Here is a 54,279-nt window from a genome sequence, read left to right as displayed (position 1 = left end):
GTAAACAATTTCAAGCTATAAACTGTAAATTATCAATACCATTACAGACATCCTTAAAACTTTAAGGTTTAGCGATCGCCTAATTTATGAAAAATACAGCTCATACAGTTACTTTTATATTACATTGCAAATATCTATGTAACATGTAAAGATGCCAGCGCTCATTGCTATAGGGTTTGCTGAAAAAGTCTTTTGGTGGGGGTAGGAGTCAGGAGACAGAAGACAGGAGACAGGAGAAAAGGGAATGAGCGAGGAGGCAGGAGCTAAGTTTTGTCCCTTAATTTTTTTGCCCAACTATGCGCCTAAAATACTAGCTTTTTGAGCTTTTTAGACTGAAACAGGCGCACTTTTTAAAGGCAAAAAAAGGCTGAAACCAATATCTGTCAGTGCTTTGATATTTAATCAGCAAGCCCTACTTATCCACAGGCATTCACGGTTGTTTAACGCCGAAGGCGAAGGGAGCGTAGCTCTCACCGACCGCATCTCTTAAATTTCTACTCTACTATAATTTACATAGCAATCCTAAATTGGTTCTGACAATTTTTATCATCATTAATTTGAACTGAAAACCTTAAAAATTCTGACTCCCTACTCCCTCAAAACGGCAGAAAGCTTAAACTCTCTGCCGTCTTACCATTAAAAATTAACTTCCGTTCCCAGAAGAAACTAAATCCTACTCAGCTCCTTGAGGCAACAACTCTCGTTTTTCACCTTGAGTAACCTTAATCTGACCATCCTCTCCAACATCAACCACAGCAGTATCGCCCTCGCGAACCGCACCAGAAAGAATTTCCTCAGCCAAAACATCCTCAAGCAAACGCATAATTGCCCGACGTAGAGGACGCGCTCCATAACTGGGATTATAACCTTCCTCAACTAACCGCTCTTGGAAGCGTTCAGTAATTTCTAGCTTGATGCCTTTTTCTGTCAAACGACTAAAGACTTCTTTCAACATAATCACAGCAATTTCCTTCACCTCATCCTTATTCAACTGACGGAAGACGATAATCTCATCTAAACGGTTGAGGAATTCTGGGCGGAAATATTGTTTTAGTTCTTCATTAACCAAATTGCGAATTCGGTTGTATTGAGCATCTGCTTCATTGTCGGAGAACTCGAAACCAAGACCACCGCCTCCTTTCTCGATTACCTTAGAACCGATATTGGAGGTCATAATAATCAAGGTATTCTTGAAATCTACTGTGCGACCCTTAGCGTCAGTCAACCGTCCGTCTTCCAAAATTTGCAACAACATATTAAAGACATCAGGGTGAGCTTTTTCAATTTCATCAAATAGCACCACAGTATAAGGGCGACGACGAACTGCTTCAGTTAACTGACCACCTTCGTTATAACCCACATAACCAGGAGGAGAACCAATCAACTTAGAAACAGTGTGACGTTCCATGTATTCAGACATATCCAACCGAATCATTGCTTCTTCTGACCCAAAGAAATATGTAGCCAGAGCCTTAGTTAATTCTGTCTTACCAACCCCAGTCGGTCCAGAGAAAATAAAGCTAGCAATTGGTCGGTTGGGGTTTTTCAATCCTACTCTTGCCCGACGAATAGCACGAGATACTGCTCTGACAGCTTCTTCCTGACCAATCAAACGTTGGTGCAGAGTATCTTCCATGTGTAGCAATTTCTCAGACTCAGATTCTGTGAGTTTACTAACTGGAACACCCGTCCAACTTGCAACAATATGAGCAATATCTTCTTCATTAACCACTGGAGAATCATTTTCACTCGTGGAATCTGTCTTTTTACTTTGAGCAAGGGAACGAATTTCAGATTTAATCTCCATTTCCCGATCGCGCAACTCTCCTGCCTTATCAAAATCTTGAGAGCGTACTGCCTCATCCTTTTCTTTAAGAATTTGACGCAACTCTTTATCTAACTCCTTAGCTGCCGGAGGAAGTTGAGAATTAATCAAACGAACCCGGGAACCTGCCTCATCAATCAAATCAATAGCTTTATCCGGTAAATAGCGATCGCTAATATAGCGGTCTGACAATTTAGCAGCAGCTTCTAGAGCTGTATCCAAAATTTTTAACTTATGATGTTGTTCGTAACGTTCCCTTAAACCGTATAAAATTTCAATTGTCTCTTCAACGGAAGGTTCACCCACCATTACTGGTTGGAAACGACGTTCGAGTGCCGCATCTCGTTCAATATGTTTGCGATACTCATCAAGGGTAGTTGCCCCTATGCACTGTAACTCCCCACGAGCCAAAGCAGGCTTCAAAATATTAGCCGCATCAATTGCCCCTTCTGCTGCACCAGCTCCAATTAGAGTATGAACCTCATCTATAACCAGGATGACATTACCCGCAGAACGAATTTCATCCATAATTTTCTTCAGACGTTCCTCAAACTCACCCCGGTATTTTGTGCCAGCCACCAAGAGACCAATGTCCAGAGTAACTACCCGCTTTTCCTCCAGAATATCCGGTATATCATTATTAGCAATACGTTGTGCCAGACCTTCAGCGATCGCTGTTTTTCCGACCCCTGGTTCTCCAATCAAAACTGGATTATTTTTCGTTCTACGACCTAGAATTTGAATAACCCGTTCAATTTCGTTTTGCCTTCCCACTACTGGGTCCAACTTACCTTCAGATGCCATTTGAGTCAGATTAGAACCAAACTCATCCAGAGTAGGAGTTTTAGTCCGTCCACCGCCACCACCAGCAGTGACTTCTGCAGTTTCACCCAACATCCGAATTACCTGAGTCCGTACCTTCGAGAGGTCTACGCCCAAGTTTTCTAGAACTCTTGCTGCAACTCCTTCCCCTTCTCGAATTAAACCCAGAAGTAGATGCTCAGTACCAATATAGTTATGTCCTAATTGCCGTGCTTCCTCCAAGGATAATTCTAAAACCCTTTTAGCTCTGGGAGTAAAAGGAATTTCTACAGCCACAAATCCCGATCCACGGCCAATTATTTTTTCTACCTCAATCCTAGCGTCCTTGAGATTAACACCCATAGATTTGAGAACTTTGGCCGCAACACCTGTGCCTTCTCCAATTAGACCCAGGAGGATTTGTTCCGTCCCCACAAAGTTATGTCCCAAGCGCCGAGCCTCTTCTTGGGCCAACATTATCACTTTGATTGCTTTTTCGGTGAAGCGTTCAAACATAATTAATTAATTCCTATTATTTATAAAGTTCCCCTTACGGTTATTCTAGCGTGACATTTATATTAAAACTGTTACCGCTCAACTAAACTTACTCAAACTAAACTTACTCAAACTGAATGAGAAAGCCTGAAATATTAGTCATTCGTAGTGGATCAACCACCACAGGGTTAAACGGCAAACCCTTTATTCCTTGGTCAAAGACATCAGGAATTACTTTTTTAATAATGTTAAACGACCCATTTACATCAGCATTTAATAATTTATTTTCCCTAGTTTTATACAACCCTCTTGTTACTCTTTTTCCACTAAATTCCGGTTTTTGTTCTCCATCTTTGGGTAAATCATCCCCATCTAAACAGCTCGATTGAGATGTATAGGATTCTTCGGTAATTATTACTTTTATTCCTCTTAGTTGGGCTTTATACCTTAACATCTCTATTAACCTATAGTGAGGGATATTCACAAATTGTTGATTGTTCTTTTTCCCTAATTTTATCTCTTGTTTCCAAGTCTGATTCTGCCCAATAATTAAGGTTCCTATTTCATTGTTGATACACCAATCTATTACTCTTTTACTTGCTGTATGGAGATAGTTTTCTACTCGACAATTTCGTTTGTGAGTTAATTTTTTTAACCGATGAGAATTACTTTTATTGTGGTTATTTTTTAATTGAGATTGTAAACAAGAGCGCTGTTTATTATAAAAAGTGTTGATTGCTTTTAATGGTCTGCCTTTAATCAAAAGAGGTGATATTCCTGTTTGATTTGTCGTTACAGCTATTAAGTTATTTACTCCTAAATCTACTCCTGCTATTTGTTGATTATTTGTTATTTCCTCCTGTTTTTCATAGACTATTTCTATAAGATAACAGCTACTTTTGGGGATGATTCTTGCCTCTATTATTTCTGTCTGTGAAGTAGGAATTTTTATTTCACTCATCGACAGATGACAAATCCCTTTTTTTAAGGCTTTTTTGTAAATTGACTCATCTGGATAAGGCAGAATATTTCGGCCTTTTGACTTATGTTTATATTTGGGGATTTTTGGTTTTCCTAAAAATTTATTTGACTGTTTTTTCCACTCTCTTAAAGCTGAAAAATAACTTTTCCAACTTTTATCTAATCTCTTAATAATTTGCTTACTTACCTTGGTAGGTAAAGCTTGATAATCATCAGTTTTAGATACCTTGTGATACAGTTCATTAAAATTTAATTTCTTTTGATCGCAAAAGAAGTATTGACGATAATAATAGTTAGCTAAATTGAACAGATTTTTCGACAAAAAAGCCTTGTGGTCAATTTCTGACCACAAATAATGTGATTTGCTGATAACATGACGTTCAACTAGCTTCATACCTTAATTATAGCTGATAGCGACTCAATGGATAGACAACTGAAAAAAAACTTACTTATTTTAGTTTGATAGCTATAATTATGAGTAAGTTTGATGAACTTTAGAGAAGTTTACGCTTTCTGTATTTACCCCGCAAAATGTTTATTCAGACTTGAGATAGTTCATAAAAATATAGTCACATAAGACATATCCTTCGGAACCCAGGTGTCACCCTGACTGGGTGTTAGCGTTTGCGTAGCATTCAGCAGGAAAGCTCCCCCGAAGGAGATACTACAACACCCTCGCTTCCCATAGTTAAAGACAAAAGTGAGCTGCTTTTCTCATTATATTCAGAGAACCGTTCACGCAACTCATTGATTAATCCTTTGGTGGCGGTGCAATTGCATTCCTCTTTCTACTCTTTTTCCTGAAAAAGTAACTTGATTTTTCTCACCTTTGTTGTACACTGGAATCAAATCATTATCTATAAAGCTTGCTTTTGAGATGTAAGATTCTAAAGAATTTAACGTTATGTACTTCCTCCTCCATTAATGGTATTTACACTTACATATTTATAGCCAAAATATAATTTGAGTTTCTAAAGTATAGCTCAGGTTTTTATATAGAGATGATTAAATCTGCTTGTTTATTTTAAGAAATTCTAAAGTTTTATCGGTAACAATTATCTATTTCAGTCAACTAAATCTTTGCTATTAATGTAGTTTTTATATTTAGATTCTATGAGAAAATATCTTAACAAAATGCAATATTGGGTGAGATTTTTAGACTTTTTATGTGTTTTTAGATTTTTTACAGATTATATCTATAAACTCCATACAATAAATTTAAAGTGTAGGCAAAAGGGTCTATAAACAAAATTAACTCAAAATAATAAAGCTATTTGAGTTGAGCGATCGCTAATTACCAATAACCGATTCTAACTTTTCCCACCTTACTTCATAGCCACTCAGACGAGCGATCGCTTGTCTATGCCATTGGGACAAAGTTTGCTCAAATTCTGGGTCATGGAGATGACCACGCCATAGAATTAGAGCATCTTCGCCAGTTTGCTGATAATATCCTCGACGACGGCCCACATCTTGAAACCCAAACTTGTGATAAAGGGACAATGCAGATGTATTTGAGGCTGCAACTTCTAGAGTGGCTCGCTCTAACCCTCTGTCCCAAGCAGACCTCATTAAGGAGTATAATAATAACTGACCTAAACCCAGACGTTGGTAGTGGGGATGAATTCCGAGAATAGTGATGTGTGCTTCCTCTAAAATAGCCCATAAACAACCTATGCCAATTATGGACTGATGATTGATAAGCTCTGATTTAGAGTTAGAAGATTTAAAGGTTACCTCCCTTTTCATCTCTTCATTCATTTGGCTAATTACTAAAATTAGCAAATCACTGTTAGGACTTTCTAGTTCTTGCTGATAACCTTGAAAATTCCAGAGTCCACCAAAGCAGAGTCGATCCAATTCAACCACGCTAGAAATATGCTTTGGACTCATTGGTTGAATCGTAATAATTGCCATAATTGCAAAAGTCTAAATTCTAGATAAAAAATTAATCAAAAATTGACCAAAAAAAGCAGGTCTCAATTCGCGCCCTAGAAGGACGGTTAACCTCAATCAAGTTGCCCAAATTGAATTGAACGTCAGATCACAGATCATATACGCCAGACAAGCTAGCGTTAAGATTATGATAGTGTAAGAATTGAAAGCCAAGGGAAAACTGAATCAATACCAAGGGATTCATGAGGCAATTCGGACGGGTCAATTCCTGAGAAACTTATATCTGCGTTATTGGATGGACAATCGGAGCTTAGGGAGAAAAGAACTGTATCGGTACAATACCGAACTACGCGCAATGTATCCCTTTGTCAAAGATTTAAACTCTCATGCTTGTCAGGCATCTGTAGAACGGTGTTGGTCAGCAATTGCCAAGTTTTTCTTAAACTGTAACAAGAAAGTACCAGGCAAAAAGGGTTTCCCAAAATTCAAAAAACATAGCCGTTCAGTTGAATATAAAATCAGCGGCTGGAAATTGCATGACCCTAAAAATATTGAATTTACTGACAAAAAAGGTATAGGAAAACTCAAATTGATGGGGACGTGGGACTTGGCCTTCTATCCAATTGAACAGATTATAAAGAGTGAGATTGCTTAGACGAGCTGATGGTTATTATTGTCAGTTCTGTATCAGCGTAGATATCAAGGTTGATGTAGAACAGACATTGCATAACGTTGGCTTAGATGTGGGACTCAAAGAGTTCTACACAGATTCAGATGGCAATACAGAGTCTAATCCACAGTTCTACAGGAAGAGTCAGAAACGACTTAAATTTTATCAAAGTCGGGTTTCTCGCAAGAAAAAAGGCAGTGCTAACCCCAAGTGCGCCATTAATAAACTCGGATCAGTACACCTCAAAATAAGTAGGCAACGTGAAGAACATGCTAAGAGACTAGGACATTGCGTAGTCCAGTCTAAGGATTTGGTCGCCTATGTAGACGCAGAGCGACGTGCCGGAGGCAGATTTGAGGATTAAGAATCTAGTTAAGAATCACTGTCTGGCTAAGTCTATTAATGATGCAGGTTGGTATAAATTCAGAAAAGCGATGCAGCGCGGTCTTGAGGGTTTCCCCCATGAGCGATTGCATCAAGAATGGTTAGAGTATTTTGGCCATAGATTCGGTAAAGCCACTGTTGCAGTCAACCAAGCTTATACTAGCCAAAATTGTTTAAACTGTGGAACCACGGTCAAGAAATCACTATCAACTAGAACTCATCTTTGTCAATGTGGATGTGTTCTGGACCGAGACCACAATACAGCTATCAACATTATTCTGAATATCGCCCTTGGTACTGTGGGGCACACAGAAACCAGGCTCATCCAGTCAAACACTTTGGGAGACTTCTCCTCTACTGGGGTAGGAGAAATCTTGTCTCAGCAAGTCTGGTCATAGAACGAAGAATCTCCGTCAATTCATCGCGGGGAGTGTCAAAAAGTGAAATAACTTCTATATTATTAAATTAGACTACTAGAGTATAACTCTGTACAACACTTATGGTATCAACTCAATCTGTAATATCCGCAAATTCTGGACTTCAGTATTTGCCAAAAATGGAAAGTTCACCAAATCAGGAGCTTTTACCACTCACTGCCAAAGTTAACAATCTAGATCACTTAGAAATCGGTGGCTGGGATGTCCCAGCACTGGTCGAGAAATTTGGCTCACCTCTATATATATTGGACGAATATACTCTCAGAACTGCTTGTCGTCAATATCGAGATGCACTGAAACAGTACTATCCTGGAGAATCTTTGGTTCTTTATGCTTCTAAAGCTTGGAGCTGTCTGGCAGTATGCGCTATTTGTGGTTCTGAAGGTTTAGGTATAGACGTTGTATCTGGAGGTGAATTATACACAGCTATCCAAGCAGGTATTAATCCAGAGAAAATATACTTACATGGCAATAATAAATCTCTTGCAGAATTAAGTTTAGCGGTCGAAACAGATTGTGTAATTGTTATCGACAATTGGCTAGAATTAAAAACATTAGCCGATTTAAAAAACGAACAAACAGAAGCACTAGAAAATCCCACAAAAATAATGGTGAGGTTTACACCTGGTATTGAATGTCATACCCACGAATACATTCGGACAGGTCATCTAGATAGCAAGTTTGGATTTGACCCTAATCAATTAAATGATGTTTTTAGCTTCATAAGTAAACAACAAAAACTATCATTTATTGGCATTCATGCTCATATAGGTTCCCAAATTTTTGAAGTTCAACCCCATCAAGATTTAGCAACTGTAATGGTAGATGCAATGACAACTGCCATGGCACATAATCTATCAGTCAAAGAGATTAATATGGGTGGTGGTTTAGGAATCCGTTATACTGAAGCAGATGACCCTCCTAGTATTGAAACTTGGGTTCACAATATCAGTAAGGCAATGGTAGATGCTTGCCAAGCTAGACAATTACCTTTACCAAAACTATTATGCGAACCTGGACGTTCAATTATTAGCCAGGCTTGTGTAACAGCTTATACAATTGGTGCTCAAAAACAAGTTCCAGAAATTAGGACTTATATATCAGTAGATGGGGGAATGTCAGATAATCCTCGTCCAATCACCTATCAATCTCTTTATCGAGTGGTTGTAGCTAATAAATTCTCTGAACCTGTAACAGAAACAGTTACCGTTGCTGGTAAACATTGTGAATCTGGTGACATTCTAGTTAAAAATGCCATGTTACCCGTAACTCAACCAGGAGATTGCTTGGTAGTAATGGCTACTGGTGCGTATAACTATAGCATGGCTTCTAACTACAATCGTCTACCACGTCCAGCAGGAGTTTTAGTTAGCAATGACGAAGTAAATGTAATATTACAAAGGGAAACTTACCAAGATTTACTCAGTCACGATGTTTTACCAGAACGAATAGCTATAGAACAATCATAGTATTTGATTCCAATGCAAAAAAGCTAACAATAGCAAGATGAAAAAATCAAACTGTTGTATGTCTTATAACTTACTACTATAGATACAGAAATTTGATTTTTAACCTAATTTGGCAATAAGTTCCATGTCTACTGATAACTCAAAAGCAAATTCTGGCGTTGGCATAATTTGTTACTAAGCAAAAATGATGCTATAAGGAATAGTTAAGACTAAGGGGAGGTGAGACAGATGTAACTATAAGTTAGTGAAATAGAATTTGCATCAAGATGCTTATACTATAGTAGATAAAAGAGTATAGCATCTATATGTATTCTGCAAAGCTACTAATGCTAAAAAAAGTCCAATTAACAGTGGATGATCAAACTTATTGTTCATTGATATTGATAATTAATTATTTACATTACGTAAGAGAATAAATGCTCTTTGCTGGTGATGACACCAATGTTAAATAAAAAAACATCAAAAGTTGACGTTAGATTAATAATTAAAGTTCAATGAAATCGGGTCTTAGTAATGACCCAGGCTTGATGAAGTCCTTATTAGTACATAGTATTGATATCGGACTGGTTCTAGCCTTGATATATATGGTGCTTGTCATCATAGGGGAACGTCGTACACTATGGATGGTAAGAGGGTTTATAGTCTTAATGTTGGCTTCGGCCTTAAGTCATTGGGCTGGATTAAAGCTTTTAAGTTTTGCCCTCAACAGTTTAGTCATAGGTTCTGCTGTTTCCATGGCAGTAATATTACAATCAGAATTCCGTAGGTTTCTTGAGCAGTTGGGACAGGGAGAAATTCTGCAAATGTTTGGACATAATCGTAGAGTTTTACCTGAATCAGATAGCATTATTGATGAAATAGTAGAATCAATCAAACAACTGTCTCAAAATCGTATAGGCGCTTTGTTAATCATAGAAACAGATGGGCCTATAGATGAGAGGGATTTTTCTGTGCCTGGTGTGAAGTTAAATGCTGAACTTTCTAAGGAACTATTACAGACCATATTTCAGCCAAAAACTTTATTACATGATGGCGCAGTCCTAATTAGAGAACATAAAGTTATATCAGCTGGTGTGATTCTACCATTGTCTGAAAGAATAGCTTCCAGGCAATTAGGGACTCGTCATAGAGCAGCTATGGGAATTACAGAACAAGTAGAAAAGTGCCTCTGCGTAGTGGTGTCTGAAGAAACTGGTTCTATATCTCTGGCTGAAAAAGGGACTTTAAATCGACCCTTAACCAGTAATAAACTTAAGGAATTATTAGAACAACGCCTATTTCTATCAGGTAGTGAAAAAAATACAAAACCATTCACCATACTTAATCTTGGAGTTCAAATAGGAACAAAAGGATCGAGATTAATGTCATGTATGCTTCGTCAAAGTCCACCAGCTCCTCGAAAGAAAAGATGAATCAAGGAACTTGCTTACAAGATTTACCTGTTGACCTAGAACCAGAAAAGTTGCCTCGCCACGTAGCTGTAATTATGGATGGTAATGGCCGCTGGGCAGGACGCAGGGGTTTACCTAGAATTATGGGTCATAGGCGTGGGGTGGAAGCGCTGAAAGCCTTATTACAGTGTAGTAAAGATTGGGGTATAGAAGCATTAACTGCTTACGCATTCTCTAGTGAAAATTGGGGCAGGCCACTAGAGGAAGTTAATTTTCTGATGAGTTTATTTGAAAGAATTTTACGTCAAGAGCTACAGGAGATGGTGGCAGAAGATGTTCAAATTAGATTTGTTGGTAATCTAAGTTCTTTACCTCTATCTTTACAAGCTGAGATTAAACATTCAATGGAAATGACTCAGCAAAATCAGGGGATTAAGTTTACTGTAGCTACTAATTATGGAGGACGTCAGGAAATTGTACATGCTTGTCAAGCGATCGCCTCTCAGGTACAAAAAGGTTTACTCAAACCAGAAGAAATTAATGAAGGGTTATTTGAGCAATATCTTTATACTGCTGGAATTTCTCATCCAGATTTATTAATTCGTACCAGTGGGGAAATGAGAATTAGTAATTTTTTATTATGGCAAATGGCTTATTCGGAAATCTATGTTACAGAAACATTTTGGCCTGACTTTAACCGCTCTGAATTTCATCGTGCCTTATTTGCTTATCAAAAACGTCAACGCAGATTTGGTAAAATATGATACGATAATCTATTTACGCAATACAGAAAGCTAATATTTTTGATTCGTAAGTTCAATTTTGTTGGCTGGAGTTATCTTTAACTAAGGCCCACAAAAAATTGCTTCTTCAAGGTCTTGACGACTCAAAGAATATTTAAAGGAGCGTTGAATATCATCACCATTATCACTAGCGTCTACATACCGCACCGTAAGTTGATCGATATCAAGTGATAATTCTGCTTTCCAGGTAGGTTTTTCAACCCACCAACAATGTAATTTTTCAGAATTTTGTTGGCAACCATTTTCTTGGAGCCATTCTTCAATTTTGGGCAGAGGGTGGTTATATAAAGGAGTGTCTGGTTTGGGAGTATCCATTTTTTTGTATCTACAAACAAAAAATATCTAGACTTAATAATAATTTTAATAACTTACAAAGACTTCCAGTAATTCAGTTGCGTCAATTCTAGAACATATAATATATTTACTTTTTCCAATAATTTTTTAAAAAATATCATAGAAATTAATCAAATCTTAAATATTTATATATAACTATTTTGATCAAATCAATAAAGCTATAATGAGTGTTTGATTTCTATGAATTGATTTCCTGGTGGTTCAATAGGTTGGATAGTTACCTCTGGACGTATGAGGCCAATAGTAATAGCTATCAACAAACAACTAATTAAAGTTATACCTATAATCAATAAAGCAAATAATTCACCAGCAGATAATGGTCTGTCTTGAGGGTCTAAGTAGGCAGAGGAATTTCTATAATTAAAATTAACTCTTTGACTCAAATCATCTACATATAAGCGCCTAATTTTTTGGTCGTACTCTAATCTTTTTTCTGAGTTCACGAGAGTAGCATAAGCTTCATTAATTTGCTGGAATTTTACAGTAGCGATCGCCTTCGGCATATCTGTAGTATCTGGATGATAGCGCTTACTTAGTTCTCGATATGCTCTTCTAATTTCCTGATTAGATGCTTTTGGATGGAGTCCAAGCAAAGAATAATAACTCACACCCAAAGGAGTGTATTTTGACATTCTTTAATTTTTGTTGTTTGTAGTTTCCAAACTCAATTAATTTTTGTCAATAACTATTTACTAACTCACTGATCTCAATTGTCCTTAACAACTCATAGTTGGTTGGTGAGATACAGGATATATTTTGATTTATCAAAAATTATCTTTAAGTTTCATTTAATTAATCAAAAGTTTGAATAATTGATAATCTTAAATAAAATCTATAATTAACTTCTATAAACCTTTCACATAATCTGAAGTAAATAGTATTTTAATCGTTCCATTCCCCTCTTGGTGGGATAGGAGGATTTCTTTGCAGTGTCAGGGCTAACTCATCTTCTGGAAGTCCTCCTCTTAACCACTGACGAAGGGCACTTTCAATGACCTTACTCGGGTCATTTGTCAAATGTTGAACTTGGTCTAATAATCTAGAATCTATGTTTATAGATAATTCTACTTTTTCTGGTAATTTCGACTGATTAACTTCAGGCTGATTCATAGCAAGACAATCTTAAAATCTAGAAAAGCTACTTTATATTATGTTGACATATTCCACTCCATGAAATGAGTTAATTTTCTCAAGCTCACCGATAGAGATTACTGGTTTATCCAGTGCACTTAACAACTATCTGTATCTATCGTAACAGATAATCAAAGATGGTTATGTCCACAGTCATTGAGTTGACTGGCCTTAGTTGACTGATGTCCTCCGCTACTATTTTTTTAATCTAAATATGGATTTTGGGTCTTTGGAAAAATTAATTTATTCAGATGTTTTTTACTGTGTTTGGCCTACCACAGACATAGTATTAATTTCGGCAGGTTGTCAGTTTCTTGTATTTTCCCTCATGTCTATATATTTCAACAAATTTCACTTTAACACAAAGTAGTATTTCAAGGAATAGAAAAATTTTTATAGTCATAAACACAATTCATAATGTGTATTAATTTTTACATATCGACCTCAAAAGAGAAGTTCTCAATTAGTGAAGAATCTGGAATTTGATCGTCGCTACGGTTTCTTTAGTGATAGGTTGTAGGTGTAGAAAACAGGCACTAGCAATTGCTCCAGGCTTTAATTATAGCATAAAAATAGAATATAGAGGAAAGTTATACCTATGGTAGGGGCGTTTTCGGTGCGGAATGTTACACAAATACAAATATATCGGCGACAGCCATTAACCAGCATTGTGCGCTAGCTTTGAGCGGAAGCTCTGTGAAGCGAAAACAGCCGTTCCCATAGAATCTCTTTAACTGTAGTCCCCATAGTAGTCAAGAGTAATCATAGAAATTTCTTTTTTAACCAGGAAACAATTTAGACCAGAACCTAAATTAAGTCAGACTAAAGCTCAAAAATCTTCAGAATTAAAATATGTTAAGAATTATAGATAGATTGAATTAATTGTGCCAAGACCATAACAAAAATAAGGCATTTCAAATTATTAACAAAAGAAAGTATGACAAAAGTTCCTGTATCTCACATTCGTAACTTTTCAATCATTGCCCATATAGATCATGGAAAATCAACTTTAGCCGATCGCCTCCTACAAGCAACTGGCACTGTGGAAGACCGTGAAATGAAAGAGCAATTTCTAGACACAATGGACTTAGAAAGGGAGCGTGGTATCACAATCAAGCTGCAAGCTGCCCGAATGAATTATCATGCTGAAAATGGAGAAGAATATGTATTAAATCTTATAGATACCCCTGGCCATGTAGACTTTTCTTATGAGGTGTCGCGCTCTCTGGCGGCTTGTGAAGGTGCTTTACTAGTAGTAGATGCTTCCCAAGGAGTAGAAGCTCAGACTTTAGCTAATGTCTACCTAGCTTTGGAGCATAACCTAGAAATTATTCCGGTCTTAAATAAAATTGACCTTCCAGGAGCAGAACCAGATAGAGTAAAACAAGAGATAGAAGAAATAATTGGCCTAGACTGTTCGGGGGCAATTTTAGCATCTGCCAAAGAAGGAATTGGAATTCCGGAAATTCTCGCATCAATTGTTAAATTAGTACCACCACCACAAGATACTATTGATGAAAAATTACGCGCTCTCATCTTTGATAGTTATTATGACCCATATCGAGGGGTAATTGTATATTTCCGGGTCATGGATGGGACTATTGCTAAAGGCGATCGTATCCGACTCATAGCATCAGGAAAAGAGTATGAAATAGATGAACTGGGAGTTCTCTCCCCTACCCAAAAACCAGTAAAAGAGCTTCACGCAGGAGAAGTAGGTTATTTAGGAGCGGCCATCAAAGCAGTGGAAGATGCCAGGGTGGGAGATACAATTACTCTAGCCAAAAAACAAGCAGAGGCCCCTTTGCCTGGTTATACAGAAGCTAAACCTATGGTATTTTGTGGCTTATTTCCCACCGATGCCGACCAGTTTCCAGATTTACGAGAAGCTCTAGACCGACTCAAACTCAATGATGCAGCTCTATCTTATGAAGCAGAAACATCAAGCGCAATGGGTTTTGGGTTTCGGTGTGGTTTTTTAGGGTTGCTGCATATGGAAATTGTCCAGGAAAGGTTAGAGCGAGAATATAATCTAGATTTAATTGTTACTTCTCCATCAGTAGTTTATCGAGTAACCACTAATAAAGAAGAAGTTATTCTGATTGATAATCCAAATTTACTACCAGACCCTAATCACCGAGAAAAAATGGAAGAACCTTATGTCCAGGTAGAAATGATTACTCCAGAAGAATATGTAGGGACATTAATGGAGTTGGGTCAATCACGACGTGGGATATTTAAGGATATGAAGTATCTAACTAAGGGTAGAACAACTTTAGTATATGAAATTCCTTTGGCAGAAGTAGTAACAGACTTTTTTGACCAAATGAAATCTCGGTCTCGTGGTTATGCAAGTATGGAATATCAACTCATAGGGTATCGTGAAAATCCTCTGGTGAAGCTAGATATTATGATTAACGCTGAACCAGTAGATGCTTTAGCTGTAATTGTACATCGCGATAAAGCTTATGGAGTAGGTCGTGCTTTGACAGAAAAACTTAAAGAATTAATTCCTCGCCATCAATTTAAAGTACCAATTCAAGCATCTATTGGTTCTAAAGTTATTGCTAGTGAACATATTCCTGCTTTACGGAAAGATGTTTTAGCTAAATGTTATGGTGGGGATATTAGCCGTAAGAAAAAATTACTGCAAAAACAGGCAAAAGGTAAAAAACGAATGAAGTCATTAGGTACAGTTGATGTGCCACAAGAAGCTTTTATGGCAGTGCTGCGATTAGATTAATACCTTAACTAAGTTGTTTTTTAGAGATTCGATACACTTTCTGTGCTAATATGTTTCAGGCGCATACTTTGTTAGTGTATGATCAGATTTGATGTGGTTATTCAATTATTTGTTGCAAACCACAGCAAATTACAGTCCTTGATAGTGGAAACAATGAGAATATTAGTAACAGGTGGTGCGGGTTTTCTTGGTTCTCATCTCATCGATAGATTAATGGAAAAAGGCCATGAAGTCATCTGTCTTGATAATTTTTACACAGGAACTAAGCGCAATATTTTAAAGTGGTTGAATCATCCTTATTTTGAGTTAGTTCGCCACGATATTACTGAACCTATTAGATTGGAAGCGGATCAAATTTATCATCTAGCTTGTCCTGCCAGTCCTATACATTATCAGTACAACCCTGTCAAGACAATTAAAACAAATGTGATGGGGACATTGAATATGTTGGGGTTAGCAAAAAGGGTAAAAGCAAGATTCTTTTTGGCTTCCACATCTGAGGTATATGGAGACCCAGATGTACATCCTCAAACAGAAGAGTATAGAGGTAATGTTAATTGTATTGGTATTAGATCGTGTTACGACGAGGGGAAGCGAGTAGCAGAAACTTTGGCATTTGATTACCATCGTCAAAATAATGTTGATATTAGAGTAGTCAGAATTTTTAACAGTTTGACTGGAGACCAAAAGGTACTTTATTACATTGGTAAAGAACTCTATTATGAAAGCTTTGCTGAATGTTATGACAGAATTAATGGAGATATATCTAATGTATCGGTGCCTTGTTTTGATGAAAATTCCAAGACAGTAATTAAACCAATTTCTGCAATTTGGAAACATCATGTTAAGAAGAAGGGTTATCAGATAAAAACTGTCTGGGGTAAGCAGATAAAAATTACTGAAGACCATAGTTTATTTACTAGGAATAATAACGATAGACCTCAAGCAGCTTTCGGAAATGAACTAAAGGTGGGAGATGAAATAGGAGTTCCTAATTATATCAGCTTTTTGGAGCAACCTTTACAACCATTCTACATTACAGATAAAATTTGTATTCAAGAAGAAATATTTCTGGAAAGTGAAGAGACAATCTCCTATATAGAAAAATATGGAGATAAAATTCGTGAGTATTTATTGGCAAAAGGTGTTAATCCCGAACAACTTTATTCAATACTGAAAAGCTACGAAGCAAAAAATAAAATTCCTTTGCATCTATGGGAATATTTAGAACTTCCTCTATCCAAAAAAGAAAAAATTTGCTATTTATCTTCAAAGGCAATTAAAAATTGGGTGGGGAATATAGAAGAATTTTTGTGGTTATTAGGGTTTTATGTATCTCAAGGAAGTTTCATAGACAATGAATTGGTGTTTAAAGGAGGAGCTGAGAAACTAGCAAAATTAATAGAAGTAGTAGAAAGAATATTTGAGTGTCAATGTGAAATTAAGATAGAAGGGTCTATAAGTATTAGGTCAAAAATTCTGGTCGATCTAATTGGAGAAGGGTTGAATTTTGGGAATAAAGAAAAAGAGATTCCTAATTGGGTTTTACAACTTCCTCAAAAACAATTAATTAGTTTTTTACAGGGATTGAATGAAGGAAATAATGTAGTAGAAAATCAACCAAATTTAAATATTGAATTTAAGAGTGGCAGTCAGGCGATCGCTGAAAAGTTAGTATTAATTTTAGCTAAGTTTGGGCTAGTAGCAAATGTCTCAGAAATAGAACAAAATTACCAAATAATAGTACAGGGGTTAGAAGATAACAATATTGAGAATTTGTCTAACATTCAGCAGAAAATATCAGCAAAAAGGACTGGTGATATTGTCTGGGCAAAAATAGAAAGTATTGAGGAATTTGAAATAGATGATTATGTGTACGATTTCTCAGTACCAAATTATGAAAATTTTATTGGTGGAAGCTACGGAATTTTTGCTCATAATACTTATGGGCCAAGAATGTTAGAAAATGACGGTCGAGTAGTGAGTAACTTTATTGCACAAGCCTTAAAAGGAACACCACTAACAGTTTATGGAGATGGCTCTCAAACCAGAAGTTTCTGTTATGTGTCAGACTTGGTAGAAGGGTTTATTCGATTAATGGATCAAGATTTTATTGGACCAGTCAACATAGGAAACCCAGGAGAATATACCATACTTGAATTAGCTCAAACAATTCAACAAATGGTTAACCCAGATGCAGAGATAACATATAAACCTCTGCCACAAGATGACCCGAAACAGCGACAACCAGATATTACTCGTGCTAAAAAATATTTAGGTTGGGAGCCTAGTGTTCCTCTCCAAGAAGGGTTAAAATTGACAATAGAAGATTTTCGAGAGCGGCTCAAAAATGAACCGCCAAAAAGTTGAAAGGGTGCGGGGGTAAAGGAAAGCAAATTGTAAAAACTTAATCCCCATTAAAACTTTTCGTGTTAAAAACTTTGAGGATATAAAAGATGCGTGTTTGTGTCATTGGTACTGGCTATGTTGGCTTAGTTACAGGGGTTTGTTTATCTCATACAGGACATCATGTAATTTGCATAGATAACAACGAGGAAAAAGTTAAACTATTAAAATCAGGACAGTCTCCAATCTACGAACCGGGGTTATCTGAACTGATGCAAGGTTGCACTAAAGCAGGAACTCTCGAGTTTACATCTGACTTGAAAGCTGGGGTCAATCATGGCGATATCTTATTTATTGCTGTTGGTACTCCCCCACTCCCTACAGGGGAAAGTGATACTCGTTATGTTGAGGCAGTGGCTAAGGGTATAGGCGCTCATTTGACTACAGGTTATAAGGTAATTGTGAATAAATCAACTGTACCTATTGGTTCTGGGGACTGGGTACGAAGAATTGTGTTAGATGGGGTTGAGGAGCGGAAAAAGGAAGAGGGTGGCTCCGGTACAGATATTGAACCTGAATTTGATGTGGTTAGTAACCCAGAGTTCTTGCGCGAAGGTTCCGCTATCTTCGATACTTTTAATCCAGACCGCATAGTATTGGGTAGTAATAGTCAAAAGGCACTAGACATGATGTTGGAACTTTATGCTCCTCTGGTTGAACGTAAGTTTGCTGACGACTCCTCACTCCCACCAGTACCAGTGGTAACAACAGATTTGAGTTCTGCGGAAATGATTAAGTATGCTGCTAATTCTTTCTTGGCAACTAAGATTAGTTTTGTGAATGAGATTGCTAATATTTGCGACCGCGTTGGAGCAGATGTGACTCAGGTGTCTAAGGGTATTGGTTTAGACTCTCGTATTGGTAATAAATTTTTACAAGCTGGTATTGGTTGGGGTGGCTCTTGTTTCCCGAAAGATGTTTCTGCTTTAGTGCATACTGCTGATGACTATGGTTGTGAGGCACAGTTGTTGAAATCGGCAATTGAGGTGAATAAGCGTCAACGCATGATCGCAATAGATAAGTTACAGCAGGCGCTGAAAATTCTTAAGGGTAAGACTATTGGGTTATTGGGTTTGACGTTTAAGCCTGATACTGATGATATGCGGGATGCACCTTCTCTAGATTTGATTCAAGAGTTGAACAGGTTGGGAGCAAAGGTGAAGGCTTACGATCCGATTCTTTCTCAGTCTGGTATGCGTCATGGTTTGACTGGAGTAGTAGTGGAAACAGATGCAGAAAGACTTGCTGATGGTTGTGATGCTTTAGTTTTGGTGACTGACTGGAAACAGTTTGAGAAATTAGATTATGCTAAGATGTTGAAGTCCATGGAGCAGAATTTATTTGTTGATGGACGTAATTTCTGCGATCGTAAAGAGTTGGAAGCTGCTGGTTTTCAATATGTAGGGATTGGTCATTAACTAGCTTTTAGCAGTTAGTTATCAGCTTTCAGCTAGCATAAATTTCAGCAAAATATTATGTAGGGGTGTTCTATGGAACGCTCCTAAATTTTTGGTCCCTACTCTGTACATAAGGATGTTGCATACAACATCCCTACTTCCCTCTTGTCCGGAAATGTCTAATTATTACTCTGCTGATTAAATCTAAAAGCATTGATCATAATGAAAACCGTTGTAAAAAATATTTACAGGCTCTGTGATACTCAAAAATTAGCACTAGAATATAGATATATTAGGACTTACCCATGAACGCTATTGGTAGTGTTGTGTCAAGCTGAAAATGGTGTATTAAATTTTTGAGTATAATTCTTGCTCTGACTAAGGTTTGGAGAATTTTCCTAAAACACTATTTCAAGCTTGACGCGCTAGTAGAGTGTGTTAGCGCTAGCGTAACACACCAAAGACCTATATATAGTACCTTTGCGTAAGTCCTGATACAACTATGCGAGAGAAGATTTGCGAGATGTGCTTGATGATGAGTTTTATAAATTGCCTGGTGGTGAGGACTGGTATTTTAAGGAGTAATATCATGCGGGGGCGGGGTGGGTTTAGATAAATTAATCAGGACTTACGCACTAGGTACGAAAAACTAGGACTTGAGATTGCTTCCCTATCGGTCGCAATGACGGAAATACGTTGAGGTGTGTAAGTCCTATTAATATCTATGTATCAAGATTTTTGCTGAAACCCGCCCCTACGTCGGTGTTTAATTTATTTCCCAAATTGTAGGGGCGGGTTTTTAATGGGTTTTAGGTACATTTATCGAAATTTGGCTAAACCCGCCCCCCTTCGGATATCATGCACCACCGGGCCCGGAGCGGGAGAGTTCAATTCATAATAACAGGTCAGACGATTCACACTGATATGATTATTATTTGTTACGGAATGCCTAAATCAGCTAGCACTTTCACTTTTCAGCTAGCATCTGCATTGGTTGATTGTAAATATAGTCAGAGTAAGGTATACAAATCTTTACCAGAAAAAACTAAAAGGCATTTTTATAAAAATACACGCTTTATAGAAAAACTCGATCAAGCCATCTATGATTTAGTAGACATAGTACCTAGTGATAAAGTGTTAGTTATCAAAACTCATTCTCCTTTATCAAAACCAGTTGAGTCTGTTCTAGAATCGGGTAATGCTCTAGCTATTGTAAATTACAGAAATCCTTACGATATCATTGTTTCTCTCAAAGATGTGGGAGAGAAAGAACGCTTAAAAAAGAAGTCAGAGCGGCACAAAGGATTTGCTAAAATAAAAAGCATTGACGATGCTAAGGTTCTTATTCCAGATTTTATCAGAAAAGCCAAAACTTGGCTGGATAAAAAATCGGAATCATTGCTATATGTTTCTTATCAAGAAGTAGAAAAAATACCTTTTAATGTTGCACGGGATATTAATGAATTTCTGCAATTAAATTTAGAACCTAATTCTATTGACACAATAGTTGATGGATTCATAAGTGACAAAAGCAAGATTGGGCAATACAACATTGGTGTATCTGGTAGGGGAGCAGAAATAAGTTTCAGTGAGTCAGATAAAAAATTAGTAGAAGAAATTAATAGTTTTGTTGACTTATATTTTCAAGGAGGAGACAATACAATAAAAAAAGAGATAGCACCAACCATCAGAAAAAATATTGATGACTATGAGTATTATTTTCAAATAGCTGAAGAATTTTATAAACAAAGAGAATTTAATTCAGCTCTTACTACATATCAAAAAGTAATAGAAATTAATCCGAAGCACTCTTGGTCTTATTATAAATTAGGTAATATTTTCCGAGAACAAAACAAAGATGACCAAGCTGTCACCGCTTATCGTAAAACAATAGAAATTAACCCTGATTTTTCTTGGTCGTACTATCATTTAGCCACTATTTTAGAAAAACAAGGGAAGTTAGAAGAGGCGATCGCTTCTTATCAAAAAGCTATTGAACTTTATCCAAACTTTTCTATATGTCGCTACAAATTAGAAAAATTACTCCAACAGCAAATTTTTAAATAAACACCTAAAAAGTATCAATAACTTTACCAAGTATTCATAAAACTACCCTAATATAACAATCATTTGAGGTATGGTTCTTGGTGAAGTTATATAATTATTCCCCTGACAAATTAATTGTGTAGAACCTCCACCATCTAACATTATTACTTGAGTGGTCCCGAAACTTTTCAAAACATTAGCAGCATGGGGTTGAGTTGCTTGTTTAGAAGTAAAAATTAAAATTGTTTCATTGAGGCGATCGCCATCTTTATCTTTGACTCCAATAAATGTTCTACCTGTTTTATCTTTGACTCCTTTATCAGCGTTTTCCTGTAAACCAACAATAAGATTAGGTGCTGTTGATAATTGGAGATTATTTGGCTGAAATTTAGTAATTAATGCTCTATCATTCCAGACTTCTAGCATTAACTTTTCATCGGGAAATTCTATTTCTCCTGCATAACCATCACTAACTATAATTCCATCTGACTTTACAGGAAATGCTAACCCTGTAGAGGAGTTTTTATCGTTTCTAAAAAATTGACCGTTAGTGATGCAAAATAAATTAGGTTTTACGGAGGATAAATCAGACCATACTTGTGATATTGTCTGACGTTCAAATTGTGGATCGTTACCGCCATAAGCTCCTTTTTTAGTACCTAAGTCTGTGATATTTCCATAGATAAAATTAATTTTTGCACCTTGAGTTAAATCAACAACTTGTACATAATCTAAATCTTTTTGATAGAGAGTTGTTCCCTGAGAATTACTAATTGTTTGGAAACCAAGAGATAGAGGGTTTTGTGATTTACTTTCGGCATCCTCGGCAGAAAATAAGTTTATTGTTATTAGGAGGAAGGTTGTTAAAAATAATCCGGTTAAAGTCAGACTTTTTTGATTCATTATACCAATTTTATAAATGTTTTTTACAAATGGTAGGAAGGTTGCATGCAACCTTCCTACAGGGTTATCATTTTTTGGCGTTGGTTATTTGAGGTATTAAATCAGTAATTTAGGTAAATTAAGAGTAATTACTTGAATGGAAAGATTAGATATTGTCTTTACTTAATTGACTGAAAATCACTTTTCTTTCTCCTGACTTCTGACTCCTGACTCCTAAGTAATTAAAATTAATATCATACAGTAATTCACCAACGCCTAAGTTAATAGTTGAGGTATCTTCCCTAAGCTGATTGCGGGAAAGAGTTGGTTGTTATCAATGTAAAATCTCAAATTATTAAATTATAACTGTGAGTATTGAAGTTCGGCCTTTTTTAGTAAGTTGTAACCGGTATCTTAACTACAGAAATTTTGGCAGTAATGGTTGCTATTGGGTGGATATACGGAGGATAAATTTGGGGAAGAAAGATAGTATATAATTGCACCACTACTGAGGATAAAAAGATAATATTTGAGAGTAAAAAGGATATAAATGATGTTCTAAAAGAGCTACAAAAAGACTACCCAGATGCTAGAATATTTCTTAATGGTTACTTAAAACTCAAATCCAACGAACAATGGCAATATTTGACAAAAAGAGAAGAAGTAAATGAACTAGAAAATTACACTATTAACCTCTATGGAAACATCTTAAAGCTACAAGATCATCCACTTGATTTAGCGATCGCTCAACTTCGCAACCAGGAAATTGTTGAGTACATTAATATCAGCGCAAAAATTATAAATAGAAAGGAATGTAAAAGAAATTCCTGAAGCAATCTCATAGATACCCTACAGTTGAAGAGATTGCTTCGGGGTATCAATTTTTTCTGAATTTCATACCTCTATCAAATAAATATTAAAGGTTTATCTTTGATTAACGCGAATGCCTCAGAATTAAACCGATAAAGACTAGCTGGTCTACCTGCTCCCCGAGATGTTTTTACTCCAGTATCAGATAAGAAACCTAACTTTAATAGTCTGGCACGAAAATTAGAATAATCTGAAAAATTGTCTCCTAAAATAGTTGTATAAAGTTGATACAATTCCCCTAAAGTAAACTGCTCTGGTAAAACATCAAAAGCAATAGGACTATATTCAATTTTATTGCGTAATCTAGAATATCCATACTCAATAATTTTTTTATGGTCAAATGCTAACTGAGGAATTTGTTCAATAGGATACCAAGCAATACCTGTTACTCCATCGGCAATTAATTCTGCTTCTTCAAATCTCACTAGGGCAAAATAACTGACTGATAAATATCGACAATTATAAATAGATTCTCTGGGGTCGCGACCAGGACCGCCAAAACTATATAATTGCTCTAAATATAGATTTTTTACCTTAATTTTTTCCGCTAAAATTCTGTAAGCTGCTGCTTCTAGAGATTCTCCTTGTATTACTAATGTACCTGGCAAACTCCAGTAATTAATAAATGGTTCCTTTTGCCGCATTACTAATAAAACCAATAAGCGGTTTTGTTGAGCATCGACAGAAAAAATTACGTTATCTACTCCTACTTTAAAATCTGCTTTATTATTTACACTTTTTCTATAGTCGCGTCCTGGCATTTGTATAACTGCTCCCGATATATATAATCTTTAATGGGAGGCGTAATAATTGCTGGGTCTCCTTGCTCTCGATATGCGGATGAGGAAACATTAGGAACTTCTAAAGAAGCTATTTTTACTCCTGTATTTAGTTCTCTTAACTTTTGCAAATCTGCCTCTTCTATTGTAATACCTTTTCGAGGTACAACTAATAATCCTACTTTCTGCAAAAGTTCTTCTATTTTATACCAACTTGGTAATTGTTTGACTAAATCTGAACCTACTACTAAAGTAAATTCAGCATTATGCCATTTTTTTCTAGCACGTTCAACGGTTTCTATAGTACGACGACTACTTAATTCTGAATTGAGAGAAATATTGTTTTTATTAGAGTCAATATTTTCAATCAAAATTGATAACATTGCCGAACGTTGTTTGAGGGGTATTTTATGTGATTTAAAGGGATTATCTGATGCCCAAACTATTACTTGATCGAAGTTTTGAGAGAGCCATTTAATAATTGTTTCATGTCCGGATGTTGGTGGATCGGCACTTGTACCGAATAAAGCAATTTGAGTCATTTTTTTTGATTTTATATAAGTTCCTAAGTCGGACATTTTTCTAATATATAGCAATATGATTTTAGTTGTGAGATATTGGATACTTTTGTTTTAGGTAATAGGGAACAGGGAATAGGGAATAGACTAATATATATAAATAAGATAACTGCTATATTCTATACTTTCAAGGAACACCTCAATTCTCACATCTGATTCCTGATGGCTATAGCAGTTTCTAAACGAGTCGATAAATTTACTATATCATCTTTTCTAGCAATAATTTCTATCCACTCATTTGGCATATTTTCTATACCATAATAAATTCCTGCTCAATCTCCTGTCACCGAATAATTAATAATTAATAATTATTAATTATTAATTATTCAGCTTTATTAGCCTCCTCTTTCAAGGGAAAAAAAGTGCTAGAATATTTCCTTATATTAAATCAAGAACGGTTTTAACCAGAGGTAATTTCCATTATCCATTATCAATGAATGAAGGCTCCGGTTGTATCTGTATCTTCTCCTAAATTTACTGCTTTTAGAACAGCTATTTTAGGGAATAGGTATAGAGGGAAGAAAAGAATATATATGAATCAGATAACTGCTATATCTTAACACCTCAATTCTCACATCTGATTCCTGATGGCTATAGCAGTTTCTAAACGAGTAGCTAAGTTGACTATATTATCTTTTCTAGCAATAACTTCTATCCACTCATTTGGCATATTTTCTATACCATAATAAATTCCTGCTAAACCTCCTGTTACGGCTCCAGTTGTATCTGTATCTTCCCCTAAATTTACTGCTTTTAAAACAGCTTCGGCAAAAGAATTTGTAGTTAATAAACACCATAAAGAAGCTTCTAATGTATCTAATACATAACCACCCGCATGAATTCTGGTTACAGGTAGAGATTCAATTTCTCCATCCAATACTTTTCGGAAACGAGATATCTCTCCTGCATACTTTTCTTGTGAATATACTTGTTGAATATTTTCAATTCCTTGTAAATATGCTTTCTTTACTTCTAAACCTTGTAATAAATAAATAGCTATACTGATATAAATACCACAAGCCATTTGTGACCTTAAATGACCATGAGTTATACAAGAACAATCATGGACTTGCTGAATTAAATCTGGAAATTCAACGTTTTTATAGTAATAAGCTAGGGGTAAAATTCTCATTAACGAACCATTGCCATTATTCCTATCTTCTTTACCTCCAGCTTCTATTGCTGAGACACCTTTTTTAATCCGAGAAATAGCTGCAGCAGTGGTACCTCCAATATCAAAAACTTTACCATGAGGAGTCCAATAATCTTCATAACGCCACCGATAAAAAGAGTGGGCGATCGCTTCTAAATCAAACCCTTCACACAGACATTCAGCTAAACATAATGTCATTGAACTATCATCTGACCAGGTGCCTGGTGGTTGATTATGTGCGCCATAACCAATCATTTCTGTGACAGGTTTAATTGTTCTTTCGTTGCGACTGGAAAATTCGACAGGTACGCCTAAAGCATCTCCAATACACACGCCCATTAAACCTGATAATACTTGGGAATTATTCATAGTTTGATCTCAATTGAAGTTAAATTGTTTTACAGTGCTTTTCATTAGATATTAAAGAGGGAGTCGGGAGTCGGGAGTCGGGGAAATAATTGATAATTTATGGATAATAATTGATTTTATTTTTTATTTTTGGAGATATTTAGTAGTTAGTGATTATTTTTAATATCATGTTTGTTTAATTAGCAGTCGTAAAGTTCTTAGGTGGTAGGTATAAATTCAAGCTCGAACACTGGAAACGGAGCAGAAATTTGGTATATCGCTTCAATAGAACATTTTCCTCATTTTCTCTTAATATTTATTTTTTAAGTATTTTATATCATGTCCGCACTTTATTGTTTGTGTAAAACCAAGGGTGAATATCTACAGGAAATTTAAGTTTTTTCAAGCTTTTAAGCCTTCTTCCCTCTTCCCTCTTCCTTCTTCCTTACTTTCGCGCTTATAATACCGATGCTACCGGACATGATATTAGCTTGAGTTTTTGGCGTTGGTGATTTGAGGTTATAATATTATGTCTGGATAAGAGCGGAATAGAACTCCGTTCCACACTCCATGTTTTCGATGCGGAATGCTGCGCTTGACCTGTCGCATACCGTTAACGTGCGTTGTGCGCCAGCTAAACAAAAAAACTTTCTCCTTCTACTACTCTTTACTTCTTCTTTCTTTCCTCCTGAGGACTGAGGACTGAGGACTGACTCCTAAATAATTAAGATTAATGTTATACACGCTCTTCAGCAACGCCGAGTTTTTTGTGTAATTTCTTGTAAGTTATCAGAAATTTTCATTGGTAACAAATTAGGATTTTCTAGACTACGAATTTCTGGAGGCAAACTAGCAACAGAAGCAGCAGTACGTTTAGCGATCGCTTCTAGATTTTCCGATTTTTGCACTATTTTCCCATTTTTAACTACTTGTGACATTAATTTTATAAAAGAATCAGTCTGATGTTCTGTTTGATTCGATACATCTTCATCCATTAATCCCAAATAATCCTGTTTTAACTGACCATTTTCCAGATATCTATATATTTGTTTTCGACCAGGATAACTCACTTTCCCCGTAGAATTTTTCATCACCGGAATGCCGTCTATTTCTACCAATTTATAAACTCCATTGACAGGGGCACCAGTTACCAACTTAGTACCAATACCATACCCATCTATACAAGCATTCTCCCGCTGAAGTCTAGCTATTTCCCACTCATCTATATCTCCACTAGCAAAAATTGTCACTTCTGGTAGTAGCGATCGTACCTCCTGGGATAATTGGACTAAATTTCCTGAATCTAACCTTACCCCACTCACCTGCATATCATCCTGCTTGACTCGTTGTGCTAATAGGTGAGTAGCTGCCGACGTATCGTAAGTATCTATCAATAGGGGTGCTTCAGGAAAATATCGTTGAAAAGCATGAAAAGCATCCTCCTCCGTGCCTTCAACGGCAGATATTGCCATCACCAAAGCATGAGCCATTGTACCTACTGGTTTCCTACCCAGTTTCAAAGCTGCCAAAACATTAGAAGTAGCATCCATTCCACCTGCTAAAGCAGCACGAGCCGCCCAAACACTAGCTTGGGGACTAAATGCACGTCTAGTGCCAAATTCAAATAACTTTGCATCATGGCCTGCAATATCCCGCATTCTAGCTGCTTTTGTGGCAATTAAAGTTTGGTAGTTGAGAGTATTCAATAGATATGTTTCCACTAACTGTCCTTGCCAAAGTGGAGCTTCTATCCGCAATAGAGGTTGGTTCGGAAATATAGCTGTTCCTTCTGGTACTGCCCATACATCTCCAGTAAATTTAGTCTCTGCCAAAACCGACCAAAATTTATTAGGAACATTAGCAAATATCCCAGTTGACTGTAAAGCCTCAATTTGTGCGTGGTCAAATCGAAATTTTTCTAAATAGTCTAATACTTGTGCTAAACCCATGGCAATGAGATAGCCAAAACCGACCGGGAGTCTTCGCACAAATACTTCAAAATTAGCTTGCCGTTGGTCTATTTCTTCCCCAATATAACAAGCTGCCATTGTTAGTTGGTAGAGGTCTGTTAACAAACTGTAATCTTCTGGCGAGAGAGAAAGTTCTCGATCTTCTTGTGTCATTGGACAACTTCCTAACTAAGCTCTTTATGTTAATTATAGTAAAAATTACTATATCTGTCCAGGTGATTTTGATAATTCTCCATAAAACTATTAGTAACTCTTATGCTTCTTTGACTTCTAAAGTTATTTCTAGCCAGATAAGGCTCTATCCCAAAATTTATTGGCGATAAATATAGTAGCTTTAATTATAATCAGCCTTGCATTTAATACTTTTGGCATCAAGATGTTATACTACAGTTTAAATTATAGAATAGATAATCCTGTGAGTTTTAACCTAGAAAAGTATCAGCTCAAAGTAAATTCTTGTAAAGATAAAACTATAATTATTCACATTTTATGTCGATCCCTATAGTCAGTAGTTACGAAAGAATACAACCTCCAAACAAATATTACAACTATCATCAAGTCAGAGAATAAGCAGCTAGAATAAAAGTGTAAGGAAATAAAAGTTTTATTGACAAAAAAGAGGTAAAAATTATGAATATTTTCCAATCTATTGAAGAGGCTGTTGTTTATATATCAGAAGCAATTAGCCGCATTTTTGGTCCTAGCGATGATATGTATCCAATGATTGGTGTAAATCCTTTTGAAGGAGACCCTTATCACGGACCTAATTGGGCAGAGTAATACAAAAGGTTCAGTAAAATTGTTAGCTTAGTAGAAAAAAATAAGTTTTGTCAGAACTATTGAGGAAGGAAGGACTAAAAGACCGAAACAGTGAATCGGGATACTGAAGAGTTGACGCTCCTCTCTGTCGATCTCTAATCAATTTTAGACACCGCTTATGACGCACGTGGGTATTAAACCTATAAGGGAAAAGATAATATCAAGTCAAATTAATTAACCATAATGTAGGGACTAATCATGGTTAGTCCCTATAGCTTTACCAGAAGCAAAGTTTATGGGGTTGCACATTCTGGAATGATATTGGCAAAAATTAGTTTAGACTCTGACTAAAAATAACCATTAATTAATCATTCTAGCAATTGATTAATCCACAATCCAATTCAATCAAAAATCTCAAATCATTCGTCGCTGTGCAACGCCAAGTTTATTATGCTTGTTCAATGAGACTTGATATAAGTAGTTTAAAACCTACATTCGGCACTTCAAAGCATAATATAAAGGGCAAGTAGTCAGTAGTCATTTAGGAGAGCCGTCGGATTGGCGACATGCATTAGTCAGTAGGGAATGATGCTGGCTAATTATCTGACTGCATCAAGTATTTATGCTTAATTTATTCAATTTAATTTGGCTTTTGTCTCAGTTAAATTATCATCATTTATAGAATATAAATACTGAGCAAACCACTGATGTTTGTGATACTTTTTCTGTGAAAAATTGAGGTGCAGAATCTGAGTTAAAAGCTTAAAAAAGGATATATAAAATATTAATATATTATATTATTTATATACCTATTACTAAGTTATTTTTTCTGTTGCCTACCTCTATAAAAATAGATTTAGCAAAAAGCATAGAGCAGCACTACCCAGTGGCACAGTTAAATTATCAATACCAATTTTTGATAAGGTCTCCAAACCAGTAGCAGCTAGTGCCACAGGAATAGCAACGACCCAAGTTTGCCAAATATTGCCTTGTACTGCCAAAAGAATCAAACTACAAATAGCATAACTAACCAAACACATAGTTAGGGAACCCTCCCAACTTTTCTTCATTCCCCAAACTTGATAAGGATGTTTGCCAAAATTTTGACCAATAACAGCAGCTAAACCATCGCCCCAAGCCATAATTAAAATACCCAGAGCTGCATATTGAGGTTGTTCAAGAAACCAAAAACAACCGATAAGAATGCCAATACTAACTGCATAGAAAAATGTGCCTAAACTTTTGCGCCCCACACTATTAACACTTGGAAGAATGGGAAGTCGGTAGGAAATTAAAGCGATCGCTGCTGAGAGAATTCCAGCCATAATACCTACCCATGCCGGAATTTGTAACCACCAAGCTAATAGAATTACATTACCTGTGCCAATATGAACTACTTTTCGTGATATTTCTGGGTCTACTTTGGCAAAACGGTTAAGTACTTCAGCAAAAATTAAAATAATTCCTAACCATGCTCCGACTAGAAAAACTTGGATAAAAATATTGGGAAATGTACTGATTATTGCCACTATTAATTATATAAATTATTAACTTAATTCAACATAAATAATATTACCAAATAATATCAGGACTTATATCATGTCCGGTTGAATAATTAGACTTTGGTGGAAGGAAGGCAGGAGGCAGAAGGTTTTCTCAAGAGTGTCACCTTAATTTTATACACAAACGATGCTACCGGACATGAGATTATGCAAAATCTCAAATTATACGCCATCTGTAGGGAGTGAAGGCCGTTAGGCTCTACTAGATATAGTGCTTGTGGTAATATCATATCCGGATAATTAGCGATAGAATTCTGTTCCGCGCTCTGCGTTAACGTAGTTGTGTACCAGCAAACAAAAAACTGTCTCTTTCTTCTGTTTTTTCTTCCCTCCTGACTCCTTTGCTAAAGATGTCTATTAGACATCTGGTAAAAATCAAAAATCAAATCAATTCTTATCCATAAATTATCAATTATTCCCCTCCTGGGAGGGGGAGGGGCGAGGGGTGGGTTCCCTGTTCTCTGTTCCCTGTTCCCTCTTTCCTGAAAATATCTATTGCAATATTTGATGATAGTTAAAATTACGAAGTAGTTTAGTTGCTTGGTAACTATCCACTGGTTTTGAAAATAAATATCCTTGTCCTTTTTCACATTTAAGTCGCTTTAGTTGTTGCATTTGCTCTTGAGTTTCTATTCCTTCTGCAACGATGTCTAAGCCTAAATTATGAGCTAGTGCAGTAATAGCACTAACAATTTTTAACGATTGACCAGTAACATTCAAGTCTAATGAGCTAACAAAAGAGCGATCAATTTTCAAACTATTAATTGGGAATTGGTGTAGATAACTTAATGATGAATAACCTGTACCAAAGTCATCAATTGATAATTTAATATTTCGATTTTTCAATTGATTCAATACTGTGGTTGCTAAAATAACATTTTTCATAATCACTGTTTCAGTAATTTCAAGTTTTAAATAATTAGGTTTACAGTCTGTTGCTTGCAAAATTTCGTCAATTTCTTCTACTAAATTTGGTTGTGAAATTTGGTGACTAGAAAGATTAACACTCATGGTCAAATTGTAGTTAGGAAATTCACAAGTAGAATTAAACGCAGGACAATTAGTATGACATTTGCCATTGCCATTGTTAACTTGAGATAAACAGTTAGATGTTGAGGATATTTCTTGAGTGCTATTAACTATAAACTGACAATTGTTTTCTTGATATTTATGTCCAAAGGACTCTTGCTGCCAAATAGTTAATTGATGACAAGCAGCTCGTAATACCCACATTCCTAGAGGAACAATTAAACCAGTTTCTTCTGCCAGAGGAATAAACTGTCCTGGAGAAATCAAGCCTTTAGTTGGATGATGCCAACGTATCAAAGCTTCAAAACCTGTAATTTTACCTGTAGATAAACAGATAATTGGCTGGTAATTTAAGATAAATTGAGAATTAGCTGGATCTTGTTTAATCATTTCTACAGCTCGTCGGAGGTCATTTTCTAGCTCCAGCAAGGATATAGCTTCGTCGTGCATGATCAAATCAAATACTTCATGTCTGGCTTTACCAGAAGCTTTAGCCCTATACATAGCAATATCTGCATCTCGTAGTAAGTCTTCTGGATTGTTGTAGACAGGACAAATAGGGGGATAATTTTTATCGGTATGATTATGATTAGCAAAATTTCCGCGACTGTGAACAATACCAATACTAGCTGTAGTAAAAATTTCATGTCCTTCTATATAAATTGGTTTGGCAAGTTTTTGATTAATTTTACGAGCTACTCTAGCAGCATAGCTAATGTCCGGTGGATACTCTAATAATATTGTGAATTCGTCTCCTCCTAATCTTGCCAGAGTATCTGATGCTTTAATACAACTCTGGAGTATCTTGGCGATCGCTATTAATAGTTGATCTCCTATATAATGTCCTAATGTGTCGTTAATTACTTTAAACCGATCCAAATCTAGAAAAAGAACAACAAACTCATAATCTAAATGTTGTCTAGACCGACGCAGCGCTTGTTCTAATCTATCAAATAATAAGGTACGGTTTGGTAAACCTGTCAGTGCATCATGAAGGGCGTCATGGAGCAGTTTTTGCTGTGCTTGTTTGCGTTGAGTGATATCTCTAATCATTATCTGCACTGCTGCCTTGTCATAATAAGTATAGGGTATTCCAGTTATTTCGACATCTATAATTTCTCTATCCAGGGTGATTAACTTTTCTTCTTCTAAATGTGTTTGTTGTCTTTGGTGCTGAACTTTTTGCAGTCTCTGCTTCTCTAATTCTATGTAGTCTGGGTGAATAAATTTCCAGATCGATTGACCAATAATTTCTTTTGGAGATTTTGCACCAAGTAACTGAGCGCCAGCAGTATTGATATAGACAATTTTTTCCATCCAAATTACTGATATAGCTTCTGGTGAAGATTCTACTAAACGACGGTAACGTTTTTCGCTTTCTCGGAGTAACGCTTCAGCTTGCTGACGTTCCAACTCTATTTGATGAGCTGTAATAAATTTGCCAATTCCTTGAGCCATTAATTCAATAATTTCTTCTTCGTAGTATTCAAATTCTTTAATTCTTGCTTGGGAAGATAAGAAACATAAAGTACCATAGATTTGATGATTTACAAATATTGGAGTACAAATATATACTTTTATGGGCATACTTTTTGCTTCCGAGGGTTCTAACTCATCAATACAGATTGTTCTTTTTTCTTTAACTACTCTATTACAGAAAGTATCACATAAATTAAATTTTCTTCCTGGTACAAAATAATCCTGCTTTGATTTTACAGCTCTGATAATATATAATTCCTCCTTTACTTCACCAATAACGCCAGTATCCGTGCCGAAAATTTCACAACCAGCTTGGAGATAATCAGCAAAAAGTTCTTCTATATTAGAATAATTATAAGTAGCAATTCTATGTAGTTGCTTGAGGCTAGAACTAAATTCTTCTAAAGCTTGGGACTTAATAAATAATTCTGCTTCCCAACGGAATCTTTCCGTAACATCTGTTTGAATACCAATAAAATGTGTTAAATGCTTTTGAGAGTTGTAAACTGGTGCAACGAATAGTTCATTCCAAAAATCTGTGCCATCTTTCCGTACATTTTGCAAAATAACATGACATTCTTGACCATGTAAAATGGCATTTCTTAACTTAGAAATTGCTGGCTGATTTGTTGATTTTCCCTGCAAAAATCGGCAATTTTTGCCAATTAGTTCTTCAGTTTTATAACCTGTAATGCGCTTGAAACTAGGATTAACATAAATAATGGGATTATCTGGCTGAGTAGCATCAGTGATCACAATACCATTGTTACTACTATCAAGAGCCCGCTTCATCAGTTCCAAGTATTCCTGATTAGCATGACGCTCAATGGCAGTTGCGATAATATTAGCGATCGCTTCGAGAAAGTATATTTCATCCTGGGTAAATTCTCGATGTTCACAACTATGAACCCCCAAAACACCCCAAGCTTTATGAGTAAGTTCGGGATCGGTTGTTTGATATGCTGTAATTTTCAAGTTAGGTATGATCAGAGTAGCACCACTAACGATGTGATGGTTATGTAGGAGAGGAGAACCTGAAAAGCTAGTTTCCACAGGAAAATCTTTGATCGTAACTGGTTTGTCAACAAAAAGAGTATAACCAGCTTGAGACTTTTCTCTGGCAGCAGTAATTGTAGCTTTACCAACCAATCCTTTTTTCCAACCTACTCCAGCACGGAGGAGCAGAGCATTATTTCCAGGTAACAACTCTAGAATTTGGCTAAATTTTACATTCAAAGTTTTGGCAACTATGGTGGCAGCTGTATCAAGCAGTGTATGATAATCTGATGTTGCTATAGCTTTTTGCCCTAACCATGCTACTGCTGCTTGTTGACGTTCGCGAGATTTGAGGCAATCTAAGAGTAGGTCTTCATTTACTTGCCCTTGCTTTTGCTCTGTAATATCTCGGTTAACTCCTATAGTTGCAACTATCTGATGAGATTTATCTAACATCGGTACAACTGTAGTTTCGCATACGCCTTCACTACCGTCTTTGCGAATAAAGTTTATTTCTCCTGCCCAGCGACCATCTTCCTTCATCTTCTTGAGAATTTCCTGAGTTAATACAGAAGCTTCTTGCGGTTTGTGTAAAATGCCTGAAGTCTTACCCAAAACTTCAGTTTTGCTATAGCCAAACATTCTAGTTGCTGCTGGGTTCCAATCAATAATATGACCATGAATATCCGTAAGAATTACCCCATCATAGATATTCTCAAAAGTTAAAGCTTGTCTTTTTAGTGACTGTTGGGCAAATTTGCGTTCTGAGATGTCCAAAAATATTGACAGTATTGCAGTTTCCCCATTAAACTTGATGGAATGCATTGATGTCTTAGCCCAAAATGGTGTGCCATCTGCTTTTTTTAAGTACACTTCGCGGTCTCGCACTACACCTCCTTGATGCAGATTTGCGAACAACAATTCACATTCTTGAGGATTACAGTAAAAACCTGATTTGGGACGACCGATTAATTTTTGACCAGGAAGTCCAAAGGTAAATTCAAAGAGTTTGTTATTGAAAAGTATCACACAATCAACTGCACGGCTAATTACTATTGCTACTGGCATTACTTCCGCAATATTCTTCCACAATTCTTCATTTTTTCTTTTTTTCATAGCTTACTTAAAACCTATATTTTAACTTTTTAATTTATTTATAAAGTTGTATTTTTAAAGTTGTATTTTTATTGATTTATTTTAATTTTATTTTGATTGTCTTTTCTGATTTTTTTGCTGATTATGTTACACTACCGATCTGAAATAATTAGCGATCCCTAATCATAAAAGTGACATTTATTACATTCTCAAATCAAATAGCACCTGAAAAAATTATCACACCCCGATCAAACCTGATAATCATCTTGTGATAGATTATCAATATTGCAACATAAACTTATTTTAATCTCAATAATTAAATCTTAAAGTAATTTGTAAATTTTTTTTAATATTTTTTCTAAAGATTTATGAAAATTAAAGTAGGTAAATAATATGTCAAGATTAGTTATATAAGCGATCGCTGCCACAAAAAAGGCAATTGCTCACACAAATAATTTCATGTTGGTAGCAATCAAAAATTAGCCATAGCACACAAATATAGTCTAGATAAACTATTTATATAAAGTTTTGATGAAGAAGATAAATAGATTTTAGGTAATGGTTTAATGTTCGCCCTCAGATTTAAGTCCTACTAATTGTAAGGATTCTAAGCAAGGTCTTCTACAATTAGAATCTCTGGAGCGTAGCAATCATAATTTTATAGACAATAGTTTCTGTAAAAAAGACAACTGGAAAAGCAATAATGAAGTATTGAAACCTACTGTTTTTTTAGTTAGGTTACCATTCTATATTGGTGGGATATTGGATCAGATATATCCCTGAAAAAAATATCTAAAATTATAGAATTGACGATGTAAACCTGGAGGACACCCGAACAATGTTAGACAACTATGAAAATCACGTTAAACAACGGGCAGATTTAGGAATTCCACCACTGCCACTAGATGCTGAACAAACATCAGAATTATGTGAACTTTTGAAAAGTCCACCTGTAGGAACAGAAGAAAAGTTAATGGCATTACTGCGCGATCGCGTACCACCAGGAGTAGATGAAGCAGCTTATGTCAAAGCAGGATTTCTCACAGGTATTGCCAAAGGAGAAATTACCAGTCCTCTAATAACTCCCACCTACGCAGTCGAATTATTAGGCACAATGGTAGGTGGATACAACGTTCAATCCCTCATTGACATCCTCAAATCCGAAAATCCCGAACTGGCAAATATAGCAGCTCAAGCTTTAAGCAAAATTCTGCTAGTCTATGACGCCTTTAACGATGTTATAGAATTAGCAGAAACGAACCCCTACGCCAAACAAGTAGTAGACTCCTGGGCAGCAGCAGAATGGTTTACCACTCGCCCCCAACTCCCAGAAACAATAACAGTCACTGTCTTCAAAGTTCCTGGGGAAACCAACACTGACGACCTGTCACCTGCTCCCCATGCCACTACTCGCCCCGACATTCCACTCCACGCATTAGCGATGCTGGAATCAAAAATGCCAGAAGGTTTGCAAACTATTGCGGAATTAAAACAAAAAGGTTATCCAGTTGCCTACGTTGGGGATGTTGTCGGTACGGGTTCATCCAGGAAATCTGCCTGTAACTCCATGTTGTGGCACATTGGAGAAGATATTCCTTTTATTCCCAATAAACGTTCTGGTGGTTATATTTTAGGAGGAAAAATTGCTCCTATTTTCTTCAACACTGCCGAAGATTCTGGGGGATTACCCATCGAATGTGATGTTACCAAAATGGAAACGGGAATGGTAATAACTATTCATCCCTATAAAGGTGAAATTACCAATGAAGCAGGAGAAATAATTTCCACCTTTAGCTTGAAACCAGAAACCATGCTCAACGAAGTACAAGCAGGGGGGCGAATTCCTTTATTAATTGGGCGTACCCTCACCGACAAAACTCGTAACGCTTTAGGATTAGAAACTAGCACTGTATTTACTCGTCCCCAAATGCCAACAGATACAGGTAAAGGTTTCAGCTTGGCACAGAAAATGGTAGGTAAAGCTTGCGGTTTACCAGGAGTTCGTCCGGGAACAGCTTGTGAACCATTGATGACAACAGTGGGTTCTCAGGATACCACCGGACCTATGACCAGGGATGAAATGAAAGAACTCGCTTGTCTTGGTTTCAGTGCCGACTTAGTAATGCAGAGTTTTTGTCACACTGCTGCTTATCCCAAACCAGTAGATATTAAGACTCATAAAGACTTACCTGATTTCTTTTCTGCTCGTGGTGGGGTAGCGTTGCGTCCGGGAGATGGAATTATTCACTCTTGGTTAAACCGGATGTTGTTACCGGATACTGTGGGAACTGGCGGTGATTCTCACACCCGTTTTCCTTTGGGAATTTCGTTTCCTGCGGGTTCTGGTTTGGTAGCGTTTGCAGCAGCTTTGGGTTTGATGCCGTTGGATATGCCAGAATCTGTTTTGGTTCGCTTTAAAGGTAAGTTACAACCAGGCGTAACATTGCGGGATATTGTGAACGCTATTCCTTATGTTGCGATTCAAAAAGGGTTGTTAACTGTAGCGTTGGAGAATAAGAAAAATGTGTTTTCGGGGCGCATCTTGGAAATGGAAGGTTTACCAGATTTGAAGGTTGAGCAGGCGTTTGAATTGACAGATGCAAGTGCAGAACGTTCCTGTGCTGGTTCGACAATTAAGTTGGGTACGGAGACAATTTCTGAGTATTTGCGTTCTAATATTGCTTTGTTAAAGAATATGGTGGCGCGGGGTTATCCAGATGCGCGGACAATTATGCGTCGGGTTGCTAAGATGGAGCAATGGTTGGCAAATCCAGAGTTGATGTCAGGGGATGCGGATGCAGAATATGCGGAAATTATTGAAGTAGACTTGAACGAAATCAAGGAACCTATTGTGGCAGCACCTAACGATCCGGATAATATTAAATTGATGTCGGAATGTGCAGGGGATAAAATTGATGAAGTGTTTATTGGTTCCTGCATGACAAATATCGGTCACTATCGCGCTGCTGCCAAAGTCTTAGAAGGAGCAGGACGAGTCAAAGGTGTATTGTGGATATGTCCGCCAACTCGTATGGATGAGAAACAGTTGCGTGAGGAAGGAATGTATGGGGTGTTTGCTGCTGCTGGTGCGCGGACGGAAATGCCTGGATGTTCTTTGTGTATGGGAAATCAGGCACGGGTTGAAAATGGGGTGACAGTTTTCTCGACCTCGACCAGGAATTTTAATAATCGCATGGGTAAAGGCGCTCGTGTTTATTTGGGTTCTGCTGAGTTGGCTGCGGTGTGTGCGCTGTTGGGTCGGATACCTAGTGTGGATGAGTATTTGGAGATTATGAAAGAGAAAGTCGATCCGTTTGCGGGTGATTTGTATCGGTATTTGAATTTCGATCAAATTGCTGGTTTTGAGGATGAAGGTCGGGTGATACCGTTGGAGGAGATGCCAAAGATTGAGGATATTTTGGGAATGCCAGTTGGTGTTGGGAAGTAGTAAGTAGTAGAATCTAAAAAATATTAAGGTGGGCAGTTTGCTCACCTTAATTAATTTATTGTCTATATAAATACAAAAGGATTACAAAAGTATGGTCAATTCTGATAAGTTTAATTTGAAAGACTGCCTTGAAGATATTAAAAACGGGAATATACAATTACCAGATTTTCAGAGAGATTGGAAGTGGGATGATGAAACTATACGCCGATTATTAGGCAGTGTTTCATTGTCCTATCCAATTGGATCGATTTTGCTGCTGGAAACTGGTAGTCCTGATGTTAAGTTTAAAGCTCGCTTAATAGAGGGAGTAAAGGTTGTGAAAGAAGTTGAACCAGAAAAACTTATTCTTGATGGTCAGCAACGTTTAACAGCTCTGTATCAAGCTTTGATGTCAAACCAGCCAGTATCAACTACAACTGGACATAGGAAGAAATCTATTAAGGTTCGGTACTACTTACAAATAGAAGATGCACTAAAGTCAGACTATAGAAGAGATGATGCAATAGTAGGAATTACAGAAGATAGACAAAAGAAGTATCTTGATGCTTTGGATCCAGAAAAACAATATGAATATGGATTATATCCTCTGACAAAAATTTTCGACTCATTCGATTGGCAACAAGGATATTGCAAGTATTGGGAAAAGAATCCAGACAAAATCAAATTGTATAAAGAATTTTATGACAAAGTAATTGCTGACTCTTTTGGAAAGTTTGTAATACCATATATTGAACTACCTAAAAAAACACCTAAACCAGCTATATCTCAGATATTTTTGAGAGTTAATCAAAGTAATGAGAAACTCAAGACATTTGATTTATTAACTGCACAATTTGCGACTGACAATTTTCCACTACGAGAAGATTGGAAAAAGCGTCAAGAAAAATTAACTAATGGTGGTAAACCAAAGCACGTTTTTAGTAAAATTGATGAAAGTGCTTTTTTGACCGCAGTGACTTTACTAGCTACTGACAGTCAAAATAACCCTAAATGTCGAGATATTGATATTCTGGACTTGAAACTGGAGGATTACAAAAAATGGTCTAATGAAATTCAGGACTCATTGAAAGAGATAGAAAAGTTTTTACATGGGGAAAAAATTTTTACTGAATACGAAGTTCCTTATATAACACAAATAATGTCTATGGCTGTAGCTTTCATAAAAATCGGCATTACCAAGTGGAAAACTGCAGGAACTAAAAATAAAATAGCTAAGTGGTTTTGGTGTGGTGTTTTTAGTGGAAACTATGGTTCTGGAATAACATTTGAAAAGGTATTGTTAGCGGAACTTAAAGTATCAGAATGGATTTTAGGTAAAGAAAATAAAATGCCAGGAAGAGCAGGAAATTCTAGTTTTTATAAGAGCAAACTGTTGAAATTAAAAGGCAAAAATAGTCCACATTTTAAGGGTTTGTGTGCTTTGTTAATGCAAGACGATTGTAGAGATTTTTTAACAGACTACCCTATTAATTCAAAAAAGTATTTCGATGAGAAGATAGAGATGCACCATATCTTTCCTCAAGCTTGGTGTAAAAAGAAAAATTTATATCCTAATGAATATAACAGCGTAGTGAATAAAACGCCATTATCAGCCGAAACAAATCGTAAAATAGGCGGTAAGTCTCCTAGTGAGTACCTCAAAGTAATAATGAAAGAAGGTAAAATGGGTAAAAACCAGATGGAGGAAATTTTACGCTCTCATAATATTGAACCTTTACATCTTTGGAATGATGATTTTGATGGCTTTTTCGCTCACAGAAAAGAAGCTTTGATTCAGAAAATAGAAAAAGTGACGGGTAAACCAGTGATTGATGATCTTGATGATCCGATGCCTTTCTAAATGTAGATTTTTTCCTTAATTAAATAGCAAAAATCTCAGGTTATTCAATTTTTTTTCAGTTAAGATTGGTGGTTTAAAGCACATCCTAATGATAAATTTTTCCACCTTTATAACACCAAATATGTCTATAATTGGTTATAACAAATAATCAAAAAATGTTATGTTACGCACTTATAACGCTGTATTAATAGGAAACCATTTAGAGTGAACAGAAGATGCTCCAGAGTTAGGCGATCGCCCCAAGAAGTCTACGTTACTTTCTGAGAAAAGAAACCAGAGTCAAATCAAAAATCTCGTGGCGAGCAAATGGCAAAAGCACTAGAAAAATGAGCTGAAATTAAAGCTTTTGCAAAAGATAATTCTATTTATTTAGAGACAGCACAAAACAGAACAGAAGACATCCACTGCTCATAAATTAAACTCTCTTTTCCTAGCTAACTATTTGTCTAACTGACTCTGTTATTTTCTTTTTCCTTTAATTTTTGACTTTTTCTTCTGTAACTTTTTCTTCTGTAACTTTTTCTTTTTAAGTTTTGCCCTCTGCTCAGTCACCTCTGGTGGCGGACCATAATCTCCATCGCTGAAGTATACTCGCTCTACTATATATTGTGGTTCTACTTCTATCCACAGACGAGCTCCCCCGGCTTGACTTTTATTCGGGTTATGGGGTTGATAGACGATTTGGCAAGGTCCGTGAATTTTCAGGGCATGGCAATAATCCTTTTTATCTCCCACTTTCACAGCAACTACTGGATGAGAAGTTTCATAATCTCGGTTATAGTCAATAGTCTTTCGCAGAACATGAACAAAAGTATTGCCGGAGCGTCGATTCTTGTTCCAAGTACCTTCGGGACCACGACGACCTGGTTTAATTTCTGGCATTCCCCGATGGTTAAGGGGAATCATCCAAAGTCTTCCGACTTTACGAGCATCTCTAACACGACCTTGATTCAGTAGCTCCCGCAATCTACCAGTGGAGATATTGAGCAAAAAAGCAGCTTGTGTAGTAGTAGCAAAAGATTGAGTCATAAGTACAACGTTGGGGTTTTTATATTTTAGATAAACGAAGACACAATCATTTTAACCTATACTAGGTTACCTTAACGAGTGACTATTTTCCAATTTTTAGTTCCGATATTATTGATGATGGCTAGTAATAATAAATTGTACTCCTTTATTCTCTAATATTAAATCGGTGATACTATCAATGCAATTCACTCCTAAACTATTTTAAAACTCATCAATTAAAAGGTAACAAAAAAGTTCCACTAGAAGCAATTTTTGTATCTAATATTAATTATGTGCGCTACTGTCTAGTTCATTTAATATCATATTAATTTAAAGGTATTAACTATTCAGTTATTCTATTTTTGATTCTCTGTTTTCTTTTTTTTAATTTAAAACCTCGATAACATACTCTATTATCTTGAAATTTATCTAATATTTTATTTTTTCTTTAAAATTTACCACAATTAAAAATTTGTCAATAAATTAAATCAGAAAATCAATTAATTTTTTGAAAAAATTATTACATTATACTAAAATATTTTTGATTTGATATAGAAATAAATTAAAATGATAAAACTTAATCTCTATGAAAAGTAATCAAATGGGTGTATTATTAAAACAGAAAAAAACTACCAGATACAAGCTGAAGTAATTCTAAATACTAAATGAAAAGTTAACTAAAAATAGAGCTTTTCACCAGAATATGGGGACTGAACTAATTCTTAAAAAGCCCTGTAAATTTGCTTTGAATGTTGTCAATAAATCGTCAGATTACCAAATTCTAGAATTATGCAAGAAGTACACCAAGAACAGAGTGCATCGTACACAGAAAAAGTCAAAATTCAAGTAGAAGACGATCGTACAGGCACTAGCCTCGATACCATCAAACGAGCGATCGCCGATAACTTATATTATTTACAGGGGAAAGATATAGAATTTGCTACTACCTATAATTATTATATGGCTTTAGCATATACAGTGCGCGATCGCTTATTGCACCGTTGGCTCAAAACCACAAAAACATACTTCCATCAAAACGTCAAAACAGTATACTATCTCTCAGCCGAATTTCTCATGGGTCGCCAACTAGCTAAAAACCTAGTCAATGTAGGCTGTTGGGAAGTTGCGCGTCAAGCTCTAGAAGAATCATGTCTTAAACTTGATGACTTGATCGAAAAAGAACCAGAACCTGGTTTAGGTAATGGTGGTTTAGGTCGTCTAGCTGCTTGTTTCCTAGACTCCCTCGCCACCCTAGAAATTCCGGCAGTAGGCTACGGTATTCGTTATGAATTTGGCATTTTCAAACAACAAATTCAAAACGGCTATCAAGTTGAACAACCAGACAAATGGTTAAGCCTGGGCAACCCTTGGGAAATTCCTCGCCATGAAGACCAAGTAGAAATTAAATTCGGCGGTTACACAGAGGCGTACCCAGATAAGCAAGGCAACTATCGGGTTAGGTGGATACCTGAACGTACAGTCATTGGAATGCCCTACGATACTCTTGTGCCTGGGTACAATACCAACACAGTAAATACTCTACGCCTCTGGAGTGCTAAAGCAAGTAATGAATTTGACCTGCAAGTTTTTGATTCCGGTGACTATCACCGCGCCGTCGAAGACAAAACTTCCTCTGAAAATATTTCTAAAGTTCTCTATCCCAACGATAATATATTTCAAGGCAAAATGTTGCGCTTAGAGCAACAGTATTTCTTCGTCAGTTGTTCTCTGCAAGATATCATTCGTACTCACTTGTCACGGAATCCCAATTTAGATAACTTCCACGAAAAAGCAGCCATTCAGCTCAATGATACTCACCCCTCTATAGGGGTCGCTGAATTAATGCGCCTGTTAGTAGACGAGCATGATATGGAGTGGGAAAAAGCTTGGAGTATTACTCAAAATACCTTTGGCTATACTAACCATACACTGCTATCAGAAGCTCTAGAACGTTGGCCAGTCAGTATGTTCGCAACTCTGCTACCACGACATCTTGAAATTATCTATGAAATTAATTTCCGTTTCCTAGAAAAAGTTAAGAAACGTTATCCAGGAGATGATGGGCGGTTGGCACGGATGTCTCTGATCGAAGAATTTCCTGAAAAACGCGTGCGGATGGCTCATTTAGCCTGTACTGGCGCTCATGCTATCAATGGTGTGGCAGCATTGCATACTCAACTGTTGAAAACAGATGTTTTGAGAGATTTCTACGAATTTTGGCCTGATAAATTTACGAATAAAACTAATGGTATTACTCCTCGTCGTTGGTTATTAATTAGTAACCCGAAGTTGGCATTACTAATTACGGATAAAATTGGCAAAAATTGGATTAAAAATTTAGAGGAAATTAAGCAGCTTGAGAGGTTTATTGATGACCCTGAATTTCGTCATAATTGGAGTCAGATTAAACATGAAAATAAGCAAGATTTAGCTGCTTATATTCAGCAAAAAATAGGAATTGTAGTTAATCCTAACTCTCTGTTTGATATTCAGGTAAAACGACTCCATGAATATAAGCGTCAACTGTTGAATGTGCTGCATATTATTACCATTTATAATCGAATTAAACAGAATCCAGATGTAGATATTTTGCACCGCACTTTCATTTTTGGCGCGAAGGCTGCACCAGGTTATTATATGGCAAAATTAGTCATTAAATTAATTAATGCTGTAGGGGAAATAGTAAATAATGACCCAGATGTACGCGATCGCCTCAAGGTAGTTTTTATACCTAATTTCTCTGTATCTATCGGTCAGCGAATTTATCCTGCTGCCGACCTTTCTGAGCAAATTTCTACTGCTGGAAAGGAAGCTTCTGGTACTGGCAATATGAAATTTTCCCTAAATGGTGCTTTAACTATTGGTACTCTTGATGGGGCAAATATTGAGATTCGCGAAGCTGTTGGTGCTGAAAATTTCTTCCTATTTGGATTGAATGTTGAAGAGGCTAAAGCATTAAAATATCAAGGATATAATCCGGAGCAATACTATACTTATAACCAAGAATTACGGCAGGTTATTGACCGTATTGTTTCTGGTTATTTCTCACCTGGCAAACCACATTTATTCCATCCAATTGTAGAATCTTTACTAAGAAAAGATGAATATATGTTGTTTGCTGATTATCAGACTTATATTGATTGTCAGGAAAGAGTTAATCAGGCTTATCGTAACCCCGAATATTGGACTCGGATGTCGATTATTAACTCTATTAATATGGGTAAATTTTCAGCTGACCGTACTATTAATGAATATTGTCAGGAAATTTGGAATGTCGAACCTGTGAAAATTGATATGGAAGCATATAGTCAGGAAACAGCAGGTTTACAACGTTATTGTCAAATTTAACGTCTTCAATAGATATAACAAACCTAGATTGAAAACATAAGTGTCAGTATGGGTTTGTTATATCATGTCCGGTAGCATCGTTTGTGTATAAAATTACATCACAATGGGAAGAAAATCTTCTGCCTTCTGTCTTCCTTCTACCAAAGAATAAGTATTCAAGCGGAAATGATATTACCGAAAAATTGGGTTTAAAGCCTTGCCCTTTTAGGGCAACTTTACGTTATACTTATGAAAGCGGCAAAGGTATTTAACCGCTCTAAAAACCTAGCTACTAATCGTAGCAAACTAGCACCTTGAAAACTAAAGTTAGGGGGTTTTGCACAGGAATGCTTGTGTATGGAAAAGCTTTAAGCAACAAGTACCAGAGAACCAAAGTTTTTTTTAAGGTTTAAACTGTACCGTAGGGCATACGGAAACAGGCTCTTGAAATAGAGCGAACGCTTGGGGAGAGAACCATCTCTGGACTAGATGCCGTAAGGTGTTTAGTTTAAGTGGACTCATTGAACCAAGAATCCTGGTTCCAGGAGAATCCCCGTGCGTTTACGCCGGGGAGTATGTCAAATCATGTCCCCTCCACACACCTAATAATTTTTGGTTGCTTAACGAAATGAAATGACTATTGCGACATCCGCAACAGAGAGGGGAAGTAGATATTTTTCCTCCACACACCTGATCAATGGTGCTTGATAAAATGAAATGACTATTGCGATATCCGCAACAGAGAGGGAAGTAGATATTTTTCCTTCACACACCTGATCAATGGTGCTTGATAAAATGAAATGACTATTGCGACATCCGCAACAGAGAGGGGAAGTAGATATTTTCTCTCCACACACCTAATAATTTTTGGTTGCTTAACGAAATGAAATGACTATTGCGACATTCGCAACAAAGAGAGGAAGTAGATATTTTTCCTCCACACACCTGATAATTTTGGTAAATGACTATTGCGATAGTAGATATTTTCCCTCCACACACCTGATAATTTTGGTTGATGCTTGAGAAAATGAAATGTGCGATATTCGCAATCAAGAGGGGAAGTAGGTATAGCAGTTGCCAAGCAGCTTACAGCACTTTTAAAGATAGTGAGGTACAGTTATAAGACTATTTATTCCTGTATTTCCTGTTGCCTGTTCCCAGATCCGGTGTTCCCTAGAGCAATAAAACTTTGTACCTCTTTTCTTTGAAAATCTGTTCAACTATTTAGTCTAAATTCCAGTACTCAGAATTCAATTGTTATAAAAAAGCACCTATAAAACTATAGGTGCTAAATTTAATTCAACTATAAATTCAACTTAAAAAGTTGTAATTATATAGCCAATTTTTAGTAGCAATCGTAACGTCTATAGCTGTAACGTACAGGACGACTATAGCGATAACTATGGTAGTGATAACTCACAGGGCGACGAGAATAACGTCGAAAACGACCATAATCGTAACCATCGAAATGATGACCACCATTAATAGTGGCAGATTCTTCGGTAGAAAGCTCAGAAAATAATTCAGTGTTTTGAGTTTCTTGCATAAGATTATCCTCTTGATTAATTGTGTTTACAAGATGGTTAAAAATTATCGATATTTATTTAACTATCTTGCTATTTCTAATGTATTTTTCCTTGGTGAATTCCAGAATCCGGAGAATTTTTTTTTGATTAGCGATTCTTTAGAGGTTGCTAAAAAGCACTTTAAAAATGCTTTGGAATTCAACTCATAAGTTGAAATTAGTAGCAGTTATACCCAGACCTATAGTAGCGACGACGAGAGTAGTAACGTACAGGCCGACTACGGTAATAACTACGATACCCATAACTGTAATGCCGACGACCATAATAGCCATGACCACCATTAATAGTGGCAGACTCTTCTGAAGAAATTTCAGTAAAGAGTTGATTATTTTTTGTTTCTTGCATGAAAATTTTCCTCAACTTTAATTACATTAGTAATGTTTAATAATTCCTATGTATAGCAGGAATTACAGTTAAGTATTCTTCATAAGTTGGTAATATCCGGATAACTATTTATCTGAGTAATTTCAAATCAAAAATTACTAAGCAAATATTAAAAATGCTATATAGAGGCCATTTGGTATCTTTGTAAAGGTACGAATTTTTGGCAAAGGACTCAGGTAGGGGAGCCATCGGTAGGGCGACGTACAGAAGTCAGGAGATCGAGAAATAGAATAGGGGAAAAAGGTGAAAATCCCCCCCATATTCACCATCTCTCTATCTCCCTATATTTAAGTACATAAATAGACATTTCCAATAATCAAAAATAAAATCAATTATTGCACTATACACATCAATTATTTACTCCTAATTCCTCTTTTCTAGAGATACCTAATACCATTTATCAAAAACTTTTCTACATTTTCTTGAGCCGGGGGTAGGAGAGTAGGGGCAAACGGCCGTTTGCCCCTACAAGACCTTGTATGCAACTTCCGTACAGGAGGGGAACCCATCCCTAACCACTCCTAGGAGGGGAAGTAAAGATAATAATTATTAACATTAACTGAGCTACTAATTAGCAAAAAAGTTATTCAACCTGTGTTAATTACTTGATAACTGAAGTGCTACCTAAGCATAGCATTAATGCATGGGAATTTGTATAAGATATTCCATCAGGGTTATATATATTTAAAATTGCAATGGAGGTATTGGAGATAATTTTTTTTTGTAGCACAATAATCAGCACTATATAATAGTACTTCACTACTAGATCGCTACTATAAAGTTACAATTAATTGTGCTTTAATCAATAGAAGTATAAACACAAAAAATACTTTAGTAGTAGCCTTTTATATTCCCTTTATAGTAATTAGAATTATAAGGTTGGTAGTCAGAATAATAGCGGTTATCACCATAATAACTGCGAGGACAAAGTTGAAAACCTAAAAAATTACGGCGATTTTGATAATTTTCATTGTAACCACCATTTATGTAGGTAGATTCTTTAGGATTAAGTTTTGTAAAAAGTTGCTTTTTTTGAAGTTCTTGCATAATTAACTTCCTCATGGTTAATAATTTTAATTATAGGACTTACGCACCTGCAACCTAATTTTCGTCCGAAGCAATCCACAGGGTTTGCGCAGCAGTCCGGAACGGAAAGCCATCTCAAATCCTAGTTCTTCGTACCTCATGCGTAAGTCCTGAATTAAATAGTAGTAATCTTTAGCTGAGTTCTTGAATTTATGAAGGAATTGTACTTGATAATTCCAAAATAATCTGCAGTGTCCGGAGTTTTGTATACTTCGACGATCGGGTTATATCATGTCCGGATAATTAGTGATGAAAAAACTTTCTCCTTTTTTTCCTTCTTCTTCCCTCTTTTTTTCTCCTGACTCCTGACTTCCCCTCCTGGGAGGGGTTAGGGGTGGGTTGACTCCTGAGGACTCCGTCGTTTATTTATAACTGTTCAACCGGACATGATATTATTGTTAATTGTTGACTTTAATCCTAATTTCTTCAAGTTTTCATTCTATCCGGATTAAGTTGAAACAAATCTGCAAAAATTATTAGAGTATAAATTAAATACAGCAGTTATCAATAATTTGTCATACCAAATTCAAAAAACAATACTATCTACATTATATTGTAGAGGGTTCGTATACAACACTCTTACCGCTCATTACTCTAAGTTGATATAGCAACTCTCTAAATAATTTGTAAGAAATTAGTAAAATAACTATTATCCCTAGACTTCCCTTGCGTATTAGGTATGTAGGTGGTGCGGTCATTTCAGTTATCAGGCACGCCTCCTCCGGAGGAACTGCGGACTTCAGTACCTCTGCAATCAGGAGGCTACGAAAATACGGAATTTTCTTTTCTCTTGGTCTCATGGATATGGCGAAGAGACCTGTTCTTACAGACCCGCTCCGAATGGCGCCATCCCACCCTACGGGAAGCTCCGAAGATCGACTGCTTTTTATCCTCTTAAAAGAGGAGGCGTAACTACCCAAATTTTTCGGTAAGCTTTTTCACCTAAAACCTACCACCTAAAACCTACCACCTTCTTCAATTTAATAAGTGAATATCAATTATGTTAAATAATTCTGATTATGTAGAACTACAACCTCTAGAAAGTGATGAATTTCTCCCTCCTCTAAGTCCTTGGAGCAAAATAGGAGGAATGTTTTTAGTGGGAACATTTGGTGTCGCTATTGCTCTAATGAGTGTAGTAAAGTATAACCCCACTGTCAAAACTGAAGCAATTGCTCGACCAACAGGAGACGTCAGAATTATTCAGGCACTTACAGAAGGTAAAGTTGAAAGTGTAGAAGTAAGTGAAAATCAAACTGTTGAGATGGGAGATACCATCGCACGCATAGATGAATCTGCACTTAATCGCCAAAAAAATCAACTACAGGAAAAAATAAAACAGTGTGAGGTAGAACTAGAACAGATAAATCAACAAATTTCTGCTGTAGAAGTTCAAATTTTAGCTACCGCGAAACCTCAGACTTTTCAGAAATCTAGATCGAGTACAACAGCAAACAATAAAATAGATAATGCATCTGTTGAATCAGCCATTTTAGATTTATCTCAATCTTTACCTACAGTTGCGCAACAATTTGCTAAGGATCGACGAGACCTAATTGTGAAGCGGACAAAATTAATTAAAGATTTGACTGCAGGTACCAGAGAACTAGAAAAAGTAGATATTAAACTTGATAATAGTGTAATTCGAGTCCCTGTAGATGGTACTATCTTTAAACTATCTTTGCGTAATCCTGGGCAAACTGTAAAGTCAGGAGCAGCGATCGCTCAGATTGTTCCTAGTAATGCACCTTTAGTATTTAAAGGCAAAGTAACAGCAGCAGATATTGCTAGGGTAAAAGTCGGCCTACCTGTGCAAATGAGGATTTCAGCGTATCCTTTTCCGGACTATGGTATTCTCAAAGGAACTGTCAATTCAATTTCTCCAGATGCTATCACCTCAGAAGCACTTCGTGAAGCTTATTATGAAGTGACTATAGAACCTGAAAAACCTTACTTAGTTAGGAGCGGTCGTCAATATCTAATCCAACCAGGAATGGAAGGTCGAGCTGATATAATTTCTTCCCAAGAAACCGTGTTAACTTTTGTTCTCAGAAAGATTAGGCTATTAAGTGATTTTTAAGTTTTTATTTCCTTTGTGTTGGGCAGAGGAGGATGAGGAGTCAAAAATATTACTAGCGAATAATCTGAAAAAATTTGGTATAATTAATATCAATTTTTCTAATAATTTTATAGATTAATTGCTAAGATACTATTTTACACCTTTTCCTACTTTTTTCCATAAAGAATTGTTGAAAATACCTCTCTAAAACCTACTATTTTTTTACATTTATGTTTATGTTTGAAAAATTTATCAGTAAAGTTCAGAAGTAACTTGACAAATATTTTTTTATCTGGATTTAAATTTAAACTCTTTACTATAATTAGTATCTCCGATTCCTGAAATAATCATTAGGTATAGTACACACTAAAGTTGCAACTTCAACAGTTGTTTTTGTTGAATATTTTAAGTTTAATTTAATGTTTTTACTGAAGAAAGTAATAAGTGACTAATTTATCTAAAAAAATATACTTTTTTTGACGAAAAATAGTATTTGTAAAGAACTATCAGCATTTGTGCTTAGATTGTTTTTTTACATTAAAATTAAAATAAATTTAGTAGTTATACTGAAGTATTATTTCTACATTTAGAAAAAGTTTTCCTAGCATTTTCAATAATTAGATAGTACAATAAAGGATATAAACCCTACACAACAATAAAAGAAAATTGATAATGAAGACAATCATTACTATCTTAGGTATTGGTGCAATCTTGCTATCTTATACTCCTACTACTAGAGCACAATCAAATAATCCTCAAATTGGAGAAACAACTCTTTCTGGAGACTCTCTGAAGACAGTAGAAGGCAGATCCATTAATAAAGATAATTACAGCACATATACTGATGACCCAAAATCTAGTAGCTCTCCTACAAATGGAATTAAACCTTATGAACTGCGTCGTCAACAACAAAACGTAGAAGTGATACCAGGAGTCTCGATTCCTGTAAACTCAGATCTGCCTAAATCAGAAAATCCTCTAGAAAATACCCTAGAAGGGGATAAACGAGAAGAAGGATTCAAACTAAAATTAGGAATTTAGAAATAATTGATTTATTCAACTTTTTGGGAATACTTTGCAAATTATAGATTCAAATGGAAATAACGGATGGGGAACTGAGAAAATCAGTTCCTCATTTTTGATCGAGGTTTTCTTGAGCGGGAGAGATGGGGAGATGGGGAGATGGGGAGATGGGGAGATGGGGAGATGAAGGAGTAGTAAACATAATGTCCTTGTGATCAGCTAAAAATCATTTAGATTCTACAGCATATTTCGGGCAAATGAGGTACAGGGTAAATGATGAAAATATTGTAGTGCGGGCATCTTGTCCGCTTCGGGGTGTACCTCATAACAACAGAAAGCGCTGTATATTCCCTGTTTCCTGTTTCCTTTGAAAAAAATTGAATATATGAATAGTTATAAATTTCCAGACGATTTTATGTGGGGAGTAGCTACCGCTTCCTATCAAATAGAAGGTGCCGCCACAGAAGCAGGTCGCAAACCTAGCGTCTGGGATACCTTTAGCCAAACTCCAGGAAAAGTGTTACATGGCGATACAGGTGCAATAGCTTGCGACCACTATCATCGTTACGAAACAGATATTAGACTTGTGGCTTTATAACTTAAAAAAATCCCAAAAACCTTGTTCTGTAAGAATTGTAGCTATGGGATAGCAAAAATGCTGGGAATTATTGCTCTGTCTAGGTTAGAGTGATTTTTTTCCCTTATTTAGCGACAACTCTATTAGACTTGTCGCTTTATAACTTAAAAAAAAATCCCAAAAACCTTGTTCTGTAAGGATTGTAGCTATTGGATGTAAACATGCTGGGAATTATTGCTCTGTCTAGGTTAGAGTGATTTTTTCCTTTATTTAGCGACAACTCTATTAAACTAATGGCGCAACTTGGTGTCAAACATTATCGCTTTAGTATTGCTTGGCCACGCATTATTCCTGATGGTCGGGGTACAGTCAATGAAGCAGGGATAGATTTTTATCGCCGTTTAGTAGACTGTCTGCATCAACACAATATTACTCCCCACGCAACTCTATTTCATTGGGATAGTCCTCAAACCTTGGAAGACTTATATCGGTCTTGGCGTAGTCGGGAAATGGCAAAAGATTTTGCAGACTATGTAACTGCTGTGGTAAGTCCGTTGGGCGATCGCATCACTAACTGGATAACTATCAATGAAATTACTTGTTTTACGCATCTCGGTTATGCCGTCAATTCTGACCTTTCCCACGCTCCAGGTACTCTGGTTAATACCAATAAAGAAGTCTGGCAAACTTCCCATCATGCTTTACTGGCCTACGGGTTGGCTATTCAAGCTATTCGTGCGGCCTCCCCCACACCTTGTTTGATTTGTTTAGTTGATAATATTTCTGTAACTGTTCCCATTTCTGAAACACCAGAAAATATTAAAGCTGCTCAACAAGCATTTCACCTTTAAGGAAGAAAAATTTTTTGATAAGACAGGTTGGTATTTGAAAGAAGGTAAAAAACAAAAGGCATAATAGATAAAGATGAAAATCCTAATTTACCAACACCTCTTTATTTGGGGTTGGTGATTAGGTAATGCCATTAAATATTTATGAACGGTACAATTATAGTTTTTTTCATAGATATTTGAGACAAAAGCATTACGCATTCACCAATGCCCTTTATTTATACTTACCTACTTACCACTAAATTTGTGAAGGGGAAAAATCAAAAATTTTTCTTGTCACTTAAATAACTACCTAAAACCTAACACCTTCTTACTCACCTTTGATTTGAGCCATCATTGCTGCATCATCCCAATAAGAAGATACTTGTTTAATTTTGCCATTTTCATTAATTTCAAATATACTAATTCCCTCTGCAACTCCCTGATTACCATTTTTTCCCACTCCTTGCATCGTCCATTTAACTGCTGCTCCATTATCTACAATAAATATATTGTTTGGTGTCAATTCTAGTTGAGCAAAAATCATTGATAATAGCCCAAAGAATTTCTGATAATCTGACTGTACATTGCTAGGTGGTTTACCCACAGGGTCATAGATAACACCGTCTTCAGCAAAGTTTTCTACCCATGCTTCGGCATTCATCGCTGCCATATTTGTAAAATAAGAATTGACTAATGTTTCGATAGTTTCTTTTGTCATTTTCGAGTTTTCTTTTAATCGGGGTTTTTCATCTAAATCATATTTATGATACCAAGTTGAGATAATTAGTTACAATCAATTTTTTTTCATGGCCAGATAAGCTGATTCAGAATATAATCCTAAATTCGGTTTATAGAGCATCCTTTTATGTAAACAGGGTTTAGGGGAAATGAGGTGAGGGTTGAATCTTACATCCTATAAAATATCTTTAATAACCAGATTTTGTCTAATTTATGATATTTAATAATTTAATTATGGCTAGTCTACTTGATTAATTCGTGAAAAATTTCAAAATAGATAAAAAGTTTGAAACTATGACCTCTGCTTCCTTTAATCCTACATTCCGCACTTCAAGTATAGTACAAAAGAATACTTATAACCCACATTCCGCACTTCATAGCGTAGTACAAAAAGATACATGAATCATCATCATAATTTTAGCTAACAAATTGATTGTATAGAACATAAATATAGTGAATGTTAGAGTATTCCTGCTCAACCAGGGAGTTCTGTTAGCAGCAGAAAACAAAGGAGCAAGTACACTCCCCTGAAGAGCATCAATCAATTTTCCTGTAGCAGGTAGTGCTACGCGATCGCACTATCATTTTCCGGACGGTGCGTTACACAATCACACACCATCAAAATCACTGATAATATCTTTGGCAAGCGGAGGGTAAAAACTGTAAAATCAAACAGCGTTCCTCTGTGAGGTTAATTACTTTTTGGTGTTGATTTATTGTTAACAAATGAACTCCTTGAAAGCATTGAAATCTCCATCTTAATGTCGGAGTATTTGTCAGTTTTCCTAACTGGTTTTTGAGGAAATTACTGGTTCTTTTTAAAGTATTTCTCAACTCTCTTTGGCCAAGATTATATACCCATAAACACAGTGACATAACAAAAAGTATTGTTTCTACTCTTTGGGGTTTTTCCACAAAAAAACTATCTGCAAAGAATTGTGGATCTTTGAGGAATCTAAAGCCCCTTTCACAGCTTTGTTGATTTTTATAGTTCCAGATGATTTCTGGACTTTGTATTTCTGAATATGACTCAATATTTGTAGCTAAAATCAATCGGCCAGTCACTAAAGTTCTTCTTTCTATCTCTGAGACTTTTGGTTGAATTTCTATTTGATGATCATAGACTATAGACTGTTTATTCAAAATTTTTTCCCTAATTTCTAAGGATTCTACACTCCATAATTTCAATTTTTTGTTAATGGATTTTAAGTAATTTTGAGCCTGAGTAACTGTATCAAATCCAGTTTTTTCTAATTTTTTTACTAGCTTTAATGCCGTCTTTTTTTCTTGTTCAGTTTTCAATTTTAACTTCTGGATATCACTTTTTTTCCGGGATTCACTTTCTACAATTAACCACCTTTGTTTGACACCAGCATAAGTTACATTTTGCTCCAACCATTTATATCCTTTTTCTTGAATAATCCTGGTTATTTCTTGAATTTCTGGATCTGTTTCCGGGGGGATTGTTACTTCTTCAAGGTCTAATTCAATTACTTCTTTGGCTTTTTTTAAAGTCATTGGGACTCTAGTTATCCATTTTCAATTTGAGATTAATTGGATATTATTTTGGCTATATAAAGCACTATCACAGACTATAATACTATCTAGTTTTATTTGTTTTTTCACCCAGGCTAAAATTTGACC

34 protein-coding genes and 4 pseudogenes are annotated in these 54,279 nt (G+C 36.1%); 19 read left to right on the top strand and 19 right to left on the bottom strand.

Annotation, left to right across the window (positions count from 1 at the left end; genetic code table 11):
- Positions 1-673: 673 nt before the first annotated feature.
- The 3 genes from F6K27_RS15110 to rimI form a co-directional block, all read right to left on the bottom strand.
- Entirely contained in the window at positions 674-3,142 is a 2,469-nt protein-coding gene (locus F6K27_RS15110; protein ID WP_287277010.1) for an ATP-dependent Clp protease ATP-binding subunit, read from the bottom strand.
- A 103-nt stretch (positions 3,143-3,245) separates the two neighbouring features.
- Positions 3,246-4,496 (bottom strand): transposase, encoded by a 1,251-nt coding sequence (locus F6K27_RS15105; RefSeq protein WP_287277008.1) that lies wholly within the window; start codon positions 4,494-4,496, stop codon positions 3,246-3,248.
- 896 nt (positions 4,497-5,392) lie between these two features.
- Positions 5,393-6,019 (bottom strand): ribosomal protein S18-alanine N-acetyltransferase, encoded by a 627-nt coding sequence (rimI, locus tag F6K27_RS15100; RefSeq protein WP_287277006.1) that lies wholly within the window; start codon positions 6,017-6,019, stop codon positions 5,393-5,395.
- A gap of 181 nt (positions 6,020-6,200) precedes the next feature.
- Between rimI and F6K27_RS15095 the strand changes: the two are divergent.
- The 4 genes and pseudogenes from F6K27_RS15095 (at position 6,201) to F6K27_RS15080 (ending at position 11,113) form a co-directional block, all read left to right on the top strand.
- Positions 6,201-7,450 (top strand): annotated as a pseudogene (locus F6K27_RS15095) (RNA-guided endonuclease InsQ/TnpB family protein).
- 101 nt (positions 7,451-7,551) lie between these two features.
- Complete coding sequence (gene lysA / locus F6K27_RS15090; protein ID WP_287277004.1) at positions 7,552-8,958, top strand: diaminopimelate decarboxylase; 1,407 nt, start codon at positions 7,552-7,554, stop codon at positions 8,956-8,958.
- Positions 8,959-9,452: 494 nt separating this feature from the next.
- Positions 9,453-10,370: a diadenylate cyclase CdaA gene (gene cdaA, locus F6K27_RS15085; RefSeq protein ID WP_124145551.1), complete on the top strand. Its 918-nt coding sequence runs from the start codon at positions 9,453-9,455 to the stop codon at positions 10,368-10,370.
- The gene (locus F6K27_RS15080; RefSeq protein ID WP_124145552.1) at positions 10,367-11,113 is read left to right on the top strand and encodes an isoprenyl transferase; all 747 of its coding nucleotides are present in this window, start codon (positions 10,367-10,369) and stop codon (positions 11,111-11,113) included. The genes cdaA and F6K27_RS15080 overlap by 4 nt, the downstream gene beginning before the upstream one ends.
- Before the next feature lie 81 nt (positions 11,114-11,194).
- On the opposite strand, the gene F6K27_RS15075 is transcribed toward F6K27_RS15080, so the two are convergent.
- The 3 genes from F6K27_RS15075 to F6K27_RS15065 form a co-directional block, all read right to left on the bottom strand.
- Positions 11,195-11,467, bottom strand: coding sequence for a DUF3143 domain-containing protein (locus tag F6K27_RS15075; RefSeq protein ID WP_124145553.1), 273 nt, complete (start codon positions 11,465-11,467; stop codon positions 11,195-11,197).
- Positions 11,468-11,664: 197 nt separating this feature from the next.
- Positions 11,665-12,138, bottom strand: a complete 474-nt coding sequence (locus F6K27_RS15070; protein ID WP_287277002.1) for a J domain-containing protein — start codon at positions 12,136-12,138, stop codon at positions 11,665-11,667.
- A 250-nt stretch (positions 12,139-12,388) separates the two neighbouring features.
- The gene (locus F6K27_RS15065; protein ID WP_124145555.1) at positions 12,389-12,616 is read right to left on the bottom strand and encodes a hypothetical protein; all 228 of its coding nucleotides are present in this window, start codon (positions 12,614-12,616) and stop codon (positions 12,389-12,391) included.
- A 958-nt stretch (positions 12,617-13,574) separates the two neighbouring features.
- On the opposite strand from F6K27_RS15065, the gene lepA reads away from it, so the two are divergent.
- The 6 genes and pseudogenes from lepA (at position 13,575) to F6K27_RS15040 (ending at position 21,250) form a co-directional block, all read left to right on the top strand.
- Positions 13,575-15,380: a translation elongation factor 4 gene (lepA, locus tag F6K27_RS15060; protein ID WP_124145556.1), complete on the top strand. Its 1,806-nt coding sequence runs from the start codon at positions 13,575-13,577 to the stop codon at positions 15,378-15,380.
- A 153-nt stretch (positions 15,381-15,533) separates the two neighbouring features.
- Positions 15,534-16,052 (top strand): annotated as a pseudogene (locus tag F6K27_RS15055) (GDP-mannose 4,6-dehydratase); the annotation flags it as partial.
- Positions 16,053-17,315: pseudogene (locus tag F6K27_RS15050) on the top strand (NAD-dependent dehydratase); the annotation flags it as partial. It lies immediately after the preceding pseudogene.
- A 3-nt stretch (positions 17,316-17,318) separates the two neighbouring features.
- Positions 17,319-17,750 (top strand): annotated as a pseudogene (locus F6K27_RS34360) (GDP-mannose 4,6-dehydratase); the annotation flags it as partial.
- Positions 17,751-17,836: 86 nt separating this feature from the next.
- Positions 17,837-19,204, top strand: a complete 1,368-nt coding sequence (locus F6K27_RS15045) for a UDP-glucose/GDP-mannose dehydrogenase family protein (protein WP_287277001.1) — start codon at positions 17,837-17,839, stop codon at positions 19,202-19,204.
- 837 nt (positions 19,205-20,041) lie between these two features.
- A complete protein-coding gene (locus F6K27_RS15040) occupies positions 20,042-21,250 on the top strand; it encodes a tetratricopeptide repeat protein (protein ID WP_353735988.1) in 1,209 nt (402 codons plus the stop codon).
- A 42-nt stretch (positions 21,251-21,292) separates the two neighbouring features.
- On the opposite strand, the gene F6K27_RS15035 is transcribed toward F6K27_RS15040, so the two are convergent.
- Positions 21,293-22,132, bottom strand: coding sequence for a phosphodiester glycosidase family protein (locus F6K27_RS15035; RefSeq protein ID WP_287276999.1), 840 nt, complete (start codon positions 22,130-22,132; stop codon positions 21,293-21,295).
- A gap of 624 nt (positions 22,133-22,756) precedes the next feature.
- Here F6K27_RS15035 and F6K27_RS15030 point away from each other — a divergent pair.
- On the top strand, positions 22,757-22,942 hold the full coding sequence (locus tag F6K27_RS15030) for a hypothetical protein (RefSeq protein WP_287276997.1): 186 nt from the start codon (positions 22,757-22,759) through the stop codon (positions 22,940-22,942).
- A gap of 74 nt (positions 22,943-23,016) precedes the next feature.
- Here the strand turns inward: F6K27_RS15030 and F6K27_RS15025 are convergent, their stop codons facing one another.
- From F6K27_RS15025 to F6K27_RS15010, 4 genes are all read right to left on the bottom strand, one after another.
- On the bottom strand, positions 23,017-23,742 hold the full coding sequence (locus F6K27_RS15025; protein ID WP_287276996.1) for an NUDIX domain-containing protein: 726 nt from the start codon (positions 23,740-23,742) through the stop codon (positions 23,017-23,019).
- Entirely contained in the window at positions 23,712-24,302 is a 591-nt protein-coding gene (locus tag F6K27_RS15020; RefSeq protein WP_287276994.1) for a nicotinate-nucleotide adenylyltransferase, read from the bottom strand. The genes F6K27_RS15025 and F6K27_RS15020 overlap by 31 nt, the downstream gene beginning before the upstream one ends.
- A 607-nt stretch (positions 24,303-24,909) precedes the next feature.
- Complete coding sequence (locus F6K27_RS15015; RefSeq protein ID WP_124145567.1) at positions 24,910-25,860, bottom strand: ADP-ribosylglycohydrolase family protein; 951 nt, start codon at positions 25,858-25,860, stop codon at positions 24,910-24,912.
- A gap of 728 nt (positions 25,861-26,588) precedes the next feature.
- Complete coding sequence (locus F6K27_RS15010; protein WP_124145568.1) at positions 26,589-27,962, bottom strand: nicotinate phosphoribosyltransferase; 1,374 nt, start codon at positions 27,960-27,962, stop codon at positions 26,589-26,591.
- Between the two features lie 477 nt (positions 27,963-28,439).
- Between F6K27_RS15010 and F6K27_RS15005 the strand changes: the two genes are divergently transcribed.
- The gene (locus tag F6K27_RS15005) at positions 28,440-28,589 is read left to right on the top strand and encodes a hypothetical protein (RefSeq protein WP_192901141.1); all 150 of its coding nucleotides are present in this window, start codon (positions 28,440-28,442) and stop codon (positions 28,587-28,589) included.
- An 821-nt stretch (positions 28,590-29,410) separates the two neighbouring features.
- Here F6K27_RS15005 and F6K27_RS15000 read toward each other — a convergent pair.
- Complete coding sequence (locus tag F6K27_RS15000; RefSeq protein WP_124145569.1) at positions 29,411-30,097, bottom strand: diacylglycerol/polyprenol kinase family protein; 687 nt, start codon at positions 30,095-30,097, stop codon at positions 29,411-29,413.
- 525 nt (positions 30,098-30,622) lie between these two features.
- A complete protein-coding gene (locus F6K27_RS14995) occupies positions 30,623-34,750 on the bottom strand; it encodes a PAS domain S-box protein (RefSeq protein WP_287276992.1) in 4,128 nt (1,375 codons plus the stop codon).
- An 817-nt stretch (positions 34,751-35,567) separates the two neighbouring features.
- On the opposite strand from F6K27_RS14995, the gene acnB reads away from it, so the two are divergent.
- Positions 35,568-38,177 (top strand): bifunctional aconitate hydratase 2/2-methylisocitrate dehydratase, encoded by a 2,610-nt coding sequence (acnB, locus tag F6K27_RS14990; protein ID WP_287276990.1) that lies wholly within the window; start codon positions 35,568-35,570, stop codon positions 38,175-38,177.
- A gap of 91 nt (positions 38,178-38,268) precedes the next feature.
- Positions 38,269-40,017 (top strand): DUF262 domain-containing protein, encoded by a 1,749-nt coding sequence (locus tag F6K27_RS14985; protein ID WP_287276989.1) that lies wholly within the window; start codon positions 38,269-38,271, stop codon positions 40,015-40,017.
- A gap of 459 nt (positions 40,018-40,476) precedes the next feature.
- Here the strand turns inward: F6K27_RS14985 and F6K27_RS14980 are convergent, their stop codons facing one another.
- Complete coding sequence (locus F6K27_RS14980; protein ID WP_287276987.1) at positions 40,477-41,046, bottom strand: helix-turn-helix domain-containing protein; 570 nt, start codon at positions 41,044-41,046, stop codon at positions 40,477-40,479.
- A 768-nt stretch (positions 41,047-41,814) separates the two neighbouring features.
- Between F6K27_RS14980 and F6K27_RS14975 the strand changes: the two genes are divergently transcribed.
- Positions 41,815-44,373, top strand: a complete 2,559-nt coding sequence (locus tag F6K27_RS14975) for a glycogen/starch/alpha-glucan phosphorylase (RefSeq protein WP_287276985.1) — start codon at positions 41,815-41,817, stop codon at positions 44,371-44,373.
- 1,324 nt (positions 44,374-45,697) lie between these two features.
- Here the strand turns inward: F6K27_RS14975 and F6K27_RS14970 are convergent.
- From F6K27_RS14970 to F6K27_RS14960, 3 genes are all read right to left on the bottom strand, one after another.
- Positions 45,698-45,898 (bottom strand): hypothetical protein, encoded by a 201-nt coding sequence (locus F6K27_RS14970; RefSeq protein WP_287276983.1) that lies wholly within the window; start codon positions 45,896-45,898, stop codon positions 45,698-45,700.
- Between the two features lie 196 nt (positions 45,899-46,094).
- A complete protein-coding gene (locus F6K27_RS14965) occupies positions 46,095-46,283 on the bottom strand; it encodes a hypothetical protein (protein WP_287276981.1) in 189 nt (62 codons plus the stop codon).
- Positions 46,284-47,153: 870 nt separating this feature from the next.
- Positions 47,154-47,369 (bottom strand): hypothetical protein, encoded by a 216-nt coding sequence (locus F6K27_RS14960; RefSeq protein WP_124154676.1) that lies wholly within the window; start codon positions 47,367-47,369, stop codon positions 47,154-47,156.
- 1,039 nt (positions 47,370-48,408) lie between these two features.
- Between F6K27_RS14960 and F6K27_RS14955 the strand changes: the two genes are divergently transcribed.
- The 4 genes from F6K27_RS14955 (at position 48,409) to F6K27_RS14940 (ending at position 51,918) form a co-directional block, all read left to right on the top strand.
- Positions 48,409-49,488: an HlyD family secretion protein gene (locus tag F6K27_RS14955; RefSeq protein ID WP_287276979.1), complete on the top strand. Its 1,080-nt coding sequence runs from the start codon at positions 48,409-48,411 to the stop codon at positions 49,486-49,488.
- Between the two features lie 651 nt (positions 49,489-50,139).
- Positions 50,140-50,508 carry a hypothetical protein gene (locus F6K27_RS14950; protein ID WP_124145578.1) on the top strand — a complete coding sequence of 123 codons (369 nt, stop codon included), beginning with the start codon at positions 50,140-50,142 and terminating at the stop codon, positions 50,506-50,508.
- A gap of 367 nt (positions 50,509-50,875) precedes the next feature.
- Entirely contained in the window at positions 50,876-51,088 is a 213-nt protein-coding gene (locus F6K27_RS14945; protein WP_287276976.1) for a family 1 glycosylhydrolase, read from the top strand.
- A 263-nt stretch (positions 51,089-51,351) separates the two neighbouring features.
- Complete coding sequence (locus tag F6K27_RS14940; RefSeq protein WP_287277013.1) at positions 51,352-51,918, top strand: glycoside hydrolase family 1 protein; 567 nt, start codon at positions 51,352-51,354, stop codon at positions 51,916-51,918.
- A gap of 307 nt (positions 51,919-52,225) precedes the next feature.
- Here F6K27_RS14940 and F6K27_RS14935 read toward each other — a convergent pair whose 3' ends face one another.
- Entirely contained in the window at positions 52,226-52,615 is a 390-nt protein-coding gene (locus tag F6K27_RS14935; protein ID WP_124145581.1) for a nuclear transport factor 2 family protein, read from the bottom strand.
- Between the two features lie 644 nt (positions 52,616-53,259).
- Positions 53,260-54,168 carry an IS1634 family transposase gene (locus tag F6K27_RS14930; protein WP_287277011.1) on the bottom strand — a complete coding sequence of 303 codons (909 nt, stop codon included), beginning with the start codon at positions 54,166-54,168 and terminating at the stop codon, positions 53,260-53,262.
- Positions 54,169-54,279 lie beyond the last annotated feature (111 nt).

Source organism: Okeania sp. SIO2F5, assembly GCF_010692685.1.
In the GTDB taxonomy this organism is placed as follows: Bacteria; Cyanobacteriota; Cyanobacteriia; order Cyanobacteriales; family Microcoleaceae; genus Okeania; species Okeania hirsuta.
This window is presented reverse-complemented; position numbering and strand designations above follow the sequence as displayed.

What these genes read in the sequence shown, in the direction of transcription:
- F6K27_RS15110 (WP_287277010.1), bottom strand. Translation starts at nt 3,142, where the DNA reads ATGTTTGAACGCTTCACCGAAAAAGCAATCAAAGTGATAATGTTGGCC.
- F6K27_RS15105 (WP_287277008.1), bottom strand. Translation starts at nt 4,496, where the DNA reads ATGAAGCTAGTTGAACGTCATGTTATCAGCAAATCACATTATTTGTGG.
- rimI (WP_287277006.1), bottom strand. Translation starts at nt 6,019, where the DNA reads ATGGCAATTATTACGATTCAACCAATGAGTCCAAAGCATATTTCTAGC.
- lysA (WP_287277004.1), top strand. Translation starts at nt 7,552, where the DNA reads ATGGTATCAACTCAATCTGTAATATCCGCAAATTCTGGACTTCAGTAT.
- cdaA (WP_124145551.1), top strand. Translation starts at nt 9,453, where the DNA reads ATGAAATCGGGTCTTAGTAATGACCCAGGCTTGATGAAGTCCTTATTA.
- F6K27_RS15080 (WP_124145552.1), top strand. Translation starts at nt 10,367, where the DNA reads ATGAATCAAGGAACTTGCTTACAAGATTTACCTGTTGACCTAGAACCA.
- F6K27_RS15075 (WP_124145553.1), bottom strand. Translation starts at nt 11,467, where the DNA reads ATGGATACTCCCAAACCAGACACTCCTTTATATAACCACCCTCTGCCC.
- F6K27_RS15070 (WP_287277002.1), bottom strand. Translation starts at nt 12,138, where the DNA reads ATGTCAAAATACACTCCTTTGGGTGTGAGTTATTATTCTTTGCTTGGA.
- F6K27_RS15065 (WP_124145555.1), bottom strand. Translation starts at nt 12,616, where the DNA reads ATGAATCAGCCTGAAGTTAATCAGTCGAAATTACCAGAAAAAGTAGAA.
- lepA (WP_124145556.1), top strand. Translation starts at nt 13,575, where the DNA reads ATGACAAAAGTTCCTGTATCTCACATTCGTAACTTTTCAATCATTGCC.
- F6K27_RS15045 (WP_287277001.1), top strand. Translation starts at nt 17,837, where the DNA reads ATGCGTGTTTGTGTCATTGGTACTGGCTATGTTGGCTTAGTTACAGGG.
- F6K27_RS15040 (WP_353735988.1), top strand. Translation starts at nt 20,042, where the DNA reads ATGCACCACCGGGCCCGGAGCGGGAGAGTTCAATTCATAATAACAGGT.
- F6K27_RS15035 (WP_287276999.1), bottom strand. Translation starts at nt 22,132, where the DNA reads ATGAATCAAAAAAGTCTGACTTTAACCGGATTATTTTTAACAACCTTC.
- F6K27_RS15025 (WP_287276996.1), bottom strand. Translation starts at nt 23,742, where the DNA reads ATGCCAGGACGCGACTATAGAAAAAGTGTAAATAATAAAGCAGATTTT.
- F6K27_RS15020 (WP_287276994.1), bottom strand. Translation starts at nt 24,302, where the DNA reads ATGACTCAAATTGCTTTATTCGGTACAAGTGCCGATCCACCAACATCC.
- F6K27_RS15015 (WP_124145567.1), bottom strand. Translation starts at nt 25,860, where the DNA reads ATGAATAATTCCCAAGTATTATCAGGTTTAATGGGCGTGTGTATTGGA.
- F6K27_RS15010 (WP_124145568.1), bottom strand. Translation starts at nt 27,962, where the DNA reads ATGACACAAGAAGATCGAGAACTTTCTCTCTCGCCAGAAGATTACAGT.
- F6K27_RS15005 (WP_192901141.1), top strand. Translation starts at nt 28,440, where the DNA reads ATGAATATTTTCCAATCTATTGAAGAGGCTGTTGTTTATATATCAGAA.
- F6K27_RS14995 (WP_287276992.1), bottom strand. Translation starts at nt 34,750, where the DNA reads ATGAAAAAAAGAAAAAATGAAGAATTGTGGAAGAATATTGCGGAAGTA.
- acnB (WP_287276990.1), top strand. Translation starts at nt 35,568, where the DNA reads ATGTTAGACAACTATGAAAATCACGTTAAACAACGGGCAGATTTAGGA.
- F6K27_RS14985 (WP_287276989.1), top strand. Translation starts at nt 38,269, where the DNA reads ATGGTCAATTCTGATAAGTTTAATTTGAAAGACTGCCTTGAAGATATT.
- F6K27_RS14980 (WP_287276987.1), bottom strand. Translation starts at nt 41,046, where the DNA reads ATGACTCAATCTTTTGCTACTACTACACAAGCTGCTTTTTTGCTCAAT.
- F6K27_RS14975 (WP_287276985.1), top strand. Translation starts at nt 41,815, where the DNA reads ATGCAAGAAGTACACCAAGAACAGAGTGCATCGTACACAGAAAAAGTC.
- F6K27_RS14970 (WP_287276983.1), bottom strand. Translation starts at nt 45,898, where the DNA reads ATGCAAGAAACTCAAAACACTGAATTATTTTCTGAGCTTTCTACCGAA.
- F6K27_RS14965 (WP_287276981.1), bottom strand. Translation starts at nt 46,283, where the DNA reads ATGCAAGAAACAAAAAATAATCAACTCTTTACTGAAATTTCTTCAGAA.
- F6K27_RS14960 (WP_124154676.1), bottom strand. Translation starts at nt 47,369, where the DNA reads ATGCAAGAACTTCAAAAAAAGCAACTTTTTACAAAACTTAATCCTAAA.
- F6K27_RS14955 (WP_287276979.1), top strand. Translation starts at nt 48,409, where the DNA reads ATGTTAAATAATTCTGATTATGTAGAACTACAACCTCTAGAAAGTGAT.
- F6K27_RS14950 (WP_124145578.1), top strand. Translation starts at nt 50,140, where the DNA reads ATGAAGACAATCATTACTATCTTAGGTATTGGTGCAATCTTGCTATCT.
- F6K27_RS14945 (WP_287276976.1), top strand. Translation starts at nt 50,876, where the DNA reads ATGAATAGTTATAAATTTCCAGACGATTTTATGTGGGGAGTAGCTACC.
- F6K27_RS14935 (WP_124145581.1), bottom strand. Translation starts at nt 52,615, where the DNA reads ATGACAAAAGAAACTATCGAAACATTAGTCAATTCTTATTTTACAAAT.